This window comes from Fodinibius salsisoli (genome assembly GCF_026229185.1).
In the GTDB taxonomy this organism is placed as follows: domain Bacteria; phylum Bacteroidota; class Rhodothermia; order Balneolales; family Balneolaceae; genus Fodinibius; species Fodinibius salsisoli.
In genome coordinates this window covers 173,014-230,684 of sequence record NZ_JAGGJA010000008.1, presented here as the reverse complement: position 1 = coordinate 230,684, position 57,671 = coordinate 173,014, and the positions used below count along the sequence as shown (strand labels likewise).

The window sequence follows — 57,671 nt, the reverse complement described above, 5'->3', positions numbered from 1 at the left end:
GTAGAAGTCGAATAGTAACTAAATAGTTGAGGACAAGAGAAGGTGAAGACATTAGGAATTGATGGCTGCCGCGCAGGATGGATTGCAATATCGCTGGATGAGGATAATGCCGGTTATTGGCTGCTGGAATCTCAGCAGGCGTTAGGCGATTATTTCGAAGAATATGATCGAATCTTTATCGATGTTCCTATTGGATTGACTGATGAGGAATATGTTCGTGAGTGTGATCAAGAGCTTCGGGATGTACTGGGCGCTGATTACCAGTCCAGTGTCTTTAGCCCACCCATCCGGCGGGCACTTCATGCTCCCACTTATGCTGAGGCTTCAATGACAAGTTTCGAAACGACCGGAAAGAAGGTGACGCTGCAATCCTGGAACATTACTCCAAATATCCGGGCGGTAGATCAATACTTGCAGGAGGATGAGTCGCTGCGGGAGAAGGTTTTTGAAAGCCATCCGGAGCTGTTATTTCAGAAGCTGAATGGAGGAAATCCCATCCTCCAGAAGAAAGCAACCAAGAAGGGGCTGCGCCACAGGCTGGAACTGCTGAAAAAAAGAAGTCCGTTTGTGGATGATTTTTTCCGGGATATCAAGGAAGAATACCGGCGAAACCAGGTTGATGAAGACGATATCGTTGATGCTATGGCCCTTGCACTGTATGCGGGCTATTCATTGGATCAGGAGATGAAGACTCTCCCCGAAGAGCCTCCAACTGATTCCACCGGACTGACAATGGCTATTCACTATGTTTAAGGCCGTCAGAAACTGATTATTCAGCCTGCTCTCCTAAAATTTTCTTGTATTTACTGCCTGTCTGATAGACTCTGTTCACACCGTTGAATGCGGCAATACGGTAAGCTTCGCTCAGGGTCGGATAATTCATGACGTGCTGGATGAAGTACCGTACATCTCCCTCCGAAGCAATGACAGCCTGGCCCAGGTGGATTAGGTTAGCGGCCTCATCACCGAGAATATGAACGCCCAGAAGTTTTAGTGAATCGGTACTGAATACCAACTTCAGCAGGCCTTCATCATGGTTGGTCATATCGGCCTTGGCAATGTTTTTGAAGTACGCCCGTCCGACCGTAATGTCAATGCCCTGTTCTTTAGCCTCCTGTTCGGTAAGGCCGATGTTCGAGATCTCCGGGATGCTGTATACTCCGTATGGGATCTGCTCGGGCACTTCGAGTGTTGGGATACCAAACATATTACACGCCGCCAGCCGCCCCTGGGTGAAGGATGCCGAGGCAAGGCGCGGAAATCCTACAAGGTCACCGGCCGCATAAATACTGTCAACATTTGTTTTGTAGGTTTCATCAACAACTACAAAGTCATTCTCATCCGTTTCAACTCCGGCCTTATCAAGGTTTAGGCCTTCAACATTGGGTCGTTTTCCATTCAGGTGGAGCACATGCTCGGTTTCGATAACCTGCAGTCGCTTGTCTCCCGTGAGTGAACGGAATTTAACTTCAGTATTATTGCGCAGTGGATTAAATTCGACTTCCTCAATGGATACGCCGCTTCTAACAGTGATATCTTTGTTTTTAAGGGATCGTTCGAGATGCTCCTTAATTTCATGATCAAGAAAGGTCATATAATTCTGCTGTTCGTGCAGAATAGTAACACGTGTCCCGAGTGCCGCAAAAGTGGTAGCATATTCAAAGGCATTCACACTCGATCCTATAACGACCAGTCGGCGTGGAACGTGCGTTAGGTCCAAAATCGATTTATAGTCCAAAACCTTGTTGTGGTCAATGTCGAAGTTGGTAGGCTCGATAGGGCTATTGCCGGTGCAGAGCAAAATATAGTTGGCCGTATATGTTTCGGTAGTGCCAAAGTGGGTTTCCACTTCAACCGTATGGCTGTCTTTAAGACGACCGACTCCCCGGGCTACATCTACTTTATTTTTGATGAGATCGTTTTTGACCTTCCGGTTTTCTTTTTCCAGAATTTCCTGCTTGTATTGCAGCAGGTCGGCCATACGAAACCGTTCGTAAGGCTTTTTGTTCTCATGGTCACCAAACTGATCATTGAATTCCAGGATAGTTTTGGCAGCTTCACGAAGGGCTTTGCTGGGAACAGTACCGGTGTTAATCCAGGTGCCCCCCAGGTAATCTTTGTGAGATTCAACAATCAACACATTTTGATCAAACTTGGAACTTTGCATGGCACACGAAAACCCTGCGGGTCCGCTGCCAATAATAACGACATCGTAATCTCGGCTCATGGTATTTTTTCAGTTGCTAAAGGTTTGCTGAAAGAAAAGTAAAATAGATGAAATTGCGAAGGAAATTTCTATTTTAAATAATTGTTTAAAAGCATTCAAAATAGGAACAAAATCATTTTCCTTTTTGATTGGGAGAATGCAAATAAGATGTTAAATTTAACCCACTGATTATTAAAGAGTTATTGCCATTTACTTTTACATTATTCTTAACTCTAAAATCTTAAAATTGTAACAATTATGGCTTACGAATTACCTGATTTACCGTATGATTACGATGCGCTGGAACCTCATATTGACGAGCGCACAATGAAGATTCACCATACCAAGCATCACCAGGGATATACAAACAAGGTGAATGCAGCGTTGGAAGGGCATGAATTTGCCGATCTGCCGATTGAAGAAGTATTGCAACGAATTAACGAAGTGCCTGATGATATCAAGCAGGCGGTTATAAATAATGGCGGCGGTTATGCCAACCACAAGCTATTCTGGACGATTCTGTCTCCCAATGGTGGTGGAGCGGCAACGGGCGATATTGCCGATGCTATTGATGATGAATTCGGCAGTTTTGCTGAATTTAAAGAACTATTTAGTAATGCCGCCGGTAGCCAGTTCGGTTCCGGATGGGGATGGTTGTGCGTGAAAGACGATGGAAGTCTCGAAGTGCTTTCTACCGCTAATCAAAACAGTCCTTATATGAACGGCCTGACTCCAATATTAGGAGTTGACGTTTGGGAACATGCTTATTACCTGCACTATCAAAATAAGCGTGGCGACTATATCAGTCATTTCTGGAACTTGGTCAACTGGGATCAAGTGAATGAAAACTATGCGGATGCTACCTAAGATCTGTTCATAGGCCGTATGTTTTACAGAAAGCGCTTCACAGATTATTGTGGAGCGCTTTCTTCTTCAATACTTCATAAAAGCTTGTTATATTCAACGTTTGTTAATAAAAGCTGTAACTAAGAACGTATAATTATGCAATTTGGATTAGGAACAGGACCTGATGTTTCATGGATGCGCGAAGAGTTAACGGATTTAGGTGTGGAAGAACTAAAGACCGTTGATGATGTAGATCGTGCAATGAAAGAATATGACAAAGGCACGATGTTAATGGTCATTAACTCCGTTTGTGGATGTGCGGCTGGTAATGCACGTCCGGGAGTAAAGATAGCTCTGGATGAATCGGAAGATAAGCCTGACCATATGGTAACCGTTTTTGCCGGTCAGGATAAAGAGGCCACGGCACGCGCCCGTGAATATTTCAGCGAATATCCGCCTTCTTCTCCCGCTTTTGCTTATTTTAAAGATGGTGAAATAAAGGCAATGATTCCGCGTCATCGTGTGGAAGGACGTACGAAGGAGCAAGTAGCCAACGATTTAAAGATGGTTTTTGAAGCCTTCAACGGAGAAGATGAGGAGGAATAGTACAAAACCTCATTTATTATCTCATTAGACAATGAAAAGCCGATGAGCAATCATCGGCTTTTTTATTTAGCCAGAGTTACTTGATTCTATGTTGTATCAGTAAATGACTTTTGGCATGCTTCCAGCCCTGTTTTGGCTCACCCCGTGGAGGAGGCAATGTTGGCCTTGTAACAAAAATTCATATCAATCGTATTTATTGGACGAGGGTTGGCAAAACCATCGAGATAATAGCAAGCTTGGGTTCAGAGATTTTACACAGCCCTCTGTACGATTGATTAACCCAAAAATAAGTAGTTCAATACGGTTATTAATTGGCAATGGATACCGCTATTATATAGCTAAAATTTTAGGACCATACGTTGGTGCTACATAATGTTGTAGAACAGTAAACTTCATCTTGATATTTTATTTATGGCTGAAACCAATTTTTCCGGCATGGAACTGCCGCCCCAACTCGAGAAGTTGAGTAAGAATATCCGGTATGTGATACTGGTCGGCTTGGTGCTTGTTATGGCATTTGCTACTTTTTTTACCGTTGATCCTGAAGAGGTGGGCATCGTTACCCGCTTTGGTGAATATACTCGGACAGCAGAGTCCGGGTTGAACCTGAAGATGCCCTTCATCGAAGAGGTGCGGTATGTACCTGTTGAACGTCAGTTAAAGCATGAGTTTGGCTATCGGACCACCCAGGCGGGAGTTAATACAAGCTATGCCAAGGCAGGATATACGGATGAGTCGTTAATGCTGACCGGCGATTTGAATCTGGCTGATGTGGAATGGGTGGTGCAGTACCGGGTATCCGATCCCTATAACTTTTTGTTTAAGATTCGTAAACCTGAGCAAACCCTGCGCGATATATCAGAATCAGCGATGCGACAAATTGCGGGCGACCGCACCGTTAACGAGGTGTTGACTGTAGGAAGGGCAGAGGTTGCCGCCGAAGCGCAGCAGTTAATTCAGAAGCTCTGTAATGAGTATGAGTCCGGACTTCAAATTGAGCAGGTAGTACTGCAGGATATCAATCCCCCCGATCCGGTGAAGCCTTCTTTCAACGCTGTGAATGAAGCTCAGCAGCAGAAAGAAACGTTGATTAACGAAGCGAAATCCGCCTACAACAAAGTCATTCCCCGAGCCCGCGGAGAGGCCCAGGAAACCATACAGAAAGCGGAAGGGTATGCCATTAATCGGACCAATAGAGCAGAGGGGGAGGCTTCGCGTTTTAATCAGCTTTATAATGAGTACGTTAAAGCTCCTGAGGTGACAAAACAACGGATATATCTTGAAACACTGGAACAGATTATACCCGAAATGGGCAATAAAATTATAACCGATCAGAATGGGAATAATGTGCTTCCGCTGCTTCAAATGCAGATGGATGGCGTAAACGTACAGCAGCCAACAAAAAATTCAACTACAGAGAATTAGTCAGATGAAGAATTTTAAAGGAATTACATTGGGCCTCGTCCTTGGCGTCGTTTTTCTTATTGCCCTGGATGGCACATACATTGTAGATGAGACCGAGCAGGTTATTATCACTCAGTTTGGCGATCCGGTGGGAGATGCTATTACGGAGCCGGGCATGAAGTTTAAGGTACCCCTGATACAGCGAGCTAACTTTTTTGACAAGCGTTACCTGGAATGGGATGGCGACCGGAATCAGGTGCCCACTAAGGACAAAAAATTCATCTTTGTGGATACCTATGCCCGATGGCAAATTACGGATCCACTGCAATTTTTTAAGCGCCTGCGAGATGAACGGGGGGCACAGTCGCGGCTGGATGACATCCTCGACGGGGAAACACGCAATGCCATAGCCTCACAAGACTTGGTAGAAGTGGTACGTTCAACAAACAGAGATCCTATTTCCGGAGCAACGATTACCGAGGTTGTAGAAGACTCTCTGGCTGATATTGCGGTAGGGCGCGATTCAATCCAGACCAATATTCAACAGCTTGCCAATGAACGAGCCACGGATCTGGGAATTGAGATCCTTGACTTCCGCTTTAAACGGATCAATTATGTAGAAGAAGTTCGCCAAACGGTGTATGATCGTATGATTAGTGAGCGAAACCGTATCGCTGATAAATTCCGTTCGGAAGGCCAGGGTGAAGCGGCGCGCATTAACGGCGAAAAAGAACGTGAGTTACAGTCTATACAGTCTAATGCTTTTCGCAAAGCCGAAGAAATCCGGGGTGAGGCTGATGCACGGGCTACGGCCATTTATGCGGAGTCGTATAATCAATCGCAGTCGGCCCGTGAGCTCTATAACTTTACGCGCACGATGGAATCGTACGGAAAAGTGTTTGATGAACAGACATCCATCATTCTTTCTACCAATAGCGAATTCTATAAGTTTTTGAATGATATTCAGAACTAAAAGAAGGGCTTTGCAGAACTACTCTATCTTGTCATTCTGATCCCGATCCTTCGGGGCAGAATCTCATGTATACTAATCAGCATTTAAACGGGAATACTGAAGAGATACTGAAACAAGTTCAGCACATGATTCAGGATGACAAGTCTGGTTTTGCTAACCCTCTTAGCGTCCATGGCTGAAATCGAGGTATTTCTGGATATCTAATAATACTGAGGCGGAGTCATTTGGTACATCATGACCGCTTCCTTGGGGATATCCAGCTCTGCTAATTTCTCATTCACTTTAGCTGCTACAGTTTCGTCCTTAACTCCTATGGATAATTTATTCTGAGACTGATGAATGCCACCGGTGTAGACGTTATCCATAGCGAGCACCTTGCTGGATACCTCTCTTTTCCACTCAAGAAGCGTGAGAAATGTATATTGGCCTTTTAATACCTCCATATTGGAAACCGATGCCGAACTATTTGATAAAGATCTTGCGATAAGTTCTGAATTTGAGAGAACCTCCCTGGCCTTCGCCTCTTGTTGGGTCGGGTTGGTGAGGTAAATACTTAACTGGTCGGAGTCATTAATAAACAACCCTCCGAACCCTGGTATTTGTTGGGCAAAGTCTGTTAAGCTATCAGCATGGACCGAAACTTTTTTAGCTTCTGCATATGGACTTTCGGATAACTCTCCATTTGTAGAAGCTGGAGACGATGAATTTGAACAGCTCCCTGTTATCGTTCCTATCAATACAAGCAGAAGTAACAGACTAACAGTTTTCATGATATCCTCTTAGTTATCTTGCATTATTTAAAATTGAAAAATATAGAAGGGAAACGAGATAATTTTGGTATAACCCTATATTATGCTACACGATTACCACTGGCGGTAACTATTGCTAGGGTATTTTAAATAAGCTAACCCGTTTAGCGGTTAAAATTTATAACATGTTATTAAAAATTTATCAACATTTGGTCAATCCTCCTGTCCTCCTTCTCCAAGGAGGAACTCATGGAGTTATTTTGAGATAATTATAAATTTTGAGGCATTTATCCCAAAGTCCCTCCCCGACATTGGTCGGGACAGGCTATGGAGAAGAGAGACTTTGGGGAGATTGAAACCTGTTCATAGGGGGGGGCTTGATTGCAATCGTTCAATGCGTTAAGCCATTTATTTGTTATTTAATTAGCCTGTTTCTTGCTCCATTTCTCCCAGCACTCGCTGCGTGATTTCTTTACTTTGTTGGGTATCAATTTGGGCCTTAAGCTTTATCAGGAAACTATAGAGCCCCATATGAACTTTGGTACTGTAAATGAAGTTTTTATCTCCCCGCGGCTCATTCATAATCGGCATCCGTTTGGCATAGTGATTAATACGCCTTTTAAATGAAGGGTCGCCAAAATTGAATGTGTCTTCCATATAGGGTAGGGCAAAGCTTTCGCCATAGTTCTTACAGAATTGAAAGAACTCTTCTTCTTTTTTGGGATTATCCGGATTTTCTTTGGTGATATCCAGCCGGAGGTAGAGTTCCCGGACGTCTTGTTCATTCCCATTAATCAGGATGGGCAGAAGCTGCATATAATTCTGCGTAAACTCCTCATCAAATTTTTTGACACAACCAAAATCGATGACGCCCAGTCGTCCATCTTCTTTAAAGAAAAAGTTGCCGGGATGAGTATCCGCGTGGATGAAGTTACGTTGTTCTACCTGATCGTGAAAGAAATCCCACAAAAGCTGGCCATAGTGATTGCGCTGCTCCTGGGAAGGATCTGTTGCTAAAAACTCCTTCAGGTGTTGGCCTTCAATAAAGGTCATTGTTAGCACTTTCGGGGAAGAAAGTTCTTTTATCCAGCGCGGGGTATCCACTTTTTGTCCGGCAAATCGTTCGTGAAAATATTCAATATATTCCCCTTCCTGCTGATAGTCCGTCTCTTCTATCAGGGTAGATTCAATCTCATCAAAATAATCATCAAGGTTGGCCCCCCTTTTCGCTAGTCGCTTTACGAGCGATTTGGCAATAGACATATCCGAATGGATGGTGTTTCGAACATTGGGATACTGGATCTTAACCGCTACTTTCTGGCCATCTTCCAGACGGGCTTCATGCACCTGTCCAATGGAAGCTGCGGCAATTGCATCGGGATTGAATTCGGCAAACAGTTTTTCGGGATAGTCACCCAGTTCTTTTTTGATGATAGATCGTGCCAGGGCCTTATTGATGGGAGGTACACTGTATTGCGCTTCACTCATCACGTCAGCAAATTCATCGGGCAGCACGCCTTCATCCATACTGAGGGACTGGGCAATCTTTAGCGCCGTGCCGCGGAGTTTGGTGAATTCGTTGAACACCTGCCGGGCATTATCGGTGTGGAACTGGCGCCCCTCTTCTTCGCTTTCTTCCTGGCCCATCGATTTCTTGAGATATCGTTTGGCATAGTTGGTTCCTACTTTAAGGCCTGTTTTGGCAAAAATTTTACCGCGCTCAAATTTTGAAGAGGGAAAGTCGTTACTCATAAATTATCGAATTTCTATTTTGGAAAATATCTGTTTGACAAACGGAATATTATTGAGGAAGGCTTTTTTGTTGGAGTATAAAAATTTGCCTAATTCAAACCCTTGGTCAACGATGGAGTTGTACATAAGTTCTTGCAAGAAGTTGGTGAGCTTATCCGTCAGCTCCATCGTTAGCTCATGGCCTTCGCTTTCGTCGGAAATCCAGAAGCGAACCAAGCCAAGGTATTTCATCCGCAGGAAGCTGTAGAAACAACCATTTTTGACCATCTCGGAACTGGCCGAAAGTCGAGGATCTTCGTCAAGAAACTGCTCAATTAGGCCTTCAATTTCTTTTTCAAAATCGGTTTTGCCATAGGAGCGCAAGATAAGACGGCCAAATGTTTGCTCTACAAACGCCCGTTTTTCATTGAGCATATCGAAGCTGGCGTAGGCAAAGTTCGAGAACTTTTCGCTGAGCGTGTAGGTATCGAATGAATCTATTTCATCGAGCATCAGCTGATAGCGGAAGACAATAGAGGCATAATAAAACTGCAGAATGGCATCTTTATTGGGAAAGTAGTTGAAGACTTCTCCGGGTTTTATATCAACGGCTTCAGCGACATCCTTAATAAGGAAATCACCATCTTCCTCTAAATAGAGGTCTGTTGCAGCATCTGCAAGCGCTAGCTTTATCTTAAGCGTTTCTGGATCGAAATCAGTCATATCAAACGTCAATCAGTATTAAATATATTTATGGATAGCATGAGAGACAACTCCCCAAACTTCAAAATCGAGCATATCCGTAATTTTGGTGGCGCCATCCAGGCTTTTTTTCTGGGATAAATAGATATCCTTACCTTGTTTAACCAGATTCCGAGCAACCATTTCACCCTCCAGGATGGCAACAATTACATGCCCGGGCGAAGCTGATATTGAACGATCTACAACCAAAATATCATCCGAAAAAATTCCAATTTTATTCAGCCCATCGCCTTTCACTCGTACAAAGAACGTGGCTGCAGGACGTTTAATTATGTATTCATCAAGAGAAAGTGGTTTCTCAAAATGATCGCGAGCCGGTGACGGAAAGCCCGTCTCTTTCCGAAATCGATTGGCATCCTGCTTTGGGGTACGATCTACGTTGCCAGAATAAATATCTGTGATGCTAAAATCTTCCATAGCTTACACCCACATCATTGTAATTGTGTATCTCTAACAAACTTTTGTTGGTATTAGGTCCCTATTTTTGATATTTATATGGGGACTGATACAATTTAAAACTTAGAGTGAACACATAGTGTCATGGCAATACTGGAATTTATAGGATGGGTTGTTTGTGGATTTGCCGGGATGGAAGTTATTTCCTATCTGGTTCACCGTTTTGTTTTTCATGGGCTGCTCTGGGAGATACACCAAACGCATCATAAGCCCACACATGGGGCTTTTGAGTTAAACGATCTGTTTTCACTCTTTTTCGGGGCCGTTTCAATATACCTGATGTATCGCGGGATGGAAGCACCTGTTGAATCGATGAGTTTTGCTATTGGGCTTGGGATTGCTATTTACGGGCTGCTGTACTTTGTGATCCACGATCTGTTTGCCCACAAACGGTTTATGCCCTTCAAGAGTGATAGCAAGATTATGCGGTTGATCAGATATGCCCACCAGCGTCATCACCAGTCTATAGACAAGGAAGGGCAGGAACCCTTTGGGTTATTTCTCTTTCCCTATTATAAATACAAGAATAAATAGTACTTCATAGAGGCCTTTTGCAAAACGATCACCTCTTGTCATTCTGGATCAGATAGCATTCGGGACAGAATCTCATACTTTTGGCAGCCTTTGAAGGGAGATCCTGAACTGAATTCAGGATGACAAGCCCAGTTTTGCAAAGGATTTCCCATAAAGAGAAGAATATCAATAAGCTACAGGCTGGCTATAATTTATCTTCCAACATTTTCAGGGTTTGTTCAGCCTGCCATTGATGCCGCCTCTGGTGAACCTCAACAATAGCAAAACATTCTGAAAGCGTCATTTTAAGGATAGAAAAGATAGGATGCTCTACCATCACGGCACCTAAGTTGGTCTGCTGTTGTTGACCTTTTTCCAGTTCAGCAATAAGACGATCCTGGAGACTGATATAGTCATTAAGTAGCTCCATCCGGTTATATCCAGAGACGGGGGCGGGTTTCATCTGCGTAAAGGTTTTAACCTTCATTTTATAAGGTGGGGCAAAGAATGAAATGACTTTCCGTGTAATCCATCGCGGCTTAAATGGTTGCTGCAGGTTATCAGTTGTTGTGTAGTTGGCCGCTAATGCCGGCTCCATATTTTGGAGGTAGAGATATCCAAACTTAATCAGATGATCATAACACTCGGCAATGGCCCATTGATCATCAGCAGGCGGACGCAGGAAATCTCGGTCATCCACTGAAAGAAGAAACGTTTCTGAGGTATCTTTGGCTTTTTTAAACTGTTGGATATACCAGCTATAACTATAAGGAAGATGCATATATACCATCCTTCAATGAATAATTTCATCTATCCCTAAATACTGTATATTTTTGCCCAAAGTAAATGCCTCTAAATAACGGACGCCCTTTGTTGTGAATTCAGATCAAACACTTTTTCAACAAGTTAAGGCCCTACTTATCGGTACCTACCAGCGTATAGGTAGTATCGATTTAGGAGTCCATAGCGCAGCTATAGCTTTTTACAGTATTTTCTCCACGGCGCCATTGATTATTCTTTTAGTTTGGCTGCTTGGTGTGGTGCTGGGTGGTGAAATGGGGCAGAATGAACTGCAGAAAATGTTGGATGCCGTTGTAGGACCAGAATTATCAGAAGCCATACAATCAATGGTAGAGGGTGCCGGTAGGAACTCTACAGGGCTTTGGTCTTCAATAATAGCAATGGTCACCTTGGTTTTTGGAGCTACCACACTGCTTACCCAGTTGAAAAAGAGTCTGAATGTAGTTTGGAACGTCCGAGAGGCAGAGTTAAGTACCGTTCGGGCTTTTTTATGGGACCGGTTGCGGGCGCTGCTTTTTATAGGTTCCATCAGCCTGCTTTTTTTTCTGAGCCTGCTTTCTGAAAGTATTATCTATGTCATGGAGCAAGCCCTGTTGCCCTTGTTCGGCAGCGAAGAGCTTTTTTTGATACAACTGGGCAGTAGTGCTGTCAATATAATGTTGGCGCTAATATTTTTTATGATGATGTTTAAAATTTTGCCCGACCTGGAGGTCCGTTTCCGTGATCTTGCCGTTGGGGCATTGGTCACAGCATTGCTATTTTTATTAGGCAAATCGTTGGTAGGCTGGTATTTGACCACCTCATCCCTTCAGCCAACCTACAAAACAGCTGGATCATTTGTGATTTTTTTAATCTGGATTTACTATAATGCCCAGATTATATTAATTGGAGCAGCTTTTAGTCGTGAGTATGCACGTCTCTACGGATCCAAAGTACAACCTCGTTGGGAAGGTACCTTAGACCAAGATGGATAATAGTATAGGTATATGATAAGGGCTACCTTGAACCCGCCAGTTTTTATATGAGATAGTTCATTAGAGATACTTGTTATTCAATTCAATTGATTTTATAATATCAAATTAAATAAGGGCTCTTTTTATGAAAGGGAATAACCGTCAATAATTGATACATGGGAAATATGGCACAAGAAATTGCTGCTCGAGAATCAGCAGCTGATACAAACACACCATTACAGTCTTCATATAATCAATTTGTACATAAATTAAATACCGTTTGGCATGAACGAGGGCTACAGTTATTCATGGCCGTTGTACTTGCCCATTGGGCCGAGCATTTGGCACAGGCTTACCAGGTATACGTGCTGGGGTGGCCCATCCCCGAATCATTAGGAGTATTGGGGCTTTATTTTCCAGCGCTCATATCCTCAGAAATTTTGCATTACGGCTATGCCATCATTATGCTTATGGCGTTATGGATTTTCCGCAAAGGCTTTACAGGTAATGCTTACACATGGTGGATGATTTCTTTTGGAATTCAGTTCTGGCACCATATTGAGCATATGATACTGCAGGGGCAGGCTCTTGTTGGAGAAAACCTATTTAACTCACCCGTGCCCATCAGTATTGTTCAGCTTTGGGTCCCCAGAGTTGAATTACACCTGATCTATAATACGCTTGTATTTATTCCGATGATCATCGGAATGTATTTGCATATGTTTCCGCCAGCCGGCGAAAAATCACATATCAAGTGTAGCTGTGTGGTACAGCCCAAATCATCTGCAGCCTAATATTTTATATCCAAAGGATTAATAGTGAACCTGGACGATGAGTAGATGTAAGTATTACCTGTACTGTGTTTCTTTGGTACAAATGTGTATCGTTATGATCGTATGTCTGGCTGCAGTTGGGTGTGCACCTTCTGATGATGCTGACCCAGACATCAACCTTCAGTGGGAAATAACCCCTAACCCTCCCAGCGCAGGCATGGCACAGCTTGATTTTACATTACGAGATAGTACCGAGCAATTAATTAAAGGGGCTGAAGTTAAACTGGAAGGTAACATGTCTCACCCGGGTATGCAGCCGGTTTTAACTACCGCTGAAGAAATTGCTCCGGGAAAATATTCGGCCAATATAAAGTTTACCATGGGGGGCGACTGGTTTATTTTGGTTAAGTCGACATTGGCTGACGGGCGTGAAGTCAGGAAGCAAATTGAGATAGCCGGGGTTCGATCAGAAAAGTAGATATAAACGTACAGCACCATGAGTTCTCAAAATAGTTTTCCGGGAACAGATTTACTGCAGTTGCCGATTATCGGTAAATTTCTGCGCTGGCAGCATTCACGGATGGCCATGCAAAGTGTGATGCTTGTTATTGCTGTTGCCATGATTTTACACGGACTCCTGGGCCCGCAGCTGGCACCCAGAAACTTGTCGACGTTATTTACTTGGGTGCATTACCGCGGGTTGCTCGTATTATTGTTATTAGTCGTTGGGAATGTTTTTTGTATGGCCTGTCCGTTTATGCTACCACGTGAACTGGCCCGACGCTTTTCTGCTCCCGTTCGTAGCTGGCCTCGATGGCTGCGCAATAAATGGCTCTCCATCGGCTTATTTGTTTTGGTACTTTTTGCTTACGAATATTTTGATCTCTGGGGATCTCCCTGGTGGACGGCTTGGATCATCATTTCCTATTTTGCGGCGGCACTTTTGGTGGATACTTTCTTTAAAAAAGCATCCTTCTGTAAATACGTTTGTCCTATTGGGCAGTTTAACTTTATCTCCTCAACCGTTTCACCTTTTGAGGTACAAGTAGCGAATCCCGATACCTGTCTGGATTGCACAACCAAAGACTGTATCAAGGGTATACGGCATCCTGATAATCATGATGAAATTGTGCAACGGGGGTGTGAGCTGGCTCTTTTTCAACCCAGGAAAACAGGCAATATGGATTGTACGTTTTGTCTGGATTGTGTTCATGCCTGTCCCCATGATAATGTAGCAATATCAACCAAAGTGCCGGGAAGCGAACTGTGGGAGAAGACCCGTCGGTCGGGTATTGGGCGTTTTACCAACCGACCGGATATCTCGGTCCTTGCACTGGTCTTTACCTTTGGAGCACTGCTAAATGCTTTTGGAATGGTTAGCCCGGTCTATGCCTTTCAGCGTTGGCTGGCAGGTATTTTAAATACGACTTCTGAGCTTCCCGTCCTGAGTACGCTCTTTTTCCTAATGCTCGTTGTCGAGCCAGTTATATTATTAGGATCAGCCGCCTACGCCACCAGTAAATGGACGAAAACAGGGGAGAAGCTGCTGCCGGTCATCATGCGCTACTCCTATGCGCTTGTTCCTTTTGGATTTGGGCTTTGGGTCGCCCACTATAGTTTTCACTTTCTAACGGGGCTTTGGACCTTTATCCCCGTCATCCAGAGCATGCTGACCAGTTGGGGAATACCCATCTTGGGAGATCCGCTGTGGCGCTTATCCGGCATGCCGCCCGGACTTGTGTATCCCCTGGAGATAGGATTTCTTGGATTGGGGCTGCTGGGCTCTCTCTTAGCAATATATCGTATTTCATTTCGCGAATATAAAGCACGACCCTGGCAGGCTTTTATACCGTGGGCTATTCTATGCCTAATTTTATGTGGGGCTGCCGTGTGGTTACTCAATCAACCGATGGAGATGCGTGGAACGTTCCTGGGAGGATAAAACAGGGTTTGGAGACTAAATGAATGCAGCATAATATGAAAATTAATGTAACGAATATAAACGACTGGAGCTGGAGATCCTTCGTGCTTGTAATGTTTCTGTTGCTGTTACCCCCGGCAGTGGAATCCCATGAAGGCCCGCCATTCCCTATCATCATAGATCAGGAAGTGGGTCCCTATTTAGTATCAGTCTGGACCGATCCGGATATCGGCATCGGTACTTTTTTTGTGGTTTTTGATCCCAGAAAGTCAGCCACCCAATCGATGGACATCAATTCAGTACAGATTGGAGTAGCACCTACTTCTGGAAGGCTCAGTGAAAAACTTTATGACGCTGAACGTCAAGTAACAAGAAGTGTACGATATAATACGGAAGTGGAATTTGATAAGGGCGAAATGTGGAAGGTGCGGGTTGTGATAAAAGGGACAGGCTGGGAAGGAGAGCTTCACTCTGAAGTTGAAGCTACACCTGACGGAAACATTGGTCCTATTGCTGTCTTAGTGTATGCTATTCCGTTCATTGGCATTGGCATCCTCTGGTTTCGAGCTATAATGGTTCGTCGACGCAAAGAAGATGAGGAATAATATGCTATTTTAGTTTCTCTTTGTCGACAACCGGCTTTTCATTTTCATGATCCGCTGATAGGAATCATCAATACGGTTGCGTGAAATCTGGCCTTCTTCAATAAGCTCTTTAATGATGTTATGAGCTTTTGGTACTATATCGGGATCATAAACAGAATTATTAGCGAAGGATAGTACATCTACACCCGCTAAAATGGCTTGATTAATGGCTGTCTTGAGTCCATATTCCTCACGAATCGCTCCCATCATCAAATCATCTGACATCACAACCCCTTCAAACCCGAGCTCCTCGCGTAGCATGCCGGTTATTACAGCCTTGGACAGCGTGGCTGGGTAGGTCGAATCCCAGCGAGCATTAAAGATATGGGCGGTCATAATCATATCCGCCGTACCTGAGTTGATAAGCTCGCGGTAAGGGATGAGTTCTTTTTGCTCCCAGGTTTCTGTGACGTCTACAACCCCCAGATGTGAGTCCTTTTTTGAGCTGCCATGTCCGGGAAAGTGCTTCAGAACACTCAGAACGTTGAACTTATGCAGCATATTAATGTAGGCCGTTGCATGTCTGACTACTGTTTGAGGATCAGCAGAAAAACTGCGCTCTAAACTTCCAATGACCGGATTTTGTGGATTGGTATTCAGATCCACCACCGGGGCCAGGTTTACATTGATACCTAAATTAGAAAGGGATTGGCTCATCTTTTGAGTATAGTAGCGGGTACTGTCAATATTATTCAGCGTACCTAAATACTGAGCTGAAACTGAATTCGGGAACCCTCGCTCGGGTTTAAGCCGAGCCACTTTGCCGCCTTCCTGATCGATAGCAATAACAAGAGGCGTTTGAGCCCGGGATTGTAAATCTTGTGTCAACTTTTTTACCTGTTGCAGGCTGCCAATGTTACGGGCAGCTGTATCGAGGGGAACATCATAATCAAAGAGTGTAACGCCGCCAAGATGATACTGACGAATATCACGTACAATATGATTGGTGTCGGCAATGGCCATTCCCCGGAATCCTATGTTAAGCATTTGGCCGATCTTTTGGTCCAGAGATGCCTTTTCAGCTTCTTGTGAGGTATTATCCTGGCTGCAGCCGATACCTGTCAGGTTTGTAATGCATACTATTAGCAGAATGATAGTGCGCTTCATAGAATAATAGTTCTTAGGGGTTCGAAGGAGTAATTAAGCTATCTAAAACCTGGGATAGGTTAAAGGAGGGACGAACATCATTATAGCGAATGATATTACCCTCTGGGCTTACCAAAACATAAAAAGGAATGCCACCTCCCCGGTAGGTTTGGAAGGTCGGCTGCTGGAAGCTCTGTCCTCCATAAAGTTGGGGCCAGGGATTATCGAACTGTTCCAGAGCCTGTCTCCATCGCAGACTATCTTCTTCAATAGAAATAGCTACGATCTCAAATTGGTCGCGAGAATAATTTTGATAGGCTTCTCTCATATATGGAAAGGCATCGAGGCAGGGAATACACCAGCTGGCCCAGAAATCGAGGAGTACATATTTACCGCGAAAATCTTTCATCTGCACGATTTTTTCATTGGCATCGGGCAAGGCAAAAGGGATGGCAGGTTGACCGGGAGATACGCTTTTAATATCCGCATAGAACGATTCGAGGAAAGAGGTGTAGCGAGGAAAATCGGAATATTCTTCTAAGTAGTTTTGATAACTTGGCGTAGCAATATCGAGCGGCATTTCGCCAACCCGTTCAGCTACAAGATGCAGTTGGGCATAAGCCCGGGCCTTTCGTCCATCTATATATTGCAGAACTGAGGTCCGCGCAGAATCGAGCGTTGGGTACCCCAATCGTTTGATGTCGTACTGCATAAGCTGCTGGTCGTATTTCTCCTGGAGACTGTCGGCAACGCCAAAAGTATTGGCAAATGCGTTTGTAAAGTCTCTGATTCCGGCACGCTGGGCATGCAGGGACTCAAAAGAGAAAAAATTAAGTTCCCGGGCCTTCTGTAGCACCTGCTGTCGTTCTTTCTGCGTGTCAAAACCAGGATTATTTCTGTTATATGTAATGTATTCGAGGCGCTTTACCAGATACTCTCCAACGGATTGAAAGTACAGCTTTTCAAAAGGAGTTTGGCTAAAATATTGACCTGCTAATTGATAGCGTTCTTCATAAAGTGGCAATACAGAGGTGGAATCGCCTTCCCTGAAAGCTGTAATTTGTTGCGCGACCCTTTGTAATAAGGCTTGTTCTTGTTCCCAAAATTCAGCATAGGTCGTTTGCCAGGGCTTTTGATAGCCTTCAATAGCTACAAATTTAGGGAATTGACCGCGATTTATGGTTATCTTCAGCGGTTTGTCTGGTTGAATATAGAGGGGGTACGACTGTTCATTAATATGAAGCTCTACGATTTCGGCAGAATCAACCGGGATCGAAAGGGAAAATGCACCATTTTGGTTAGGTTGTAAGGGATATCTTATTTTATCCGAATATTTATAATGCAGTGGCTGTTGACTAATATAAATATCCGCCGACCCAACATAATCAATCGAACCTGACAGGGATATATCCTGTTTGTTTTTACATCCTGAAATCACCATCATAAGGGTGGTTATGGATATAATTAATTTCCAATTCTTCATTCGTAGATTCGGAATGGCTTATAATGAAAGTTGTATTAGGGTCTAAAATACGTGGATTAAATGAGATTACAACAGTTATTTTGGGAGTAAATAATATTGGATGGAATGTTTTTTTAACTTTTTTGTAACAAATCCCCTTTTTGACCACTCTTGTTTAATGAAGGGATTAAATATTTCCCTGGCAATCTAAATTTGACATGATCGCAGGAAATAATTTCGTTCTTTTGGGAGTTTAAAGGAACGTTGGATGTATAAAAGTAAAAAAGATTAACACTATCAGGATCTTTTTCCGAAAAATAAATTGGAAAAATTATGATTGAGCAACTAAATAACGAAGAATTAAAACATAAAATTGATCTCTATGTAGAGGGGCAGCTTTCTGCTCGTGAAGTTGATGAGCTTTGGGCAGAGTTAATCCAGGATGAGAGGTATATGGATTATATGAAGAGCGTGGCCAACCTTAAGGGGATTGTGGATAAGCGCAAAGAAACTGCAAAGGTTACTCCATTGTCAACCTATGTGTACTATGCAGCAGCTGCTGTGGTAGCTATTTTGGTAACGGTATTTGGCGTTATTAACTTTGCTTCCCAGTCAACGCAACAACTCATTTCTCCTGTAGATGATGTTGAACTTCAGTATTATCGTTCATCAGATGGCACACTGTCATCTGAGAACGAAGAGGATGCCGTCGAAAAAGCGATTATACTTGCTAATGAAGGTAATGATACGCAGGCTATCAACTTGCTGGAAGGTAAGCTTCAGAATGCAGCATTAGCCTCAGACAAGAAGGTTGAACTGAGCTTAACACTTGGTTCTTTATATTATAACAAAGCCGAATATAGCCAAGCGATAAAAGTCTATGGCAATGTTATTGAGCAAAATGGACAGGCAGATATTGATGTGCTATCGCTGGAGAAAGCATATTGGTATCGGGGGAATGCCTATCTGCAAAAAGAGTTGATTTCAGAAGCGCGGGCAGATATGCAAAAAGCTTACGAGCTTAACGGAGCCTATCGTCGTGTGGCAGAACGTTATCTCGATGCATTATCAGAATAAGAAATTATCACGGATTCTATCCTACTGATAGTCTAGCAGAATTTTTTAGAATAGTTCCTACGGGAGGGTGTAACTACCCTCTCTTTTTTTGCACGAAATCTCTTGAGTAGCGGCCAAGGTTATTGCTTAGTTCCCCCTTCTTTATTCCAAATAAATCTATTTGTTACTATGACTGCCCTCGCAATAATATTCCCTTTTGGTGCAAATAAGAAAGAATGACAAGTAGTAAAAAGTAGAAGATAAATGAACCGGCCATTGCAAGATTCATCGTTCTATTAGGCTCTACAATAGGGTCAGTATTACCAATCAGCATATATGGGCCCCAGAAATGAGGACTCGCATTTTTGGAAGCCAAAAAGTAGCGTTTGGTATTCTGTAATGCTTCAGCCTTGGATTTGCCCTCATTAAGCTGTTCATAAAAGTGTATAGCAAATTCAGAAGCGAGCATATCATTGACGGACCAAATATTGAGAACCAATGAATTGGCCCCGGCGTACTGTAATGCCCGACTAAAGCCCATAATTCCTGTGCCCTGAATATAGGAGCCGGAGCCGGATTTACAGGAATTTAGCATAATCATTTCATTACTTAAGTTGAGCCCAAAAAGTTCGTATGCAAAAAGTTGGTCCGTAAAATTATTTGTAGTGTTGGCGCTGTCTTCTTTACTCAAGTATATTGTTGAGAACAGGGGGTCCCGTTCCGAAACCTCGCTGTGGGTAGCCAGATGTAAAATGCGAGCCTCTGGAGCAGTACGAGAAAAGGTTGTTTTTTTACTACCTGTATTGGTAAAGGTCTGTAAATTTTGGAGGTTGCTAAGGCGATTTTTTATGGAAGTAACTTCCTCTTGAGCAAAGGGTAAGGGGACCAGGTTCTTGTTGGAATGGGTGTCAAATTCCGAAATTCCATAGCCGATGTAATTCCATTTATATTGTCGGCTTGCAGCATTTTGGTTTTCTTTATCAAAGCTATTGAGGGACGTGATATAGTGCGTTTGGTATTTTTCGATAAAGTATTGAGTGGCACCGTAACTATAAGGGTGTGGTGGCCTTTTTAGAGGAAGAATATCTACCGGTAGCTGATAGAGATAGCTGTCAGGTACTACCGTAATTTCTTTAATGCGATCCGGAATGCCTTCAACTCCTAAGAGTTCTGAAATAGCATAAAGTGAATCGAGATTAGTAGTGTGGTTGGCAACTTGCTGAACAGCATTGGTAAAAAGTTTACGCGTTTGTTTGTTAAACGGAACTTTATCAACAGATACTCCCGAACGGCTTATCCTTGCTAGGTAATAAAAATCATTGAGTTCGGTAATATGCAGGATAAGTTTCCGTGCCGATAATTTAGTCTGGATTTCTGAGATAGAAACAGAGTTGCGATCAGTCTGAGAGGAAATCTTGCGATCAAACTTTCGTTTTTGCAACTCTAATTCGTTTATACGTTGCTTAACCGTAAACTTCTTATCCTCTGGAACGGTCAAAAGGTTTTTCCGCTGTGTATTAAGGCTATTGGTAATATTTTTATACTGCGTCAGCTCCGACTCATTAAGTAAACTCGCCTTGACAAGGGGGTTCTGGTAAATAGAAGCATCATTAATGGTTTTAAGCTGATCTAAAATCGTTACGGCTTTTTCCGGTTGATTCTGCTTGAGGTGAACATTTATAGCAAGATCAAAAGCATCAAGGTATTCATCAGCAATATGCCAATATCCGCTTTGTAAATCCGTGCTGCTTTGGGCACGTTCCAATACCTGTTCAAGAGTTGGACGAAGCAGTTCCAGGGCTTCTGTGTGCTGTCCCGTTTCCTCCAGGTAGTTAGCCCTGACAGTATTAGCCTTGACGATTTGTTCAAAATCAAGATACTGTAATTGGGAGGAACTAAATTGATCAATTAGTTTTTTGGCCGTTTGCAGCCGATCCATTTTCAGATTGATCAGAGCTTTATTGACCAGGGCATCGATATAAGTAGGGTTGTTCTCTTTTTGGGGCGTCAATCCAAGAACACGATTATGCTTGACTAAAGCCTGCTCAAACTTTTTTTGTTGCTCATAAGTTTCCGCTTGTTCATTGAGTAGTTCAATAAAGTATTTCGTGTTATTCTGAGGATCTATATATTTTTTTGCCTGAGCAAAATATGACTGAGATTCCTGAAGATTGTCATTGAATTTTCGGGAAGTGGATCCTAAAGAGATATAAATGATGCCTAAATCTTCAGAGTGTTCTTTTCGTTGAGCTATGGTTAAGGCTTTATTAAGATAATCTATAGCATTTTCTCGGTCATTAAGTCTTTTGTAATAAACAAACAGGTTATTATAGATGTCTAATTCATGAGCATAATTTTCTACCTCTATTGCTTTTTCCAAAGCTTTGAACTGAAGTTCTAAATATTTGTCATACTCGCCTAGCTTCAGATAAGTGATACCCAAATTATTGTAGAGGGACGTACGATTAATACCTATCCTTTTGTCGTCAATTTCTGCTAAAACCTGTTGGTAGGTATCTCGTGCCTGGTGAAGCTTCCCAATACTGTATAAGTAAACGCCCAGCAGCTGTTTCGCACTTAATTCGGCCTTTTTATCATTCAGATATTTTGTCAGTGGAAGCAGGGAGTTTCGGATAAGTTCTAAGTTTTGGTCATAACGACCGGTCCTGTAGATCGAGTAGTCGATATAGCGATAGAATCGGAGCTTTAATGCTGAGGTTGGAAATAGGTTAGAACGAAAAACCGAACGATGGAGAGGGGTGATCTCTGCATAACGATCAAGTAAGTAAAGAGACTGTAAAAGAGTGATGCTTTTTAAATTTAAACTGCTTGGGCTACTTGCCTGAGGTTTGGGTTTCCAATTAGCTGCAATCTTTTTCAGGTAATCTTCTGAAATAAATTCCCGACGTTTTTTATCTGAAATTAGGAAAAAATGGATCAGTTGAAACGATTCGGCAGAAAGAGTATGACTTGATATCTTCTTACGCTGTAATATAGCACGGCATATAGCTTGATAATTAATAGATCCAGAATTTTGAAAGCCAAATGAGCTAACAAAATTATTATAAATTTTCTCTTTGTTGGGGATATCTGATAATAGGAGGGCAATCAGAATATTTTTAGAGCCGGTTTTAAATACTATTTTTTTTAGCTGTTTTTCTGTAGTCTCTTCGATATCACGAAAAAGATTGAGAACCTCACTGTTGGGTTCTATCTCGTTGACTTCTTTTTCAATAAAGTTCTTTATTTGCGGGTTCGATGTACTTAACTCTGTAAGTGCCCACAAATGTTCATCCAGCTTATTCCTCTCCTGGATTTGTTGAATATAGTATTGTCCCTGGGCTTTGGCCTGATCAAGTATTGGATTACTTGATGTTGACCCCGAAGCAGGTTGAAAAAAGCCAAGAAGTATGACTAATAGCCACATTGGATTAGAAGGTATAGGTGTAAATTTTACTATCTACACATTAAAAAAATATTCTATACTATTCTAATCCAACAAGTTCAATAAGTTAGGCTATCAGATATCCGCTTCTTGGCTGTTATAAGAAATTATGCCATCATCTTTGGATGACGTAAATCACGTATTTTACTCGGGTTTATCTACGATAGGTTGGACATCTTGCTCAGTACCGAAAGGATTATCTGGCTGATCGGGAGTGACCTGTTCCGTTTGAGGAGTATCAGCTTCGGGGCTTAAGCCAGCGTCAGTTACGGATGAAGCACAACCAGTAGCAAGAGCGATAATGAATGAGAGAGCGATGAGTTTCTGAGCGAAAGATTTCATAATGAGTCCTTGATTTTATTGAGGTATTTGATGTTTTATAAAAAAGTGTAATGGGGTAATTTTTTAAGCTAATAAGGCCCTGAAAGCCTATAACCATTACATTAACAAGAGTGGAAAGAAAGACAATTGTTACAAAATAATTTGAGTAAAAGTAATATTTAGTGCAAATAAGATATTATTTTCTATAAATAAGATGCCATTTTCATGACTTTAAGTTTAATGAAAACAATTATTTAAAAGATTTAGTCGGATGGGTTTTAAAATTTTTTTATCAGGTGAGATTTGGATGATTTATTAATAGTTATATATTCGAATAAGGAAATGTTTGGCTTTATTATTGGCTTAGCCGGAAAATTAGTTGGATAATTAAGATTTACACATCAATTGAGTTCTTCCAGAGTTGATTATTCCGAATTTGTATATGCCCTGAAAGAAGGTGATCAGGGTACAGTAAACAGGCTACTGAAAGAACTCACTTCAAGACTTAGAGATTATGCCAAGGTAGTATTGGGGGCAGATAAGCAAGAGGCTGAAGAATGTACACAACGAGCGCTTATCATTGTTTATGAGCAGATCTTGAAAGATAAAATTCGGAATGAAAAGCAAATTTTCAGTTACCTCATTAAGGTTTGCCGTAATGAGTATTTTTGGATGAAAAAAGACAAGTGGAACAAAGATACCGGCACTCTGGAGGATATAGAAAATTATGAGCAGCATTTGGAAGATCCCGGCCAACAGATAGAAAACTTGCAGGATGAAGATCGGCAAAAGATATTGGAAGTGTGTTTAAATAACCTCAAAAAAAAATCGAGAGCGTTTATTGAGCATATACTTGAAAATCCTGACATAACGACCAAAGAAGCCAGTGAGCATTTTGGTATTTCAGAAGCCAATGTGCGGACTAAAAAGTCACGTATTCTAAGTCGGCTGCACTACTGTTTCCAGCGGAAATGGAACAAGTAGCTGGGCATTTATGGCTTGGTATATCCCCCCAGAGACTTTTAGAAAGCGTTGAGAGATTATCAATAGTTTTGGTTTGCATATAAAACATAAAACCATTCTTATCGGGCATTGGAATGTATACATGTTTGTGCAGGAGGTTTTTATTTTATATGGTTAAAATTATTCTTATCGCTGCTTGCACTTCAGATCTATATTGTTAAGTTATAGCTTGTTTTTCAGGTTTGTAATATAACGGCTGGGCCGGCAAAGGGATCGGTGGCCAGTCGATATTTGATAAGGTATAATTAAAGGATGATGAGATGGGAAAGGAAAAGAATATGGATGAATACTGGCATGCTAATCTCCGCTATGTGGGTATTCTAACGAGTATCTGGTTTATCGTTTCGTTTGGATGTGGAATACTCCTTGTAGAGCCATTGAACAGTATCCAGATAGGAGGATTTAAACTTGGTTTCTGGTTCGCCCAGCAGGGATCAATTTATGTATTTGTCGTACTCATATTTGTCTATGTGTGGCTGATGAACAGGCTCGACAAAAAATTCGATGTACACGAAGGATAACAGGGATTAACGACAAATTTATTGGATATGGATATTCAAACATGGACATATATTCTGGTAGGGCTGACCTTTGCACTCTACATTGGCATTGCTATCTGGTCGAGAGTAGGCTCTACAAGTGATTTTTATATAGCGGGCAGTAAAGTTCCGCCCTTAGCCAATGGCATGGCGACCGCCGCAGACTGGATGTCAGCCGCATCATTTATTTCTATGGCGGGGCTCATTGCCTTTATGGGGTACGACGGCGGTGTCTATTTAATGGGGTGGACCGGTGGTTATGTGCTCTTGGCACTGCTGCTGGCCCCTTACCTGCGTAAGTTTGGAAAGTTTACCGTTCCTGATTTTATCGGCGATCGATATTATTCGAATGTGGCCCGAACGGTCGCGGTGGTCTGTGCCATCATCGTTTCTTTTACCTACGTAGCGGGACAGATGCGCGGAGTTGGTGTCGTTTTTGCCCGATTCCTGGAAGTCCCGATCAACATGGGTGTTTATATCGGGATGGTCATTGTCTTTTTCTATGCTGTGCTGGGCGGGATGAAAGGCATTACCTACACACAGGTAGCCCAGTACTGCATCCTGATCTTTGCCTATATGGTACCGGCCTTCTTTATCTCTTTTCAGCTTACGGGTAATGTTGTACCGCAGCTTGGTTTTGGAAGCACTTTAGCCGATGGATCAGGTACATTTCTATTGGAAAAGCTGAACCAGCTACACCAAGAATTAGGATTTGCAGAATATACTTCCGGGACAAAATCAACCATAGATGTCTTTGCCATTACGCTGGCTCTTATGGTTGGCACGGCGGGACTTCCGCATGTTATTGTCCGGTTTTTTACCGTGCCCAAAGTCCGTGATGCCCGTAAATCCGTAGGCTACGCACTTCTTTTTATTGCAATCCTTTATACCACAGCCCCGGCCATAGCCGCTTTTGCACGCGTAAACTTGATTGAAACCGTCTCTAACGAGCAATACGATGAAGTTCCGGCTTGGTTTACCAACTGGGAGGAGACCGGGCTGCTATCTTTCGATGACAAAGATGGCGATGGAAAAATCCAGTATGTGGCCAACGAGCAGCAGAATGAGCTTACAATCGATCAAGATATCATGGTACTGGCCAATCCGGAAATTGCCAACCTGCCCAACTGGGTGATTGCGTTGGTGGCCGCCGGTGGACTGGCAGCAGCCTTATCTACAGCCGCAGGATTGTTACTGGTTATATCGACAAGTATCTCGCATGATCTGATTAAAAAACAGATTATGCCGGAGATAACGGAAAAAGTTGAGCTGGTCTGGGCACGTATAGCGGCTGGCTTTGCCGTGGTTGTGGCAGGCTACTTTGGGATCAATCCCCCGGGATTTGTAGCGGCAACGGTAGCCCTGGCCTTTGGATTAGCGGCCGCCTCTTTCTTTCCGGCCATCTTGTTAGGTATCTTTGATAAGAAAATGAACCGGCAGGGTGCCATTACGGGTATGATTGTTGGTATTGTGCTGATGCTTTTCTATATGATCAAATACAAACTGGGAGGTTTCGGAGGCGGTACCGAAGCTGACTGGTGGTTTGGCATATCCCCCGAAGGGTTTGGGACGGTAGCTATGATCGTTAACTTAGTCGTGGCTATAACTATTTCAAGATTTACCGCCGATCCTCCTGAGGATGTTCAGGATCTGGTGGAAGAAATTCGGTATCCCGGTCCGGCCCGAGAAATAACAGACCAATAGGAAGATTCTAATGGTATGTTTATTGAGTTAAACTTAAATCAATCCTCCTGTCCTCCTTCTCCAAGGAGGAACTCATGGTCTATTTGAGTAGCATGCCTCAGTTTTTGAGCAATTCTTTAAAGTCCCTCCCCGACTGTGGTCGAGACAAGCTTTGGAGAAGAGGGATTTAGGGAGATTGACTAGAGCCTGTTACCACTATCTGCATAAGTGATTGCAAAAAAATTGCGTAGATTTTAATATTCTTTATCTTTTTTTTAGATATCAAACCTTGATTATGTCTCTAAATTATTTAACATAGTCACTGAAGGGGAATTCATTGATAATTAAAATTACGGAATTGAAATAGTATTATGCAGGAACACACAATCAGCTCGTTTGAGGAATATGAGAAGGTATATGGACAAAGTATTGAAAACCCTGAAAGTTTTTGGGCCGATTATGCCGAAACTTTTGACTGGCACAAACCCTGGGATAATGTGCACAGCGGAAGTTTTGAAGAAGGAAATGTAAAGTGGTTTGAAGGCGGAAAATTAAATATTACCGAAAATTGTCTGGATCGTCACCTGGAAGAGCGCGGTGATAAAACAGCCTTTATCTTTGAGCCCAATCAGCCGGATGGTTTAACGCGGAGCATTTCGTATAAAGAGCTCCATCAGCAAGTCTGTAAATTTGCTAATGTACTGGAATCGAAGGGCATTGAGAAAGGAGATCGGGTCGCAATTTATATGGCAATGACACCCGAGCTGACCATAGCAGCACTGGCCTGTGCCCGTGTCGGAGCCGTTCACTCGATCGTATTTGCCGGCTTTTCAGCACAGTCATTGGCAGACCGCATCCAGGATTGTGATGCCAAAATGTTGATTACCAATGATGGCTTGCGGCGCGGAAACAAGCTTGTACCCCTCAAAGAAATTTCTGACGAAGCGCTGGAAAGCTGCTCTACAGTAGAAAGTGTCATTGTTTGCCAGCATGCTGATAATGACATTGAATGGAAGGAAGGGCGTGATGAGTGGTGGCATCTATTAATACGTGAAGTTTCCAGAGAACACGAAGCCGTCGAGATGGATGCCGAAGATCCACTTTTTATTCTTTATACTTCGGGTTCAACAGGAAAGCCGAAAGGACAGGTTCATACCTGTGGCGGATATATGGTATATACCAGTTATACCTTACGAAATGTGTTCCAGGTTGATGAAGATGATATATACTGGTGTACTGCCGATGCCGGATGGATTACGGGGCACTCATATATTATTTATGGACCGTTGTTAAATGGAGTATCCGGAATCATCTTTGAAAGTACTCCCATGTATCCTGATGCCGGCCGTTTGTGGGAAGTCGTTGAAAAGTACAGTGTAACCCATTTCTATACGGCACCCACAGCTATCCGTGCTTTGATGAAGGAAGATATTGATTATGTTCGCCGTTATGATCTCAGTTCCCTCAAAGTGTTGGGGACGGTTGGAGAGCCTATCAATGAAGAAGCCTGGAACTGGTATAACGAAGAGATTGGTAATGAGGAATGCCCTATCGTGGATACCTGGTGGCAGACCGAGACCGGCGGAATAATGATTTCACCCATTGCAGGTGTTACCCCAACAAAGCCTGGATTTGCTACCCTGCCTTTACCAGGTATCAAGCCAGCACTATTAGATGATGACGGCAATGAAGTTGAAGGCAATGATGTGCAGGGCAATTTAGTGATATCCTATCCCTGGCCTGGCGTTACGCGTGGTATCTGGGGTAATCACGAGCGGTATATGGATACCTACTTTAATAAGTATCCTGGATATTATTTAACGGGTGACGGCTGTCGTCGTGATAAAGACGGATATTATCGCATTACGGGTCGTGTGGATGATGTATTGAATGTCTCTGGCCACCGATTGGGGACGGCTGAAATTGAAGATGCAATCGATGATCATCCAAAAGTCGTAGAATCAGCCGTTGTTGGATATCCACATGATGTGAAAGGTGAGGGCGTATATGCTTTTACAATCTGTGAAGAGGAAATAACGGACCCTGAAGCGTTTAAGACAGAGATCAATGATCTAATTACTAAAACAATTAGTCCAATTGCTAAAGCCGGAAAAGTTCAGGTTGTTTCGGGACTTCCAAAAACTCGGTCTGGTAAAATTATGCGCCGTATTCTGCGAAAAGTAGCTGCAGGTGATACCGACGATATGGGTGATATTTCCACCTTGTTGAACCCTGAAGTCGTTGAAGAAGTAAAGGCAGGTAAAGCATATTAAATAGCTCTTGCTAAACAAACACTGAAAGAGTTTTGAACCCTTTCAGTGTTATTATTTTTTTAGAGTGTGAGGCCGGTGCTCCTATGGGGTGCCGGCTTTTATTTTAGGAGCAATCCATCCAGATAGCCAATTAAAAAAAACGCAACGCTTATAATCACTAGAACGAGTCGAAAACGGGTCCGCATCATCACAGAGTGAAAGAGTAATCCATAAGTTAATGGTTGCCGGCCTAGCCAGTTGTAGTAATGGTGTCGATGGGCTTCACCTATGGCCATAGTAACATGCCCATGAAGAATGGTAATCATAAAAGGAACAGCAAAAAAGAGGGCTCCTGTATAGCATAGAATATTTTCGATCTCCATAAACTGAGCTACATAGAGATAAGGCCATGCAAAAAACATGATCAAGGGCAAACAAAGCAGCCAGTTAATAATGCTTATGCGCTTAAAATTCTTTTCGCTGAGTTCCGATTCCGTCAATGCTTGGGTAGCAGTTATTTGTTAATGGTTATTAGGAGCTTTTGAAATACGGGGACATATTTTGACTACGCTTCGCTGCGCTCAACATGACATCAGTCTGAGTGCAATGAGCCCCGGTTTTACATCGGGCGAATGAAGTCGAAGAGTGAATGTTCAGTTTTGCAAAGCCCACTATTAGTCTGTTAGTAGCTTGGCTAAATAATAATATTATAGTTAAGCATCAAAACCTACTGGTTAAGGTAGGCCTTTTAACAATTAACGAATAATAAGCCACGAATAACTAAATGTGGCTGGCAATAAGCATCTCGATATCACGAAAGGGCATATCAAAGATATTGGCAAGCGACTTTTTTGTAAGATGCTTCTTATACACATAGGTGCCATTACGGAGGGCCGTATTTTGCCATAAGCATTTTTTGATGCCTCCGGCATCTCCAATAGCCAAAAAGTAGGGGACCAGCACATTGTTCAGGGCATAGGTAGCAGTTCGAGCAACGTTAGAGGGGATGTTGGGTACACAGTAGTGGATAACCTCATGTTTTGTAAAAGTAGGTTTAGAATGAACGGTTGGCCGGCTGGTAGAAATACAGCCTCCCTGATCAATAACAGTATCAACAATAACGCTGCCGGGCTTCATACTGGCCACCATGGATTCTGTTACCATACAGGGAGAGCGTTCGCCCTCTTGCATCGCTGCACCAATGAGTACATCGGCATGCTGTAGCGCTGAGGAAAGGTATTGATAGTTTGCTGTGGCGGTAATGATACGGCGGTCAAGTGCATTTTCGAGGTGGCGCAGCCGTGCAAGGTCATTATCCATCACAAAAACCTGGGCCCCATATCCCAAAGCCGTTCGGGCAGCATATTCGGCCGTGATACCCGCCCCGAGGATTAAGACTGTAGCAGGAGGGATCCCCGAAATGCCGCCCAACATAATACCTGGTCCTCCTTGCCCTTTTTCAAGGTAATGTGCTCCGATCTGGACGGCCATAGAGCCCGTTATTTCATGCATCATACGCACAATCGGGAACTCCTTATCGTCACCCTTTATAAATTCAAATCCAATAGCGGTAATACATTTATCAATAAGGGTTTGGATAAACAGTTCGGTGGCGTTGCCTAAATGCAGGGCCGAGAGTAAGGTATGATTATCATCCAGAAGATCCAGTTCATCTTTGGTAGGCGGAGCCACTTTGGCAATCATTTGGGCTTTTTGGTACACTTCATCAATGCTGTAGGCAATCTCAGCGCCTGCATCCGCATATTCCTGGTCACTGAAATTAGCCTCCTCGCCTGCTCTTTGCTCAATAAAAACATCATGCCCATTGGCCTTAAGAATGGATACTCCGCCCGGCGTTAAGGATATACGTCGTTCATCATTGGAGACTTCCCTTGGGAGCCCTATCTTTAGTGAAATCTCGGATTCAGACTTCATCAGTCGTTTTTCCAGTGTCTGAATACCAATTTGTTCCGTTTGAAGGGGTTTTATATCCATAAAATGATGTTTTTGCGGATACCTTATTTCTGATAATTTAATTTACCTGACAACAGTAAGCAAAAGACAATTAAAAATGAAAAATCTAAAATTAAAATTCATAACCAGGATTTTTCATTTATAATTTTTCATTATTCATTTTACAATGAGCTTAAGACCCAAAAAAAGTTTAGGCCAACATTTTCTTACCGATCAAAATATTATCGATAAAATTGCGGATGCCATTCCCGCTACCCCGGGAAATCGTGTTATTGAAATTGGTCCCGGTACCGGCGCACTGACAGAAGCGCTGCTGCAAAGATTTGATAATCTGCTGGCTGTAGAGCTGGATGATCGTGCCATTGCACTGCTAAATAAGAAATTTGATAAACTAAAGATACACCATGGTAATGTACTGGATGTAGATTGGCAGGAACTTTCGATTGGGAAAGAGAAAACACACGTAGTTGGAAATTTGCCGTATTATATTACCAGCCAAATTTTATTTGCTCTGCTTGAACAGCGTTCTGTTCTTTCGGATGCCATTTTAATGATGCAGAAAGAAGTAGCCGAGCGGTTAGTCGCAGATATCAGAACAAAAGATTATGGAATTTTGAGTGTGCAAACACAGCTTATGAGCAGCCCCGAAATTTTGTTTCCCGTATCGCGGCACTGTTTTAAGCCTCAGCCCAATGTTGAGAGTGCGATGGTTAAGCTTACCTTCAATAAGGGTAATTTGGATTGTACCGACCAGCATTTGAAAACGGTTGTTCGGACGGCTTTTAACCAGCGGCGAAAAAAATTGAGTAATGCCTTGAAGCCCATCATCCCCAAAAAAGAATTGCCAGAGGGATTCGATTTTGACAAGCGCGCCGAGGCCTGGCTGCCTGCCGAATATGAAAAGTTGACAGCCCATTTCGAAGAGAATGGCATTTTGACCTGAAATTTCGGCTACCTTTATTTTTTTGGTTTCGTGGCTATCATTTTTTTATAAAAAAAAGGGCATCTTAGGCCCTTATAGGGCTTTTTGTAAATAAATCTTCTATCGCGAAAAAGTTTGGTATGGTCCTTGCTCCACTCTATGTCTAAACAAAGTAAATTACTTTGTACCATTTTAAAGTATTTCCAGCATTTATGATGCTGATGAGGATGAATTTCAACTTCAACTAATAACTAAAATCGTAGGAGTCATACTTATGGCTAAATCTAAAATCAAACCGTTAAGTGATCGCGTTTTGGTTCAGCCAGAACCTGCTGAAGAAAAAACCAGTTCCGGAATCATTATCCCTGATACGGCAAAAGAAAAGCCGCAAGAAGGAACGGTCGTTGCTGCAGGTCCCGGTAAAGTAGAAAACGGAACCAAGATTGATATGTCGGTTAAAGAAGGCGACAAAGTGCTTTATGGAAAGTATTCAGGCACTGAAATTACGCTGGATGGTGAGGAATATCTGATCATGCGTGAAGCCGATATTCTTGGAATCGTTTCCTAAGCATTTTTTGTACATAAAAATTTAATTGCAAACTCTTAAAATTAATAGACAACTATGTCAGCAAAATTAGTTCATTATGATATGGATGCGCGCGATGCTCTAAAGCGTGGCGTTGACAAGCTTGCCAATGCTGTCAAGGTGACTTTAGGTCCGCGCGGACGTAACGTAGTAATCGAAAAATCATTTGGTGCTCCTACCGTAACGAAAGATGGTGTAACGGTAGCCAAAGAAATTGAGCTGTCCAACAAACGAGAAAATATGGGCGCTCAAATGGTGAAAGAAGTTGCTTCCAAAACCAGCGATAACGCCGGTGATGGAACAACAACGGCAACCGTATTGGCGCAGTCTATCATCCAAACGGGTCTGAAAAACGTTACAGCCGGTGCAAACCCGATGGAGCTGAAGCGTGGTATCGACACCGCAGTGAAAGCTATTGTTAAAGAACTGCGCAGCATGAGTAAGCCCGTTGGTGACAGCCTCGAAAGCATCAAGCAGGTAGGAAGCATTTCTGCCAATGGTGATGAAGAGATCGGCCAGAACATTGCCGACGCCATGGAAAAAGTTGGTAAAGATGGTGTCATCACGGTTGAAGAAGCCAAAGGTACTGAAACCTATCTCGAAACGGTTGAAGGTATGCAGTTCGACCGAGGCTACTTGTCTCCTTATTTTGTGACCGATTCCGAAAATATGGTTGCAGAAATGGAAGAGCCTTACATCCTGATCTTCGACAAGAAGATTAGCAATATGAAGGACCTGCTTCCTATCCTTGAAAAAGTAATTCAAACCGGTAAGCCTCTGCTTATCATCGCTGAAGATATTGAAGGCGAAGCTCTGGCTACCTTGGTTGTTAACAAGCTGCGCGGCTCGCTGAAAATTGCTGCCGTAAAAGCTCCTGGATTTGGAGATCGTCGTAAGCAAATGTTGGAAGACATTGCAATCCTTACCGGCGGTACTGTTATTTCTGAAGAGCGTGGTTACAAGCTCGAGAATGCTACGCTTGATTACTTAGGCGTTGCTGATCGTGTAAACATCACGAAGGACGATACTACCGTTGTTGGTGGCCATGGTTCTGATGATGACATCAAAGGCCGTGTTAACCAAATTAAAGGCCAAATCGAATCTACTACTTCTGACTACGACCGCGAGAAGCTGCAAGAGCGTCTTGCCAAGCTTAGCGGTGGTGTAGCAGTATTGAACATTGGTGCTGCTTCTGAAGTTGAAATGAAAGAGAAGAAGGCTCGCGTTGAAGACGCCCTTCATGCTACACGTGCCGCTGTTGAAGAAGGCATCGTAGCTGGTGGTGGCGTTGCATTACTGCGTGCTCAGAAAGCTCTTGACGGCCTGGAAGGTGAAAATCCTGATCAGGAAGTTGGATTCGATATCATCCGCAGAGCTCTTGAAGCTCCACTCCGGTCTATCGCTAACAATGCAGGTACGGAAGGGTCTATCGTTGTACAAAAAGTTAAAGAAGGCGAAGGTGCCTTCGGTTACAACGCTCGTACCGATGTGTACGAAGATCTGATTGAAGCCGGTGTTATTGATCCTACGAAAGTAACACGCACCGCTCTTGAAAATGCTGCTTCTGTAGCTGGCCTGATGCTGACTACCGAAGCCCTCATCTCTGAGAAGCCTTCTGAAGGCGACGATGATGATGACGGACCTGCCGGCGGCGGTATGCCAGGCGGCATGGGTGGTGGAATGCCCGGAGGCATGGGCGGAATGGGTGGCATGATGTAAATCATCCCTGATTCCGTTTAGCCTTATACGCTAAATTTAAGCCTCACTTCTTAGCGGAAGTGAGGCTTTTTTATTTTGGAAATCAGTAAGAAGCCAGTTTTATCATTTATTTTATCTCAGATTATACCGCTATAGCTGTACTAAGCAGGTACACAAAGAGCTTGGTGTAACTCTGTGTCTTTTCTGTGGTTCTTTGTGAAATAACAATCCTCTAAACACCTATTTTTTGGAAGTGATAAGCTTAATAAAGGTATTGGTAGAGACAAATAGTGTGAGCGTTAGCTCGTGCTATCCTTCAACTACTAAGCGTTAGACTTTACTACAGTAATTTATTGGGAAGGGATGTATGATTTTATTTGGATTCTTTCTCAATTTCGTCAGCTAAATCCAAAATAGTATCTGCATAGAGATCGCTGGGATTATATCGCAATACGGAGGTACGCAAACTATTTGTTCGTTCTTGGAAATGAGCTAAATAGTTGGCTACGGACATAATGCTGTTATCCATATCAAAAATATCTTTGCCTACCCACCACTTATTAACGGAGTAGGGGATGAACTGGGCCGGTGACATGGCGCCGGCATAACTCGATTTTAGTGTAAAAACATCAACCTGTTTTCGATCTACAAATTCAAGGAGCTCCTTGAGCTGGGCTTTGGCAAAATCAGCACGATAATCCACAAGAGCCATTGATATGTACACATTAAGCGGATTGTAACTCCCTAAAACAGTACCATATTTTGATTCGATACCGATAATAGCTGTAATAAGATACTTTGGGATACCATATTTTTCTTCGGCTTTTCGGAGTTGGTTCGAATGGGTATGCAGGAACTCTACACCCTGACTAACTTTTTCTTCGAAATCCAGAATCTCTTTGTATTCGTCCAGCGTAGGAGTGGTACGTTCTGCGGATCCCTTAAACCGTTGATCAATTTCTCCATATACTTCGAAGCGATTATCATTCGTAAAGGTGCTGAGGTCGTATCCCTGCTTCTCAAATTCGGAAGAAAGTCTGGCTAATTCCTGCTGATACTGCTCAGCATAAGATAGAGAATCTGAGTTTGACTGGGCCTTGGTTTGTACCGTTAGCACCACCAGAATGATTGCCGGAAAAAGTATATGGAGATATTTCATTGCTATAATATCAAACTATTCATTTGGATTTTTAAGCTCTGGTTGAGCGCCACGAAAATGTTCCGCAGCGTTTACATCCAGAATGTCAAATCGCTTAAACTGTGTCTGTAGCCGCTGCCAGAAGTAATCCCAGTTTCGTTTTTCTTTGGGAGACCAGTTTACTTCTGCCAAAGCAGAGGCCCGGGGATAGGCCATATATTCGACCTTTTCGCCTGAGTGCATATACTCAGTCCATACATTGCCCTGAGCACCCAAAATAAACTCGCTCTCCTTTTCGGAGAGTTCTTCCGGGATGGGCTCATAAGAATAGGTTTTTTCAAGGGTAGTAAATCCACCAATAGCTAAGGGTTCGCTGTTGGGATTGGCTTGGTGATGATCGAGATAAAGATGCGATCCAGGCGTCATAATGACGTCATGGTGTTGTTTGGCGGCTTCAATACCGCCTTCGATACCCCGCCAGCTCATAACCGTTGCATTAGGCGCCAGGCCGCCTTCCAGAATCTCGTCCCATCCGATAATTTGTCGCCCATGCTTATTGAGAAACTTCTCGATACGTGTTATGAAGTAACTCTGCAGTTCATGTTCGTCTTCCAGTCCTTCACGCTCGATAACTTTTTGCGCAAACTGGCTTTCCTCCCACTGTTTTTTGGGGGCTTCATCGCCACCAATATGGATATATTCGCTGGGGAAAAGTTCCATTACTTCCGTCAGTACGTTTTCAAGAAAGGTAAAGGTCTTTTCACGAGGACAGTAAATATCATCAAATACGCCCCAGGTAGTTTGTACCTGGTAGTTTTTGGTTGGTATACATCCTAATTCCGGATAGGCAGCCAGAGCGGCCGAAGCATGCCCCGGCAATTCAATTTCGGGGATAATTGTCACATGCTTTTTTTGAGCATAATCGACCACTTCACGAATCTCTTCCTGCGTGTAATAGCCACCGTATTTTTGATTATCATAATGTCCTGAACCGTAATGACCCACGAGGGTGGAATCTCTCCAGGCTCCTACTTCCGTTAATTTAGGATACTGTTTAATTTCGATACGCCAGCCTTGGTCTTCTGTTAAATGCCAATGGAAACGATTCATTTTGTGTATAGCTAGCAAATCGATATAGCGTTTTATAAAATCCACCGGGAAGAAATGACGTGCTACATCCAGGTGCATACCCCGGTAGGTGAACCGTGGGTGATCTTCGATTTCTACCCCCGGGATGGTCCATTCGGTATCCTGTGGGACCAGGGAATAGTCCGTCTGATAAATTTGGGCAGGGAATAACTGGAGCAGTGATTGCATTCCATAGAATAATCCCGTGGAGGTTGGAGCTTCTATTGCCACATTATCTTCCGTAACAGACAGATGGTAGCCTTCTTCGTTATCGATTGCATCATCAATGACTAAGGCAATAGCGTTGGATTGTCCGGTTTGGGCGCCATTATTTTTTATGGTGATGCTATATCCGGTAGCCGAATTAATCGCATCTCGGAGCTGAAGAGCAATATTTTTTATTTCATATTGGGAGATATCAGCATGGATGGTTGTACTTCGGTTAAGCTCAAATGAACCCTCTGTTAATTCCATCGAAACGGGCTCCGGAATGATAGAAATGTTGTGCCCGGTTTGGGCCCAAGCTGTACTTGTTAACAGGTAGATAAAAGTTAAAACTAAAAGGCTTTTTATGTATTTCATAAATCGCTTAAGGTAAGGAACTTAGAATGGTTGCTTATGTTATAAAGACTATCTAATAGCCATTTCTCCAGTTGAACTTTCGCCTGCATGATAAAGGCTAATTTCGTTAATAGTTGGTCGATTTAAAAAGTCATCAAACGAAATTCGGATGGCATCAGCGGTTGTTTCATCAAGCTGGAGAAGTCGCTTATAACCTACGGTTGTTTCTTCAGCAATAGATTGCCAACTACCATCCACGCGAGCGGAAACAGAAAAGGAAGAAATACGCTGACCGAGGGGGATGTATTCTTGTAGCTCCAGTAAATTGAAGGTTACCGGTTCATCAAAAGTGAGCGTTAGTTGTGGAGTGGCATCGTTGTTAGAAGCAGCCCAAAAGGTGTCCCAGTTGCCATCAATAGCCTGAGAGGCGGGGTTGGAAGCATCCGCATGATTGGCTTCAATAGAGGCATTGCCAATCAGATTCTCATCAAACATCGTTTCCAGGGTATCAGAAAAGGCATACAGGCGTTTGACATCGGTGGGATGAAACTGTCCGTCTTTGTTTGGAGGAATATTCAGCAGCAGTGTACAGTTGCGACCAACCGACTTCATATAAATCTCAGTTAGTTCAGCAACGGTTTTTACTTCCTCATTTTCTTCTTCGTGGAAGAACCAGCCCGGACGGATGGAGACATCGCACTCTCCAACTACCCAATCAGGTCCGCCGGCTTCTCCGGTATTCAGGTATTCGCCCTGGCCGGCTTTTCCGATGGTGATGGAGTCTCGGTTTACCGTCGACCAGTTTGTTTCTCCTGCAAAACCATGCTCATTGCCAATCCACCTAATATCGGGTCCTTCATCAGAAAAGATGAGTGCATCGGGTTGTAACTCGCGCACCGTTGACCACCATTTGTCAAAGTTGTAGGTCATATCTTTGGCATCTTCACCCTTGGCGCCATCAAACCAAACTTCGGCAATATCACCATAGTTGGTAAGCAGCTCCTTCAATTGATTCAGGTAATATTCATTGTATTCGGGCGTACCGTAGGTCTCTTCATGTTTATCCCAAGGGGAGAGATAAAGGCCCAGGTCAATATCGTATTTTTCACAGGCTTCGGAAACTTCCTTTACAATATCGCCATTCCCATTTTTATAGGGACTGTTAGCAATATCATGTTCGGTATATTTGCTGGGCCACAGGCAAAATCCGTCATGATGTTTAGCCGTTAGAATGAGTGTTTCAAATCCATTTTCACTCAATGTTTTGGCCCATTGCTCGGCATCCAGTTTTTCAGGGTTAAAGATAGAAGGGTCTTCTTTTCCCGTCCCCCATTCCCGGTTGGTAAAAGTGTTGACACCAAAATGAACAAAAGCTACTTTTTCTTTTTTCTGATAGTCAACTTGTTGAGGTGATGGTTGGGTTATATTCTCTGAAATGCCATCCTGAGCAGAATTATTTTCTGTATTCTGGCAGTTTGACAAAAAAAATGGTACTAAAACGATAAAAATGAAAAGAAAGTGTTTTACTTTCATTTTGCTATTTATTATTTACATTTCTTTTTAGTTAAGGGAGCCATAATACCAAATTTGTTGAATTTTACAAATAGGTTGTTGGTTTTGATTGAAAAAAATGTTTCTTTTTGAAGCTTGCTCTATTTAAACAATTAATTTTTAAATGATTGTTCAATAAACACTTTGATTTATGCAACTTGAAGCTATCGACTGGACGATAATTGGGGCCTACCTACTCTTCTCCTTAATCATTGGTTTTGCAGTAGCTCGGCAGGCGGGTAAAAATGCCAAGCAATACTTTGCTGCTGGTAAAAATATGCCGTGGTGGTTGCTGGGGGTTTCTATGGTGGCCACAACATTTTCAACGGATACTCCTAACTTGGTAGCCAATATTGTCCGAACGGATGGGGTTTCTGGAAACTGGGTATGGTGGGCGTTTCTGCTAACAGGAATGCTTACAGTATTTGTGTACGCAAATTTATGGAAACGTTCGGGCGTACTGACGGATGTAGAATTTTATGAATTACGCTATAGCGGCAAAATGGCGGCCTTTTTGAGAGGTTTTAGATCGGTATACCTGGGATTTGTGTTTAATGTCGTCATCATGGCCACGGTTTCCCTTGCTGCCATTAAAATTGCCGGAGTTCTTATGGGGCTTAGTCCGGTAGAGACGGTCGTAATTAGTGGAATTGTGACTGTTATATATAGTTCACTCGGTGGGCTTAAGGGAGTGCTCTTGACTGATTTTTTCCAGTTCTTCTTAGCTATCGGTGGAAGTTTTATTGCAGCTTATGTAGCATTGAATCATCCGGATGTGGGTGGGTTCGAAGGCCTTCTTCAGCACAAAGATGTTATAGGACAACTGAATATTTTACCCGATTTTTCTGATCCTTCACAGGCCTTAGGCGTCTTTATTATCCCGCTCGCAGTTCAATGGTGGAGTGTCTATTATCCCGGGGCTGAGCCCGGTGGGGGCGGCTATATTGCACAACGGATGTTTGCCGCCAAGAATGAAAGCAACTCTATTGCAGCCGTATTCTTTTTCAATGCGGCACACTATGCGCTCCGTCCCTGGCCGTGGATTATCGTTGGGTTGTGCTCTATCATTGTATTTCCGGATGTTGCTTCCATGAAAGAAGCCTTTCCGAACGCTGCTTCTGTTGCAGGCGATGATATGGGATACGCCGCCATGCTTACCTTCATTCCCACCGGCTGGCTGGGATTGGTTGTGGCCTCGTTGACAGCTGCTTATATGTCTACTATTTCAACGCACTTGAACTGGGGATCATCATATTTAGTGAATGACTTCTATAAGCGGTTTGTGAATCCGAAGAGCTCTGAGAAGGAACTGGTGATGGTTGGAAGAATTTCTACCGTTGTACTCATGATTGTCGCCGGAGCTCTGGCCTTATTGATGCAGAACGCACTCGATAGTTTCCAGATTTTACTACAGATTGGAGCCGGTACCGGACTGCTTTTCATCCTTCGTTGGTTCTGGTGGCGTATCAATGCGGGCAGTGAAATTGCAGCAATGGTCATTTCATTTGTAGTGGCAGTCTATTTTCAATTCTTCCATCAATATACGGGCTTGCCACAGCTTTCCGGATGGGAAGAAATTGTGATTGGTGTTATCCTGACTACCATTGGATGGGTTGCGGTTACTTTCATGGTTAGGCCAACCTCCAAAGAGACCCTGTATCGCTTTTATGAAATTGCTCGTCCCGGTGGACCCGGCTGGCAAAAGGTGCTGGATGATGCCGACGCAGAAGGCAAGGACGTAGCTTCATTTAAAGACGAGGCATGGCGAGTACCACAAGGTATTTTCTGCATGGTCTTGGGATGTGTTGCAGTCTACGGAACCCTGTTTGCCACAGGCTATTGGATTTACGGCCACTGGATACTGGCAAGCTTCATAACAGTAGTCGCCTTGATTGCCAGTGGAATGTTGTTCAAAGCCTGGCGTAAGCTGATTGAAATTAAGCCGGATGAAGAATTGTATGAATAACCAAGAGTCGACACACTATATATCCTAACCAGATTAAATAGAACTGAAATGATGACTCCCAAAGTAAGCTTATTAATGGTCTTGGGTATCCTGTGGTCGCTAAGTGCAACTGCACAGGATACGCTCACCGTCATGTCGTATAACATCTACCACGGAGAACAGGCCTATGAAGAGGGGAAAGGCAACCTGGATGATGTATCGGCCCTGATTCGGGAAGTAGATCCCGATTTCGTAGCGCTACAGGAGGTAGATGAAATGACGGGTCGACTGGCTGCTCTCAATAATGGAAAGGCCTTTAGCTTGGTTGATAGCTTGGCAAAGCTTACGGATATGACAGGCTACTTCGGGAAGGCGATTAACTACGAGGGCGGTAGCTATGGCGAAGGTCTGCTTTCTAAAAAGCCACTTAAGTCCCAAAAAGTAATGTTGCCAATCCCTAAAGGTGGTGAAAAGAGAGCAGCATTATATGTGGAAGGGGAAACCAGCTCCGGGCAACCCTTTATTTTTGCAGGTACGCATCTTTGCCATCAATATGAGGAAAATCGATTGGCACAGGCCGGTGCAGTTAACAGCCACTTTGAGGATGAAAAGAATGTGCTTATTGCCGGTGATTTTAATTTCACTCCGGATTCAGACTCGTATAGAGCTATCCAAAAACAGTGGCTCGATGCAGCTGTAATTTATAACCAGCCACCCGAAATGACCTATTCATTTGAACATCCTGAACGGCGGATTGACTATCTTTTCCTGTCAAAGAAATCAAACTGGGAAGTTCTGGATGTCAAGGCTATTAAACGAGACTATTCTGACCACCTGCCGCTGGTGGCGAGGGTTGTCATCCATCCCACTGATTAAGTTAATCCCCGGATTTCTGTTTCTTCTCTTTTTCATTCAGGATCCAGCTCACAAATAAGAATTCGAGGGCCGAAGCTTCGTATCCCTTCCAGTTTGTGATAAGTTGCTTAAAGTCTTTCTCAGCAATCGTATCCGGATCTTCACCATAATTTAAAACAATCCACTTTCGCAACCCTTTCTCTTTGCCGGATGTTTTGTTGCTCGGGAAGCAGGCATCGGTACGATTTCTAAAGAGCATGAGTTGTTGTGCTGAGGTGGGGCCTACACCACGAACTTCTTTGATAGTTTTATAAAAAGTCTGTGGATCGCAGCTTTCGAGATGCTCCAGATCTTGCTCTCCGGATAATAAGTCCTCTGCAAAGCCAATAATGAATTCTCCTTTTCGCTTGGTGGGGCCCAGCTTTCGGATGCTCATGGGGTCAGCTTTAACCAGCTGGTGCGGGCGGGGCCAGGCTGGAATATTATCCCCTTTGGCCGTTACCAGCGAGCCATAATTCTTGCGCACCTTATACACCATCTTTTTAGCAGTGGGCTTATGCGATAGCCGCATCTGGATAATACGATTGATGGTATCTTCAAAAAGGTTCGCCCGGGCCATGCGCTTCAAACCATAGAGGTCGGTGAGCTTAGTCTCCAGCACAGGATCATTAGCAGCTTGGTCATACAGAGGACGTAGGTCAAGGTCAGTACCAAAGATGCGGCTGAGGCTTTTATTTGCTTCAGATATTTCATCTTTGTCCAAAGCTTCTTCACTTTCGAAATGGAACTCTGGATGGTCAGGATCGCCATTAAAAAAAGTGGTAACCATCACATCACGATCGCCTACGGGAATTGGCCTGCGAAATCCCTCTTCAAAGACTTTTTCCGGGTCATGTTCATGGTCAAAGTATTGTTCTACATCGAGGCACAGAAACCAGTCGTGCGGCGGGGTGGATTGTAGGGTCCAATTGCTCATGGAATAAATTAAAAATTAGGAGTTAAGAATGTAGAATTGTGAATGAACAAATGCACAAGTTATTCTCATTTCGAGCGATCAACAAATTATAAATTATGACGCCTTAACTTTTCATTCGTCAACTAAATATAGCAGAGGTATAATACTATTGGTTAAAGGTTTTGACTATTTGGGGATGCCTCAGAGTTTAGCTGATAATTTAGCTGAAAAAGCAGTGGTCGGATATTCTGGAGTACTTTCCGATGTGATTCTTGTAGGCTATCAATAAGAAGTATACGTTGTACCAAGCGATTGATATATGTTCTACGGTCTGAAGCTGAAAAACTGGAGTTGAAGGCAAATTTCGGTATCTCAGAGCTGCTTTCTATAGCATCAGCGGGTACAACCTGCGAAATATTCATATTATTCAGGTTAAATACCGATAGTGTAGAATTCCATAATTTTAGAGCGGAGCGTTGCTTTTCAAAATCAAACTCGAAGTTTTGCTTGTAAGTGGCAATCTGCCGTCTTAAGATATCTGATCGGATATACTGCATGCCACCGGAATTTATCAAGTCATCAAGAGCTGCCTGAATAGGGGTAATAACATTAATAGTTGCAAGCGGCCAAATATATTTTTGCAGACTGTCAGCTGGAATTTGACCCGATGTATTGCCTTTTAACATTGACAGGAAATTACTGGTAGTTGATACATCCTCTTTCAACTTCTCCATGTGTGAATCGTAAATCCTTTGGTTTTCTTCCAGTTCAGATTTGAGAGCAGAAAGGTAGGCTTTTTCTTTTTTTATATTTTGTTTGCCCTGCCACCAAGTATCAACCCAAAAAGCGATAAGAATACTTATTACCATTAGTATTACCTGTAAAAAAGCGTAGTGGTAATCCAAATTAAAGAAAAACCGGAATCGTTCTTTAAATTTCATAAAACAGTTGTATTGAGATAAAGAATAAGTTGAAAGGCCACGAATTAAATTTTAAGATTTTTTAATAATTGGAATGCAGATGCCTGAAAATTGGATTCTGAAGATGCTATTTTTTAAAGTGGTTTCGCTTGGCTTAGTTTAATATAAGTTAGTGCCAAATACCAACGTGCGCTGGTGTTAAAGGTGTTTATACCACGCAATATATCAGTAAATAGCGGATCAGCTGTTTCAAGCTTTTTAAAATCTCCCACCTGTGCAAAAGTTATTCCTTCTATTACCTGCTTCTGTTCATAGTGTAACTTTTGTGGTTTTTCATCTTCACCTAAGCGTTTTTTGTAGATTTGATTCTCCTTAGCCGACAGCTTACGCTGTTAATACAGATCAACCTTTTCGATATCTTTTTATGAGGCCCTATTAAATATTATATCCTCCTGTTCTTCCATTTTTTAAACACCCTTTAATCCAAAAGATAGAGCAATCAATGTAAACTTGATGCGTACCTGTATTTTATATCACGTTACTGATATAAGTACAATTATATTAAGTGTAATAACTGCTATCCACTGTATCATTATTTATAAAAACATATGATTACTTGCTAAATAATCGGATATGAGCTATATATTACTAAATAAATGCGTTTTGCTTTTGGGGTAGTCTTAATTACTGGATGAAGTTTAATTAGTTTGCTGGTATTTATTTTACCAAAACTGATAATACCCAATTCATAAATACTTAATTCTAAGTACTTATGAATCCTCGGGAATAATGATGAATTAATTAAGCCACTAAAATTGGGGTTGCCTTTTGGTTTTGATCACATATAAAGACTGAATGCTAAAATGTAACTCAAGTAATATATCATCATGGAAAAGTTAAATTACTTTCTTTGCACGCTTATCCTGCTTTTACTGACCAATTATCTGGCAGTAGCCCAGAGTGATTTTGAATTACCGAACGAAAAGAAACAGAGTGAAACAATAAAAATAGTTAAGATGGCTAAAAATCTTGTCAATTTTGGTCAGCGGAATGCAAACCCCTATGCCATGGTGGCAGCTGCACAAATTTTGATGGATTTTGAAGTAGATGATGCCAACTCTGGTAAAGTAGAAAAAATGCCGGCAAAGACCGGTATATCGGAACATACTACAAAAGGGGAGGGGCTCAAACCTATTGCATTAAATTCGACTGTAATTCTAAAGGAGGCTCAACTTTATGCAAATCGAAATACTTCTATAATGGAGGTGATAAACGATCTTATTGAGAAAGCTAATCGCGGCTCCCGGGGTTATTCTTATGGCAAAGGATTTATCAAAGTTTACGAAACCATACCGGCTTATAGCTCTCGCGATTTTAAGTGGGTGTTTGAGGGGGATGAATTTGCTGAAATACTTTTTGTTGGGGATGATGATACCGATATAAATGTACACATTTACAATGTTGAAGATGGCACGTTACTTGCAAAGGATGAAAGCCATGAAAGCGGGGCTTACTTTTCGTGGACACCATCAAGTACAACAAAATATACCTTTCGTATTACGAATACAGGAGCATATGATAATACAGTCTATATATTAAGTAACTAAGAAGAGTTCGGAAAGTTAAGAAACTGAAAGTTCTATTGGAAAAATACTTCGTTCTGACTGTATCTATAAAGGGAAAACCTTATGAAGGGATATCGAATCGCAAACTCTACTATCGTTGTGTGATACTGAAAATTATAGATTTATAGGTGACAGAAATGGAGATCCAAATAAAGAGATTAACAGATGACTTTTTTCATGCAGCGACGATGTGAAGATTATCACAAAGAACGGTGTTCAAAAACCTAACAGGGATCTTAATTATATTATGAAATTTATTGTATCAGCTATTTTTGTGCTATTATTTTTTTCAATGAACTGGCAGGAGGCTATGTTTCCCGAGCCAGTAGATTCAGGGGCGCCGGAAAAGTATGCATTGGTCTTTGCCATTGGTGACTATCCTGAATCAGGGGGATGGGGGAAAATTAGCTCGGGAAATGATGTGCCATTGATTTTATCAACATTAGAAAAGCAGGGGTTCAAATCTAAAAATATTACTGTTGTTCGGGATGAAATGGCTACAAAAGAGGGGATAAAGAAGACATTTGACGAACAGTTGATGAGTAAAATAAAGACAGGTGACGTGGTATACGTACATTTTTCGTCGCATGGTCAACAGGTTATAGACAACAATGAAGATGAAGTTGACGGCTTTGATGAGGCTGTTATTCCTTATGATGCTAATCTTAGTTTTGAAGCAGGCGTTTATGAGGGAGAGAAGCACCTGCGAGACGATGAACTGGGTGAGATATTTAGTTCTGTCCGTACAAAGTTAGGTCCTGAAGGAAACCTGTTGGTCCTTATTGATGCCTGCCACTCCGGCACGGGAACACGAGGAATTGCCAAGGCGCGTGGCACACAACAAAAAATGGCTCCTGAAGGTTACAAGGTTCCAATAGCGGCTTCACAAAGAAATACACGGGGGCAACAATCTTTTATGGAGGCAGGCCATAACGATAACCAAAACCTGGCACCGATGGTTACCATTAGCGGGGCTTCGGCCGACGAGCTAAATTATGAAATCAAGGACGATAATGGTAATGGCGTAGGCTCTTTATCATATACCTTTAGTAAAGTGATGAGTCACGCCGATAAAAAAATGAGTTACCGCGAGTTGTTCGATCGTATTAAAATAGAGATGCAGAAGCGCGTACCCAATCAGACCCCTCAAATTGAGGGCGCGCTTGACCAAGAACTGTTTGGTGGCGCCTTTATAGAGTCAGAACCCTATTTTCTTCCTGACTATTGGGAGGATAATACGACTGCATTTTTGAAAGCAGGAACCTTAAAAGGACTATTTGACAGCACACGAGTGGCCGTTTTTAATCTAAGTGCGCAAGATTTAGCTAACGCTGATACTTTGGCTGAAGGATACATATTAGATGCTACTCTCACCGAAAGCTTTATGGTACTTGACGAACCAATGACAGAAGAAGATCCTCCTGATTTAAAAGTGGTTATTAGTGGGCAGAATTATGCCAGCCTTAAAGTAAAAGTAAAATTGGACTTAGCAATGAGTGCGGCAGCCCTGTCGAAAATCCACAATAGCATTAGAGCTTCTGGAGCCGGAATAATGGTAGATAGAAATCCCGATCTGGTGATTACAAATAAAGGAATATCCCGCAGTGGAGCCATTGAGATATTTACTCCCTACGATCAGAGCCTGGGAACGATTGAGGTGGAGGGTACTTCCAGTCAGGCAATGGAAAATGCGGCAAATACTATTGTTGAAACCGTGAAAGAAAATGCTCGAATAAACTTTCTGCGTAACCTCGAGATGGAGGATGACCGTCGGGCAGTATCAGTAGAAATCGTTCCACTTAAAGGCAAAGTGACTCGCGGGCGTTTTAAGGAAGAAGGAGAAATACCTTTAGGCGATTTCCGCGATACCAACGGTAATATTGTTTTTGAAGAAGGTCAGGTGTTTAAATTGCGGGTAAAAAATAAAGGATATCGAAAGGCCTATTTTACGATCCTCGATTTTACACCCGATGGGGGCCTCTCGTTGGTGGCGCCTAATAAAAACAGTAGCATGCAGCCAGCTGATTATATAATTGATAAAGGGCAGACCACTACTTTGAAGCAATTGTTTATTATGCAGGCACCTCATGGAAATGAGATGTTTAAAGTGATTGCTACCGAAGAACCGCTGGATTTGCGTCCAATAATTGATCCTATCAGGGGAACGCGTGCGGGATCGGGTAGTCCTTTTCAGCGCTTGATGAAAGAAGCTGCTTCAACCACGCGGGCAGGCAGCCTTTCCATGGGGGGCTCTTCAGCGAACATTTCATCATTTTCCTTTAAGGTCGTTCCCAAAAATAAAGAGTTTTGAATGTAATATCGGTAACCTTGACTTATTAGGACTATTGGAGGGGGCGGAGCCTCGTTATTGCAGCCTGGCAGGGCCAGTTGAAATGAAAACCATGTTACCAAACAGTTTATCTTGGGTCCATTTCATCGCAAGAAATGTAATATTCCAAAACTTTGATGATAACAAAAAAACACGTTCAAATTATATCGTACTCCGGGATTGTTTTTTCTGTAGATGGAATAACTCAAAATACCTATAAAGAACTGGATGAAACGGAGTATCATGATTCCGGTTTTAACGGCTTGAGAGGTAACGAAGAGAAAGAGGAGTTTAAAATGATGTGGAATAGTTTGTATTGCTCACAAGGAAAAGAGCTAATTCATGAATTACAATCAGGACCCATTAAGGTCTCTGCCACAGCCTGTGTTTATGCACCCTATCTTGATTCACTAAGTGCCAAGAAATATGTATTAGAAAATAAGGTGCCAAGATATGTCAACCCCGATACTAAAAGTCGTTTTGTTGGAACACTCTTAACGGGGGCATTGAATTTTGAGTTAGGAGGTATCCGATAAATATGAAGGATTTGGTGGTCTGATTTGGTTTGGTCTAATAAATGATACGCTGATAGTATAAAGCAGTCATTTCCGCCGTCCATTGGATTAACGCCTCTGGTTGAAAAGAAAAATGATAAGTGGTACCTGATGGGTTGGTCTGCCGGGGATTAAAAATCCGCCTGCAGCTTCAAAGGTTGTTAATCGGGACTGTTCTCAGGACAACGAAGGGTACATATTGATTTTAAGAATTCTAATTAAATCAGGCTGAGCGTAAAGTCGAAGCCTGCTGATTAACCAAAAACATACTACCTGTGGTGGAAAAAACCTACATAGCAACGCTGCTTCTTGCGTTTAGCATCAACCCGCTTTGTGCGCAGAGCCCGGAAATGGTCATTCAAAACGGGCACAATAGTCAGATCACTGCGCTGGCAATGCATCCGGAAAAGGAACAGATGGTTTCCCTGGGGAACGACGGCAAGCTAATTATGTGGGATATGAATACTCGCATGATTCTCGACAAGTATGAGGTTGAGAATTATACCGGAGGGACGTTTCGGCAGCAGTTGAAGTATTCGCGTTCAGCTGAAAATATGATTGTCAACATGCATGATCTCACCCATTATAAATGGCAAGAACAATCGATGACGGAGACAATTCGCCTGTCGGATGGAAAGGTTATAGCACGCGATAGTAGGGAACTCGATTTTGGGTACAGTGCCGACACGTCGCTACTGCTTACCCTAAATAGCTATTCCGATCCTGGAGTAAGTAACCGGCGTGTGATATTTTCGCAGTCTGGACTGATTATGCCGCCGCGTGATTCAACAGAGCAGGTCAAGCAGCTTCTGTTTGATACCAAAGTTACCCGCTTTAAGACTTCACCTGAAAATAATATTGCTGTAATAGGTTTCTTCGACGGTTCAGTAAAAGCAGTTGATATTCGTTCATTTAAAACCATCTGGGAAGTCAGCGATTTTTACAGTCCCATAACATCAATAGATATATCCGAAAGTAAGGGCTGGGTGGTATTTTCAGCCCGAGAAAAAGGATTGATCATTCGTCGACTGGATGACGGTGAAACGGTAAAAAAAATAGATTCAAAAGACTATCAGCTTGAAGGGGCAGAGGCAGAGAAAGATGGCTTGGGCAAAGCCCTGTTTTCGCCCGATGGCAAATACTTGGCGGCAACCGGGCGTTTTGATCACATGGTCTGGGAGACCGAAAAATTTGAGTTGCTCTACAGCGATTCACCCAGCCTTTATTTCACCTCTTTGGATTTTGGTGAAAACGCCAGCGACAACTTTGGAGATATAGGTACAATCACCGATATGGTTTTTCTAAATCAAGGCAATGAGCTTGTACTGGCAAGCGGGTCTTCACTGTTTACATTTGATATTAGCACCCAAAGGTATTCCGCGCTCTTTAACCAAAGCTTGACCGAAGGATATGAATTTAATGAGATAGGAATTTTTGGAGATGACAAAGTTTACACGACTAATGAAAATGACGAATCGCTTGAAATTATCAATTTTAATGATTTCGAAAATAAAACCTATGGCTATGCTTTTTGGAATGATTTGATTCGCAAAGCAGCACGAATTGATTCTACACTCAAAACCCTTTCTACACCACCTGTATTTCACCCTGCAGTAACTAATGTGGTGACGATAGATTCACATAATAAGCGTATTTTTACTTGGGCTTTTCCCCGACAGGATACGACGTATAACAGCGATAATTATTTTTTAGAATTCAATATAAATGACTGGTCCTTTAGGAAAGCATACGGACCTTTTAATTGGGAAAAAGATCTGTTTAAAAACATCGGCAAGCTCGTGTATCTGGATTCCGACAATGATTGGCTGGCGATGCAAAATAACATGTCAACTGCCTCGCTCCATAACTTGAATGGATTTTCAAATGACTACACGTTCTGGAATATGGCTGATAATAAAAAAATATTAGAAGCTAATATCTTAATTGATCCCGGCATAATTTCATCGATGAGCGGTCGGTTTATTGCATGGGTTGACAGCTCGTTCAGCCTGAATGTTCGCGAAACGAAAACATTAGACCGGGTATATCAAAAGCAGCTCCAATATTCGGGTAAACTGGTGCCCCCGGTATTTACAGCTGATGGTGAATTGTATATTGTAGAAAGAGATTCGGCATATAACACAACAATTACAAAAGTGCAGTTTAATCCTAAACAAGAAGAGGTGTTTTGGGAATTTAATAATGACCTTACCGCTATGGCGGTTGCCGGTGACCGAATGGCATTGGGGCTAAATTTTGATTACTCGCTCGAAAAGTGGCAGGATTCTGTACAGGTTAAAATGGAGCAGTACGGCCCTGATTATTTTAGGGATCCTTCGGTGATGATCGTTGAAAGAAATGCAGGTAAAGATTCTGTCACCACCGTTAAGAATTTGCCCGATTTCGCAACGGACATTAGTTTTGACGATCGGATGATAGTCATCAAACCGTTTCAAGAGCCCTTGCAAATACATCCCCTGCAAAATTCTTCATACGGGATCAAGCAGTACAAACTCGAGGGCTACAACATGTTTACCGACGGCACTGTTTATTCAGCCCCCAAGCAAGCACTTGATGTTATTGGATTAAAGATCAATGACCGTTCATATCCCGTAGAGAATTTTGATATTCTTTATAATCGCCCCGACAGGCTGATGAAAAAACTGGGGTTTGCCTTCGATGATCAGGTTGATTTATACCGCGGGGCGTACGAAAAGCGCTTGGCAAGAAACGGAGTAGATTCGAGTTCGATAAAAAAGCGATTCAATGTCGAAAATTTTCCGGAGGTCACAGTTACAAATAATAGTCAGATTTCGTCCGTAACATCCGATACTTTGACTACTGTTAAAGTGAGCTTATCGGATGTCAGATTTGGCCTTGCGGGCTGGAATATATCGGTAAATGGGGTACTACTCTACGGATCAACCGGAAAAAAACTGGATACAGGAGCCGGCAAAGTAATTGAGCAAACCGCAGAAATACCTCTTATGGAAGGGCCGAACCGGATTAAAATTACGGCTGTTAATAAGGCTGGTATACGATCTATACCTGTTCAGCACATCATAAATAAAGAAACTTTTGAAGAGGTAAGGCCGGATGTGTATGTGGTTAGCATCGGAGTTTCAGACTACCAACAGGATGCCTATAACTTGCAGTATGCTGCGAAAGATGCCGGTGATGTGCAAAATTTATTTAATGAACATGATTGGCGGGGCGTGAATTACTATGGAAAAATATATCGCAAGATATTGACTGACAAACAGGTAGTACGAGATTCGGTACGCGCGGTTAAACAGCTGCTGGAGCAGGCCGGACCCGATGACATCGTCATGGTATTCCTGGCGGGTCATGGCGTGCTGGGTGAGGAAAGTACTTACTACTTTGCCGGCCACGATATGGATTTTAAAAATCCTGGACGACATGGAATTTCGTTTGGTGATATTCAGTATTTATTTGACGGTATCCAGGCGCGCAAGCGGGTACTTTTTATGGACACCTGCCAGTCGGGCGAGTTGGATGAATCAGCTACTGACATTCAAACTGACAGCTCCGCTATCCACACTTATGGGGATACGCGCATTGTATCCAACTTGCAACGGGGCGTAGGCGCTTTAAGTGCAAGCGCCTCATCTGATAAAAAAGATGAATTTAAACTGATGAAAGAGCTTTTTGCCGATTTTAATTCTACAGGAACAGTTATTATCAGCGCGGCCAGCGGTACCGGCTATGCCCTTGAAAATGATACATGGAAAAACGGGGTCTTTACGTATTCTATCATCCAGGGGCTGGCGGAACGCGAGGCTGACAATGACGGTAATTACCGGATTACGGTATCAGAGCTTAAAGAGTACGTGCTGAAGAAGGTTGAGATTTTGACGGAGGGGCAGCAAACACCCACAACGCGCCAGGAAAATGTGGAATTTGATTTTCGAATATGGTAAAAGTGTAATTCATTAATAATGATCGTATGAAGATCAAAAAATACCTGCCGGTAATATTGGCAATGATCCTTGCTCTCATGGTTGGGTACGTTGTTGATCGTCCGGCCTTCACCGAGTCCGGGATGCCTACCTATGGGATAGAATTTGACAGCCAACAGTGGAAAAATGGTACCGACCGTAGAAAGGGCGCTATGGCGGGGGATCTCATCGAAAACGATACGCTTATCGGGGCCGATACGGCGAAGGTTCAGCAGTTGCTGGGACCAGCCGACCGCCAATTTCGAAATTTATATTTCTACCGGCTGAATAAAGGACAAACGTTAAGCCCCGGTGGTGATGCATGGTCGTACGATCTAATTGTTGGGTTTGATTCCCTCGATCGCGTTGCGGCCGTAAATTTGAGGGATTAATGGAAAGTACCTCAACAGAATAAAACCAACTACGATGAAATATATACTCATTATAGCCTGCCTGCTATTTTGCCCATTTCTGGCTCCTGCCCAAACCGACGACGGTGTGGGAGGTAGAAATCACAGAAGAGGATAAGCGAACTTTCTACCTTGGTCATCTGGCCGTTTGGATCAGTCCGGTGACTTAGAAGCAAAATAAAATGACGGATTTTCATCCTGTTTGAGACGATCACGATTAATCTTTTCGTCGTAGAGACGTTCTACTTCTTTGAGGCTGTCAGTATCTTCGGGGCCCAGCTCCCACCGGATGGCTTTAAACCGAGGCAGTCGCAGAGTATAGTTTGCTTTGGTTCGTTTATTCACCTGGATGTCATCAAATTCCAGCTCAACAACCACTTCAGGAATAAGTCCAAGTGTAGGACCATATTTCTCAACGGTCAGCTCTTTAATTCGCTTGTTCAGACGCTTCATCTCCTCGTCCGTATAGCCGCCATACGCTTTGCCAATCGGGATAAACTCTTCTTCATAGCGTTCATCCTCGGCTACCCGAATTCCCAAAGTAAAATCCGAATAATAGCCTCCGCGCTTCCCGCTTCCGGCGTGAGCATACATGATGACCGTATCGAGGGTGCCGCCCGGTTTTTTAACCTTGAGCCATGATTTGCGACGCTGTCCATATTCGTAAGTACTCTTCTTTTTCTTGAGCACCAGTCCTTCATTACCGTGAGCCAGCGCCTGGTCAAAAAGTTCTTCTATACTATCTTCATCTGTTACTTCAAACTGATTGGTGATGGGCAGTCGGGATGATTCAGACACTTTTTGGAGCAGTTGTCTACGCTCAATAAGCGTTTTTTCAAAAATGGGACGATCTTCATAGAAAAGCACATCATAAGCAATAAATAACACCGGGTATTTTTGCTGTATTTTTTGGGAAGGTCTCTTACGTCCCATTCTTTTTTGCAGCAGTTGAAAGGGAAGGATTTCTTCATCTTTATAAACGCATACTTCACCATCCAATACAAGGTTCGGCAGGTTGCGGCTGACAAAAAAGGTAACGATTTCCGGGAAGGAGTGCGTGATTTCATTTAGGTCTCGGGAATAAATCTCCACTTGGTTGCCACTAAGGTGGACTTGCGTCCTCATGCCATCAAATTTTTCCTCTGCTACATAGTGCCCCAGGTTTTCTACCGCGCGGCTTTCGATAGGAGAGGCGAGCATAAATGAAAGCGGATGAAAGAGGTTGAACGAGGCTTCATCCAGCTGGTTGTTTTTACAAAGCACCGCTGTACGACCGATACTACCGGTTATCATGTGGGCATATCGTACTGCTTCAACACCTTTATCAAATGCCTGGGCTAAGGCTGCCACTACACTTTTGGATTCGAAGCCAATGCGCAGGGAGCCGCGAGTCATAACACGGATGAAATATTTAATTTCTACAGGAGTCATCTTTTTCCAGGCGCTGCGTAAAATAGCCTGTTTATCATCCCGGGAAGAAACAGCAGCAATATTTTCATAGATTGCTACAATATCTGCCAAAGAAAGCTTTTGAGGACTTCGCTTTTCCCGGGCAGCTTCAATATTATGCATCAGCTTTTCAATGGCCTCAGATGAGCTTCCCAGAGCTGTTTTGCAGGGTTTAAATACTTTTTCATAATCAATTTCGCAAAAATTGGCTGCACAGGTAGAATAAGTGCGGCTACCTACGGTGGCCCGCTTACCGGATAGGTTAGAGAAAGCTCCTTCAGCCAGGAATTGGGCCGCTAAGTTTAAATTGGAATCTCGATCAATCGATTTAAAATACTTGGCACAGATCGCTATTTTACGGTTGATGCTACGGGATTCCGCAATGTGTTGCGCGGTTTCGGCCAGTTTTTGAAATGAGTTATTGAAATCAGTCATCTTCTTCCATTTCAAGGTCTAAAAATCGGGATGCAATTCCGGCTTCATCCAGATAATGCTGTACGACGCTGGCATTGGGGGTATGAGTAATATATACTTTCTGGGGCCTCAACTTTTTGCAGAGGTTAATCAACTCGAAGAAATCCAGATGGTCAGAAAGCGGAATCAGTTTATGAACGGTCAATTGCGATCGGGTGGCCTCTCTGGTAGCCCATCCTGAGCAGTACGCCAGTTTTTTCTTGCGGACGTTAGAGGCAAAGCCATTATTAATGGCTGAATTAGTGGTTATAAGTACCTTGCCTTTACAACTTTGTCGGTCGTAGGGAGCATAGTTGCCTAAATCAATTCCTGCTTGTTCATAAATATCACATAATTTATAGCCGGCTCCATGGATTTGAACGGGCAACTGGGCAGGGGCCAGCATATGCATCACCTCCTGCGCTTTGCCAAGATTATAAGCCAGGAAGACAGGTGTGTAGCCCTCTTCGAGTGATTGTATTGCAAAGGTTCTGATCTCTTTACCCAAAACTTCATGAGAGTCCCACTTGTAAATGGGCAGGCTAAACGTAGCTTCCGTAATGAAATGATCTACTGATTTTTCAGGAAGCGAGAACCCCTCGGAAGCGGGAGAGGGAGGCGTTCGGTAGTCGCCGGTATAAAGTATATTTCCGTCATCACTTTCCACAAAAACCATGGCCGACCCCAGGATGTGTCCCGCAGGATAAAGGGTGATCCTTGCTTTGTCTGTTGTTAATGTCTCGCCAAAATGTAGTCGATCGGCTTTCCCTTTAAACCCTCGTTTGCGCATCAGATCATGCGTATTGGGGGTACAGTAGACATGGGTGGCCTTTCCCCGCGGCATATGGTCGGCATGGGCGTGAGAAATAAAGGTATATTGAGTTTCGGTACCACTGTAATCGAATCCAATATTAAGATCCGGAAGCAGGATACCGTGATAGCCCGCTTTGGTAATATTCATTAGTGTTAGGATCGTTGAGCCACAAAATATGCAAGCAGTAAAATAGCAAAGCCTACTGACAACATTATGGCACCACTGGTGCGAATTAAATAAGTAAGCCGTTCTTCATTTTGTTGGATGATTATTCGGCTTTGTGCCCAGCGAACAAGTTGGATGCTTGCCAGGTATAGAAGTATTAAACTCCAAGCGGTGAAAAGAAGTTCGATCCAGGAAAAGGGAAGAAAGGATAAAATAAGCCCGGGGAGGGTAAAAAGAGCGAGATATTTGAGAATACGAATAAGTAAAACCGGTGGTTGCTCTTGTTCCGAGGCCGATAAAAACCATTGTTTGATCTGGTTCTTTTGGAATGCAATATATCCACCGCTAAGGATGAGTATAAATCCCAAGGCTGCATAATAAACTAAAAACCATTTGGCGGAAAAAGACATGCCAGGGGCCGGTTAATGGGGTTGTCTTTCTTTTTCTATGACTTCATCCTCCTCGAGGGGATCCATAATTGAAGCAACCACCGAAATGGTTAGGGATGCTGCCACAAATCCAAGAGCATAGGGGGTGGGAATGTGGTAGAATTCCGCAATGAGCATTTTGATTCCTACAAAGACCAGAATTGCTGAGAGTCCATAGTGCAGGTAGTGGAAAAGTCTCATAATGCCTGATACTGCAAAATAAAGGGCTCGTAATCCTAATATGGCAAAGGCATTGGAACTGTAGACAATGAATTCATCGCGCGTAATGGCAAGAATAGCCGGGATAGAGTCAAGCGCAAAGACAAGATCAGTTGTTTCAATGACAACAAGCACAACAAAAAGTGGCGTAGCGACTAACTTGCCCATCTTGCGTATGAAAAAATGGGAGCCGTAGTACGTTTTGACGGTGGGAATAAACCGGCGCACGAGAATGAGAACGGGATTTTGGTCGGGTTGAACCTCTTTATCTTTCTCAAAGGCCAGCTTGATGCCGGTATAGACCAGGAAGCCACCAAAAATGTAGATAATCCAGTGGAACCGTTCTAAAAGAGCTACTCCCGTAAAAATGAAGAAAAAACGCATGACCAAGGCGCCAAATATTCCCCAGAAAAGTACTTTATGCTGGTATTTGGCCGGCACTTTGAAATAGTTAAAGACCAGCAGGAAAACAAATATGTTATCAACGCTGAGGGATTTTTCAATCAGGTAGCCGGTATAGTAGTCCAGGGCGGTTTGCGTACCCATATAGTAATACACGCCGGCCCCAAAAATGAGGGAAAGGACAATCCAGACACCCGTCCAGATGAGTGCCTCTTTAATGCTTTCTTCATGATCCTTTTTGTGAAAGACCGCAAGATCGATGATCAACATTGCGATAATAAAAATGTTGAAAACGGTCCAAAGTATAAAAGAGTGGTCCACGGAGAAATTACTTAATCGTTTTAAAGAAGCATCAAAATTAGCGAACCTTTAACAGAATTACTAAGGGTGTTTTTAGGTGGCAGGTTGCAAGATACTGGGCACAACGTGAACCCGTATCCTGCATCCTGAAACTTGGACCTTGTAACCTGCTTACTCTACCACCAATCCATCTTCTTGTTTGAGTTCATCGGGTATAACAGCCAGAATCTCGTTCTTGAAAGCCTCGATGATATTTTGCTTCAGGTATTCACGTCCATATACCATTCGTATTTTGCGCCGCGGTACAGGATCTTCAAAAAAACGCATATTCGCTTTGGCGCACTGCTCATTAATTTGATTCTTCGCAAGATAAGGCAATAATGTCATCCCAAAATCCTGTTCCACCAGTTGTTTAAGCGTTTCCAGGTTCCCGCTTTCAAACTCAATATCAGGATCTTGAAGCTTATTTTTCCGGAATTTTTTGCAGAGTTTCACTGTCTGGTCACGGAAACAGTGCCCTTCATTAAGCAACCAAAGGTTGGCAATATTCAGATCTTCGATTGAAAGGGATTCTTTTTCAGCAAGCGGGTGATTTTCTGAGACATAACCGATGAAAGGCTCGTAATAGAGATCTTCTTCAAAAACATGGCCTCGTTCAACTGGTGTGGCTAAAATACCGATATCCAGATGGTCATCATCGAGCAGGTCAAGCAGTTCCTCTGTTACCACTTCTTCAAACACAAGCTGTACATCGGGATAGTTTTCTCGGAAGTTGCGCAAAAAGAGGGGGAGCAGGTAAGGAGCTATCGTTGGGATAATACCAATCCGGAAAGTACCACGGAGGTTATCGTCACTAAGAGAAGCCAAATCCTCAATATGTTTGGACTGTTTGAGGATCTTTTGAGCCTGGGCAATAATTTTTTCGCCAATTTCAGTTGGTATAACCGGCGATTTAGATCGATCAAAAATGGTAATGCCTAACTCATCTTCTAATTTATGAATTTGCATACTCAGGGTAGGCTGGGTGACATAGGACTTTTCGGCTGCAGTAGCAAAATGCCGATAGCGATCAACGGCTACAATATAAGAAAGCTGGGTAAGTGTCATTCGAGAAAATAGGTCTGTGTATAGTAGAAGTTCAATTCACAAGGGTTAATTATACAAACTTTATGATTATAAATTGTTGAAAGTTAGATATTTCCTTTTAGATTGGTACCTTTGACCGCTAACGGGATTAATGAACAAAAAATTTTAGATCAAAAGAGTTACAAGGAGTTTAGTTATATGCAACAAGCGCATGTATTTATAGATGGACGAGTGCAAGGTGTTGGTTATCGCCATTTTGCGAAAGTCAATGCAGAAGAAATTGGTGTTTTTGGATGGATTAAAAATCTGCCTGATGGTCGTGTGGAAGCTGTATTTGCAGGTCCGCTGGATCATATACGCGAGATGGTTAATCGCTGTGAGCAGGGTCCAGGAGCCAGCAGGGTCGATAATGTAGATGTGGAGGTCGAAGAAACAGAGGAAGATTTCGATACCTTCGAAATACGTTACCATTGATATAGTTTACTATCACTTTTTATTTTCTTCGATCAAAGTAGCCTGGTAAGTGAGGATCTAACGTAATCCTGCAAGAAAGAGGATCCTCCTATATTATTATAAATAATCTATTAGGTTGAGATGATTAAGCCATTGCTATGGATAGCAGGAACAATTGGAGCAGGATATATTTGTATTCTGTTATTGCTGTATCTGTTTCAGGCCAAGATGGTCTATCACCCAACCGAGGAGTTGTGGGGAGACCCTTCATCCGTAGGGTTACCGTTTGAGGAAATTATTTTTGAGACTACAGATGGCATCCAGCTTCATGGATGGTTTATATCAGCGGGTAGTGAGAAGCCCACGGTGCTCTATTGCCACGGCAATGCAGGTAACATATCGGGGCGTTTGGCGAGTATTAAGCTACTGCATTCACTCGGAGTTAATGTTTTTATTTTTGACTACCGGGGGTACGGGAAAAGCGAGGGTTCGCCATCGGAGCAGGGAACCTACCGAGATGCGAAAGCTGCCTGGGACTATTTGACGACTGTTCGTGGTATAGATTCCAAAAATATCATTATTAAGGG

At 42.8% G+C, this 57,671-nt stretch carries 50 protein-coding genes (2 of these 50 only partly in view); 29 read left to right on the top strand and 21 right to left on the bottom strand.

Annotated features, from left to right (window positions below):
• Nucleotides 1-15 carry the 3' end of an aspartate--tRNA ligase gene (aspS, locus tag J6I44_RS13355; RefSeq protein ID WP_265766649.1) on the top strand. It extends 1,767 nt beyond the left edge of the window, so only the last 15 of its 1,782 coding nucleotides appear in the window; the start codon falls outside the window, past its left edge; it ends in the stop codon at nt 13-15.
• A gap of 27 nt (nt 16-42) precedes the next feature.
• Nucleotides 43-753 (top strand): DUF429 domain-containing protein, encoded by a 711-nt coding sequence (locus tag J6I44_RS13350; RefSeq protein ID WP_265766648.1) that lies wholly within the window; start codon nt 43-45, stop codon nt 751-753.
• Nucleotides 754-769: 16 nt separating this feature from the next.
• Here the strand turns inward: J6I44_RS13350 and sthA are convergent, their stop codons facing one another.
• Entirely contained in the window at nt 770-2,227 is a 1,458-nt protein-coding gene (sthA, locus tag J6I44_RS13345; protein WP_265766647.1) for a Si-specific NAD(P)(+) transhydrogenase, read from the bottom strand.
• A gap of 237 nt (nt 2,228-2,464) precedes the next feature.
• On the opposite strand from sthA, the gene J6I44_RS13340 reads away from it, so the two are divergent.
• From J6I44_RS13340 to hflC, 4 genes are all read left to right on the top strand, one after another.
• Nucleotides 2,465-3,073 carry a superoxide dismutase gene (locus tag J6I44_RS13340; RefSeq protein ID WP_265766646.1) on the top strand — a complete coding sequence of 203 codons (609 nt, stop codon included), beginning with the start codon at nt 2,465-2,467 and terminating at the stop codon, nt 3,071-3,073.
• Nucleotides 3,074-3,208: 135 nt separating this feature from the next.
• Nucleotides 3,209-3,658: a BrxA/BrxB family bacilliredoxin gene (locus tag J6I44_RS13335; RefSeq protein WP_265766645.1), complete on the top strand. Its 450-nt coding sequence runs from the start codon at nt 3,209-3,211 to the stop codon at nt 3,656-3,658.
• A gap of 411 nt (nt 3,659-4,069) precedes the next feature.
• Nucleotides 4,070-5,083, top strand: a complete 1,014-nt coding sequence (gene hflK / locus J6I44_RS13330) for an FtsH protease activity modulator HflK (protein WP_265766644.1) — start codon at nt 4,070-4,072, stop codon at nt 5,081-5,083.
• Nucleotides 5,084-5,087: 4 nt separating this feature from the next.
• Nucleotides 5,088-6,035 (top strand): protease modulator HflC, encoded by a 948-nt coding sequence (gene hflC, locus J6I44_RS13325; protein ID WP_265766643.1) that lies wholly within the window; start codon nt 5,088-5,090, stop codon nt 6,033-6,035.
• 200 nt (nt 6,036-6,235) lie between these two features.
• Here hflC and J6I44_RS13320 read toward each other — a convergent pair whose 3' ends face one another.
• From J6I44_RS13320 to J6I44_RS13305, 4 genes are all read right to left on the bottom strand, one after another.
• Complete coding sequence (locus tag J6I44_RS13320; protein ID WP_265766642.1) at nt 6,236-6,805, bottom strand: hypothetical protein; 570 nt, start codon at nt 6,803-6,805, stop codon at nt 6,236-6,238.
• Between the two features lie 402 nt (nt 6,806-7,207).
• Nucleotides 7,208-8,536: an ABC1 kinase family protein gene (locus J6I44_RS13315; RefSeq protein WP_265766641.1), complete on the bottom strand. Its 1,329-nt coding sequence runs from the start codon at nt 8,534-8,536 to the stop codon at nt 7,208-7,210.
• 3 nt (nt 8,537-8,539) lie between these two features.
• Entirely contained in the window at nt 8,540-9,238 is a 699-nt protein-coding gene (locus J6I44_RS13310) for a TetR/AcrR family transcriptional regulator (RefSeq protein WP_265766640.1), read from the bottom strand.
• An 18-nt stretch (nt 9,239-9,256) separates the two neighbouring features.
• Nucleotides 9,257-9,694, bottom strand: coding sequence for a LexA family protein (locus J6I44_RS13305; protein WP_265766639.1), 438 nt, complete (start codon nt 9,692-9,694; stop codon nt 9,257-9,259).
• 123 nt (nt 9,695-9,817) lie between these two features.
• Here J6I44_RS13305 and J6I44_RS13300 point away from each other — a divergent pair, with 123 nt between their 5' ends.
• Nucleotides 9,818-10,267, top strand: a complete 450-nt coding sequence (locus tag J6I44_RS13300) for a sterol desaturase family protein (RefSeq protein ID WP_265766638.1) — start codon at nt 9,818-9,820, stop codon at nt 10,265-10,267.
• 184 nt (nt 10,268-10,451) lie between these two features.
• On the opposite strand, the gene J6I44_RS13295 is transcribed toward J6I44_RS13300, so the two are convergent.
• Nucleotides 10,452-11,027, bottom strand: coding sequence for a DinB family protein (locus tag J6I44_RS13295; RefSeq protein WP_265766637.1), 576 nt, complete (start codon nt 11,025-11,027; stop codon nt 10,452-10,454).
• Nucleotides 11,028-11,121: 94 nt separating this feature from the next.
• Here J6I44_RS13295 and J6I44_RS13290 point away from each other — a divergent pair, with 94 nt between their 5' ends.
• The 5 genes from J6I44_RS13290 (at nt 11,122) to J6I44_RS13270 (ending at nt 15,299) form a co-directional block, all read left to right on the top strand.
• Nucleotides 11,122-12,021, top strand: coding sequence for a YihY/virulence factor BrkB family protein (locus J6I44_RS13290; RefSeq protein WP_265766636.1), 900 nt, complete (start codon nt 11,122-11,124; stop codon nt 12,019-12,021).
• Nucleotides 12,022-12,185: 164 nt separating this feature from the next.
• A complete protein-coding gene (locus J6I44_RS13285) occupies nt 12,186-12,794 on the top strand; it encodes a hypothetical protein (RefSeq protein WP_265766635.1) in 609 nt (202 codons plus the stop codon).
• A gap of 94 nt (nt 12,795-12,888) precedes the next feature.
• Nucleotides 12,889-13,251: a FixH family protein gene (locus tag J6I44_RS13280; RefSeq protein WP_265766634.1), complete on the top strand. Its 363-nt coding sequence runs from the start codon at nt 12,889-12,891 to the stop codon at nt 13,249-13,251.
• Between the two features lie 18 nt (nt 13,252-13,269).
• Nucleotides 13,270-14,715, top strand: coding sequence for a 4Fe-4S binding protein (locus tag J6I44_RS13275; RefSeq protein ID WP_265766633.1), 1,446 nt, complete (start codon nt 13,270-13,272; stop codon nt 14,713-14,715).
• A 35-nt stretch (nt 14,716-14,750) separates the two neighbouring features.
• Nucleotides 14,751-15,299: a hypothetical protein gene (locus tag J6I44_RS13270; RefSeq protein WP_265766632.1), complete on the top strand. Its 549-nt coding sequence runs from the start codon at nt 14,751-14,753 to the stop codon at nt 15,297-15,299.
• Nucleotides 15,300-15,308: 9 nt separating this feature from the next.
• Here the strand turns inward: J6I44_RS13270 and J6I44_RS13265 are convergent, their stop codons facing one another.
• Both J6I44_RS13265 and J6I44_RS13260 read right to left on the bottom strand, forming a co-directional pair.
• A complete protein-coding gene (locus J6I44_RS13265) occupies nt 15,309-16,445 on the bottom strand; it encodes a glycoside hydrolase family 3 protein (RefSeq protein WP_265766631.1) in 1,137 nt (378 codons plus the stop codon).
• 13 nt (nt 16,446-16,458) lie between these two features.
• On the bottom strand, nt 16,459-17,907 hold the full coding sequence (locus J6I44_RS13260; protein ID WP_265766630.1) for a TlpA family protein disulfide reductase: 1,449 nt from the start codon (nt 17,905-17,907) through the stop codon (nt 16,459-16,461).
• Between the two features lie 312 nt (nt 17,908-18,219).
• Here J6I44_RS13260 and J6I44_RS13255 point away from each other — a divergent pair, with 312 nt between their 5' ends.
• Nucleotides 18,220-18,963, top strand: a complete 744-nt coding sequence (locus J6I44_RS13255; protein WP_265766629.1) for a tetratricopeptide repeat protein — start codon at nt 18,220-18,222, stop codon at nt 18,961-18,963.
• A 166-nt stretch (nt 18,964-19,129) separates the two neighbouring features.
• Here the strand turns inward: J6I44_RS13255 and J6I44_RS13250 are convergent, their stop codons facing one another.
• Both J6I44_RS13250 and J6I44_RS13245 read right to left on the bottom strand, forming a co-directional pair.
• A complete protein-coding gene (locus tag J6I44_RS13250) occupies nt 19,130-22,369 on the bottom strand; it encodes a CHAT domain-containing protein (RefSeq protein WP_265766628.1) in 3,240 nt (1,079 codons plus the stop codon).
• 162 nt (nt 22,370-22,531) lie between these two features.
• Complete coding sequence (locus J6I44_RS13245) at nt 22,532-22,729, bottom strand: hypothetical protein (protein WP_265766627.1); 198 nt, start codon at nt 22,727-22,729, stop codon at nt 22,532-22,534.
• Between the two features lie 384 nt (nt 22,730-23,113).
• Here J6I44_RS13245 and J6I44_RS13240 point away from each other — a divergent pair, with 384 nt between their 5' ends.
• The 4 genes from J6I44_RS13240 (at nt 23,114) to acs (ending at nt 28,226) form a co-directional block, all read left to right on the top strand.
• Nucleotides 23,114-23,692, top strand: coding sequence for an RNA polymerase sigma factor (locus J6I44_RS13240; RefSeq protein ID WP_265766626.1), 579 nt, complete (start codon nt 23,114-23,116; stop codon nt 23,690-23,692).
• A 299-nt stretch (nt 23,693-23,991) separates the two neighbouring features.
• Entirely contained in the window at nt 23,992-24,252 is a 261-nt protein-coding gene (locus J6I44_RS13235; protein ID WP_265766625.1) for a DUF4212 domain-containing protein, read from the top strand.
• 27 nt (nt 24,253-24,279) lie between these two features.
• Entirely contained in the window at nt 24,280-25,974 is a 1,695-nt protein-coding gene (locus tag J6I44_RS13230; protein WP_265766624.1) for a sodium:solute symporter family protein, read from the top strand.
• A 350-nt stretch (nt 25,975-26,324) separates the two neighbouring features.
• Entirely contained in the window at nt 26,325-28,226 is a 1,902-nt protein-coding gene (gene acs, locus J6I44_RS13225; RefSeq protein ID WP_265766623.1) for an acetate--CoA ligase, read from the top strand.
• A gap of 759 nt (nt 28,227-28,985) precedes the next feature.
• Here acs and J6I44_RS13220 read toward each other — a convergent pair.
• The gene (locus J6I44_RS13220) at nt 28,986-30,200 is read right to left on the bottom strand and encodes an alanine dehydrogenase (RefSeq protein ID WP_265766622.1); all 1,215 of its coding nucleotides are present in this window, start codon (nt 30,198-30,200) and stop codon (nt 28,986-28,988) included.
• A gap of 145 nt (nt 30,201-30,345) precedes the next feature.
• On the opposite strand from J6I44_RS13220, the gene rsmA reads away from it, so the two are divergent.
• The 3 genes from rsmA (at nt 30,346) to groL (ending at nt 33,406) form a co-directional block, all read left to right on the top strand.
• Nucleotides 30,346-31,122: a 16S rRNA (adenine(1518)-N(6)/adenine(1519)-N(6))-dimethyltransferase RsmA gene (gene rsmA / locus J6I44_RS13215; protein ID WP_265766621.1), complete on the top strand. Its 777-nt coding sequence runs from the start codon at nt 30,346-30,348 to the stop codon at nt 31,120-31,122.
• Nucleotides 31,123-31,375: 253 nt separating this feature from the next.
• Nucleotides 31,376-31,669: a co-chaperone GroES gene (groES, locus tag J6I44_RS13210; RefSeq protein WP_142714839.1), complete on the top strand. Its 294-nt coding sequence runs from the start codon at nt 31,376-31,378 to the stop codon at nt 31,667-31,669.
• A 54-nt stretch (nt 31,670-31,723) separates the two neighbouring features.
• Nucleotides 31,724-33,406: a chaperonin GroEL gene (groL, locus tag J6I44_RS13205; RefSeq protein ID WP_265766620.1), complete on the top strand. Its 1,683-nt coding sequence runs from the start codon at nt 31,724-31,726 to the stop codon at nt 33,404-33,406.
• A gap of 352 nt (nt 33,407-33,758) precedes the next feature.
• Here groL and J6I44_RS13200 read toward each other — a convergent pair whose 3' ends face one another.
• The 3 genes from J6I44_RS13200 to J6I44_RS13190 are packed head-to-tail and all read right to left on the bottom strand — an operon-like array spanning nt 33,759 to nt 37,745.
• The gene (locus J6I44_RS13200) at nt 33,759-34,544 is read right to left on the bottom strand and encodes a lytic murein transglycosylase (protein WP_265766619.1); all 786 of its coding nucleotides are present in this window, start codon (nt 34,542-34,544) and stop codon (nt 33,759-33,761) included.
• A gap of 15 nt (nt 34,545-34,559) precedes the next feature.
• Nucleotides 34,560-36,233 (bottom strand): beta-N-acetylhexosaminidase, encoded by a 1,674-nt coding sequence (locus J6I44_RS13195; RefSeq protein ID WP_265766618.1) that lies wholly within the window; start codon nt 36,231-36,233, stop codon nt 34,560-34,562.
• Nucleotides 36,234-36,281: 48 nt separating this feature from the next.
• Nucleotides 36,282-37,745, bottom strand: coding sequence for an alpha-L-fucosidase (locus J6I44_RS13190; RefSeq protein WP_265766617.1), 1,464 nt, complete (start codon nt 37,743-37,745; stop codon nt 36,282-36,284).
• 169 nt (nt 37,746-37,914) lie between these two features.
• Between J6I44_RS13190 and J6I44_RS13185 the strand changes: the two genes are divergently transcribed.
• A complete protein-coding gene (locus J6I44_RS13185; RefSeq protein ID WP_265766616.1) occupies nt 37,915-39,729 on the top strand; it encodes a sodium:solute symporter family protein in 1,815 nt (604 codons plus the stop codon).
• A gap of 48 nt (nt 39,730-39,777) precedes the next feature.
• Nucleotides 39,778-40,584 (top strand): endonuclease/exonuclease/phosphatase family protein, encoded by an 807-nt coding sequence (locus J6I44_RS13180; protein WP_265766615.1) that lies wholly within the window; start codon nt 39,778-39,780, stop codon nt 40,582-40,584.
• Nucleotide 40,585: 1 nt separating this feature from the next.
• Here J6I44_RS13180 and J6I44_RS13175 read toward each other — a convergent pair whose 3' ends face one another.
• Nucleotides 40,586-41,539, bottom strand: a complete 954-nt coding sequence (locus tag J6I44_RS13175; protein WP_265766614.1) for a DNA-3-methyladenine glycosylase family protein — start codon at nt 41,537-41,539, stop codon at nt 40,586-40,588.
• Nucleotides 41,540-41,691: 152 nt separating this feature from the next.
• The gene (locus tag J6I44_RS13170; protein ID WP_265766613.1) at nt 41,692-42,459 is read right to left on the bottom strand and encodes a hypothetical protein; all 768 of its coding nucleotides are present in this window, start codon (nt 42,457-42,459) and stop codon (nt 41,692-41,694) included.
• Nucleotides 42,460-43,325: 866 nt separating this feature from the next.
• On the opposite strand from J6I44_RS13170, the gene J6I44_RS13165 reads away from it, so the two are divergent.
• The 5 genes from J6I44_RS13165 to J6I44_RS13145 all read left to right on the top strand — a co-directional run bounded on the left by J6I44_RS13165 (nt 43,326) and on the right by J6I44_RS13145 (nt 51,297).
• Complete coding sequence (locus tag J6I44_RS13165) at nt 43,326-44,045, top strand: hypothetical protein (protein WP_265766612.1); 720 nt, start codon at nt 43,326-43,328, stop codon at nt 44,043-44,045.
• 265 nt (nt 44,046-44,310) lie between these two features.
• The gene (locus tag J6I44_RS13160; protein ID WP_265766611.1) at nt 44,311-46,374 is read left to right on the top strand and encodes a caspase family protein; all 2,064 of its coding nucleotides are present in this window, start codon (nt 44,311-44,313) and stop codon (nt 46,372-46,374) included.
• 152 nt (nt 46,375-46,526) lie between these two features.
• Nucleotides 46,527-46,928 (top strand): hypothetical protein, encoded by a 402-nt coding sequence (locus tag J6I44_RS13155; RefSeq protein WP_265766610.1) that lies wholly within the window; start codon nt 46,527-46,529, stop codon nt 46,926-46,928.
• A 296-nt stretch (nt 46,929-47,224) separates the two neighbouring features.
• Nucleotides 47,225-50,887: a caspase family protein gene (locus tag J6I44_RS20905; protein ID WP_265766609.1), complete on the top strand. Its 3,663-nt coding sequence runs from the start codon at nt 47,225-47,227 to the stop codon at nt 50,885-50,887.
• 26 nt (nt 50,888-50,913) lie between these two features.
• Nucleotides 50,914-51,297 carry a hypothetical protein gene (locus tag J6I44_RS13145; protein WP_265766608.1) on the top strand — a complete coding sequence of 128 codons (384 nt, stop codon included), beginning with the start codon at nt 50,914-50,916 and terminating at the stop codon, nt 51,295-51,297.
• 171 nt (nt 51,298-51,468) lie between these two features.
• On the opposite strand, the gene J6I44_RS13140 is transcribed toward J6I44_RS13145, so the two are convergent.
• From J6I44_RS13140 to J6I44_RS13120, 5 genes are all read right to left on the bottom strand, one after another.
• Nucleotides 51,469-53,199 (bottom strand): ATP-dependent DNA ligase, encoded by a 1,731-nt coding sequence (locus J6I44_RS13140; RefSeq protein WP_265766607.1) that lies wholly within the window; start codon nt 53,197-53,199, stop codon nt 51,469-51,471.
• On the bottom strand, nt 53,192-54,178 hold the full coding sequence (locus J6I44_RS13135) for an MBL fold metallo-hydrolase (RefSeq protein ID WP_265766606.1): 987 nt from the start codon (nt 54,176-54,178) through the stop codon (nt 53,192-53,194). The genes J6I44_RS13140 and J6I44_RS13135 overlap by 8 nt, the downstream gene beginning before the upstream one ends.
• Before the next feature lie 5 nt (nt 54,179-54,183).
• The gene (locus J6I44_RS13130) at nt 54,184-54,606 is read right to left on the bottom strand and encodes a hypothetical protein (RefSeq protein ID WP_265766605.1); all 423 of its coding nucleotides are present in this window, start codon (nt 54,604-54,606) and stop codon (nt 54,184-54,186) included.
• Between the two features lie 12 nt (nt 54,607-54,618).
• The gene (locus J6I44_RS13125; protein WP_265766604.1) at nt 54,619-55,566 is read right to left on the bottom strand and encodes a TerC family protein; all 948 of its coding nucleotides are present in this window, start codon (nt 55,564-55,566) and stop codon (nt 54,619-54,621) included.
• A gap of 150 nt (nt 55,567-55,716) precedes the next feature.
• On the bottom strand, nt 55,717-56,652 hold the full coding sequence (locus tag J6I44_RS13120; RefSeq protein ID WP_265766603.1) for a hydrogen peroxide-inducible genes activator: 936 nt from the start codon (nt 56,650-56,652) through the stop codon (nt 55,717-55,719).
• A gap of 177 nt (nt 56,653-56,829) precedes the next feature.
• Between J6I44_RS13120 and J6I44_RS13115 the strand changes: the two genes are divergently transcribed.
• Together J6I44_RS13115 and J6I44_RS13110 are read left to right on the top strand one after the other, a co-directional pair.
• Nucleotides 56,830-57,105 (top strand): acylphosphatase, encoded by a 276-nt coding sequence (locus tag J6I44_RS13115; RefSeq protein ID WP_265766602.1) that lies wholly within the window; start codon nt 56,830-56,832, stop codon nt 57,103-57,105.
• 120 nt (nt 57,106-57,225) lie between these two features.
• Nucleotides 57,226-57,671, top strand: partial view of an alpha/beta hydrolase gene (locus tag J6I44_RS13110; RefSeq protein WP_265766601.1) — the 5' portion only. Its footprint extends 388 nt past the window's final position; the window shows 446 of its 834 coding nt (coding positions 1-446); the start codon lies at nt 57,226-57,228; its stop codon lies beyond the right edge, outside the window.

Bases quoted from the DNA above. Each gene is read 5' to 3' on its own strand.
- sthA (WP_265766647.1), bottom strand. From the start codon at position 2,227: ATGAGCCGAGATTACGATGTCGTTATTATTGGCAGCGGACCCGCAGGG.
- J6I44_RS13340 (WP_265766646.1), top strand. From the start codon at position 2,465: ATGGCTTACGAATTACCTGATTTACCGTATGATTACGATGCGCTGGAA.
- J6I44_RS13335 (WP_265766645.1), top strand. From the start codon at position 3,209: ATGCAATTTGGATTAGGAACAGGACCTGATGTTTCATGGATGCGCGAA.
- hflK (WP_265766644.1), top strand. From the start codon at position 4,070: ATGGCTGAAACCAATTTTTCCGGCATGGAACTGCCGCCCCAACTCGAG.
- hflC (WP_265766643.1), top strand. From the start codon at position 5,088: ATGAAGAATTTTAAAGGAATTACATTGGGCCTCGTCCTTGGCGTCGTT.
- J6I44_RS13320 (WP_265766642.1), bottom strand. From the start codon at position 6,805: ATGAAAACTGTTAGTCTGTTACTTCTGCTTGTATTGATAGGAACGATA.
- J6I44_RS13315 (WP_265766641.1), bottom strand. From the start codon at position 8,536: ATGAGTAACGACTTTCCCTCTTCAAAATTTGAGCGCGGTAAAATTTTT.
- J6I44_RS13310 (WP_265766640.1), bottom strand. From the start codon at position 9,238: ATGACTGATTTCGATCCAGAAACGCTTAAGATAAAGCTAGCGCTTGCA.
- J6I44_RS13305 (WP_265766639.1), bottom strand. From the start codon at position 9,694: ATGGAAGATTTTAGCATCACAGATATTTATTCTGGCAACGTAGATCGT.
- J6I44_RS13300 (WP_265766638.1), top strand. From the start codon at position 9,818: ATGGCAATACTGGAATTTATAGGATGGGTTGTTTGTGGATTTGCCGGG.
- J6I44_RS13295 (WP_265766637.1), bottom strand. From the start codon at position 11,027: ATGCATCTTCCTTATAGTTATAGCTGGTATATCCAACAGTTTAAAAAA.
- J6I44_RS13285 (WP_265766635.1), top strand. From the start codon at position 12,186: ATGGCACAAGAAATTGCTGCTCGAGAATCAGCAGCTGATACAAACACA.
- J6I44_RS13280 (WP_265766634.1), top strand. From the start codon at position 12,889: ATGATCGTATGTCTGGCTGCAGTTGGGTGTGCACCTTCTGATGATGCT.
- J6I44_RS13275 (WP_265766633.1), top strand. From the start codon at position 13,270: ATGAGTTCTCAAAATAGTTTTCCGGGAACAGATTTACTGCAGTTGCCG.
- J6I44_RS13270 (WP_265766632.1), top strand. From the start codon at position 14,751: ATGAAAATTAATGTAACGAATATAAACGACTGGAGCTGGAGATCCTTC.
- J6I44_RS13265 (WP_265766631.1), bottom strand. From the start codon at position 16,445: ATGAAGCGCACTATCATTCTGCTAATAGTATGCATTACAAACCTGACA.
- J6I44_RS13260 (WP_265766630.1), bottom strand. From the start codon at position 17,907: ATGAAGAATTGGAAATTAATTATATCCATAACCACCCTTATGATGGTG.
- J6I44_RS13255 (WP_265766629.1), top strand. From the start codon at position 18,220: ATGATTGAGCAACTAAATAACGAAGAATTAAAACATAAAATTGATCTC.
- J6I44_RS13250 (WP_265766628.1), bottom strand. From the start codon at position 22,369: ATGTGGCTATTAGTCATACTTCTTGGCTTTTTTCAACCTGCTTCGGGG.
- J6I44_RS13245 (WP_265766627.1), bottom strand. From the start codon at position 22,729: ATGAAATCTTTCGCTCAGAAACTCATCGCTCTCTCATTCATTATCGCT.
- J6I44_RS13235 (WP_265766625.1), top strand. From the start codon at position 23,992: ATGGGAAAGGAAAAGAATATGGATGAATACTGGCATGCTAATCTCCGC.
- J6I44_RS13230 (WP_265766624.1), top strand. From the start codon at position 24,280: ATGGATATTCAAACATGGACATATATTCTGGTAGGGCTGACCTTTGCA.
- acs (WP_265766623.1), top strand. From the start codon at position 26,325: ATGCAGGAACACACAATCAGCTCGTTTGAGGAATATGAGAAGGTATAT.
- J6I44_RS13220 (WP_265766622.1), bottom strand. From the start codon at position 30,200: ATGGATATAAAACCCCTTCAAACGGAACAAATTGGTATTCAGACACTG.
- rsmA (WP_265766621.1), top strand. From the start codon at position 30,346: ATGAGCTTAAGACCCAAAAAAAGTTTAGGCCAACATTTTCTTACCGAT.
- groES (WP_142714839.1), top strand. From the start codon at position 31,376: ATGGCTAAATCTAAAATCAAACCGTTAAGTGATCGCGTTTTGGTTCAG.
- groL (WP_265766620.1), top strand. From the start codon at position 31,724: ATGTCAGCAAAATTAGTTCATTATGATATGGATGCGCGCGATGCTCTA.
- J6I44_RS13200 (WP_265766619.1), bottom strand. From the start codon at position 34,544: ATGAAATATCTCCATATACTTTTTCCGGCAATCATTCTGGTGGTGCTA.
- J6I44_RS13195 (WP_265766618.1), bottom strand. From the start codon at position 36,233: ATGAAATACATAAAAAGCCTTTTAGTTTTAACTTTTATCTACCTGTTA.
- J6I44_RS13190 (WP_265766617.1), bottom strand. From the start codon at position 37,745: ATGAAAGTAAAACACTTTCTTTTCATTTTTATCGTTTTAGTACCATTT.
- J6I44_RS13185 (WP_265766616.1), top strand. From the start codon at position 37,915: ATGCAACTTGAAGCTATCGACTGGACGATAATTGGGGCCTACCTACTC.
- J6I44_RS13180 (WP_265766615.1), top strand. From the start codon at position 39,778: ATGATGACTCCCAAAGTAAGCTTATTAATGGTCTTGGGTATCCTGTGG.
- J6I44_RS13175 (WP_265766614.1), bottom strand. From the start codon at position 41,539: ATGAGCAATTGGACCCTACAATCCACCCCGCCGCACGACTGGTTTCTG.
- J6I44_RS13170 (WP_265766613.1), bottom strand. From the start codon at position 42,459: ATGAAATTTAAAGAACGATTCCGGTTTTTCTTTAATTTGGATTACCAC.
- J6I44_RS13165 (WP_265766612.1), top strand. From the start codon at position 43,326: ATGGAAAAGTTAAATTACTTTCTTTGCACGCTTATCCTGCTTTTACTG.
- J6I44_RS13160 (WP_265766611.1), top strand. From the start codon at position 44,311: ATGAAATTTATTGTATCAGCTATTTTTGTGCTATTATTTTTTTCAATG.
- J6I44_RS13145 (WP_265766608.1), top strand. From the start codon at position 50,914: ATGAAGATCAAAAAATACCTGCCGGTAATATTGGCAATGATCCTTGCT.
- J6I44_RS13140 (WP_265766607.1), bottom strand. From the start codon at position 53,199: ATGACTGATTTCAATAACTCATTTCAAAAACTGGCCGAAACCGCGCAA.
- J6I44_RS13135 (WP_265766606.1), bottom strand. From the start codon at position 54,178: ATGAATATTACCAAAGCGGGCTATCACGGTATCCTGCTTCCGGATCTT.
- J6I44_RS13130 (WP_265766605.1), bottom strand. From the start codon at position 54,606: ATGTCTTTTTCCGCCAAATGGTTTTTAGTTTATTATGCAGCCTTGGGA.
- J6I44_RS13120 (WP_265766603.1), bottom strand. From the start codon at position 56,652: ATGACACTTACCCAGCTTTCTTATATTGTAGCCGTTGATCGCTATCGG.
- J6I44_RS13115 (WP_265766602.1), top strand. From the start codon at position 56,830: ATGCAACAAGCGCATGTATTTATAGATGGACGAGTGCAAGGTGTTGGT.